This window comes from Adlercreutzia sp. CNCM I-6215 (assembly GCF_977072315.1).
The window spans coordinates 230,429-285,283 of sequence record NZ_CDRVMA010000003.1; the positions used below are offsets into that span (position 1 = coordinate 230,429).

Below are 54,855 nucleotides of genomic sequence, written 5' to 3' on the forward strand. Positions count from 1 at the left end.
GGCTTCGCCTTCAGCGAGGGCTACAACCTGCTTGACATCGATGACGAAGAGGGGAAGGCCGAAGCCCTCGCAACCGAGCGCGTCGAGGCTGCCGAAGGCGCGAGTGCGAACGCTCGCCGCGAGGCCCTTTCCGTCGCGGTCGGGGAGGACGGAGCTCCTGCGGCTGTATCCGAAACAGCAGCTTCTCTCCCGTGTCGTTCCGAGCGCAGCGTCGCAGGCGCGGAGTCGAAGGATCGTCCCGCTGACGGCGAGAGCACCGGCGAGCATTCTTGCGGTGAGCGCCCGGATCTCTACGCCGCCTTCTGCTCCGAGTACGACCTCTCGCCCCGCGAAAGCGAGGTCTTCCGCCTGTGGGTCACGGGCCACGGTCTGAAGTACATCCAGAACGCGCTGTTCGTCTCGGAGTCCACGGTGAAGTCGCACCTGCGCAGCATCTACCGCAAATGCGACACCCACAATCGCGACGAGATCATCGCCCTCTTCGAACGCGAGACGTCGGAATTCGGTTGACGCGTCCGGCGCGGCTGGTTGCGAGCCTGCGGCCGGCTTCTGCGGCGAGGGCTACACCGATGCTGGCGAGCCCTCTTTCGTGAGTGCTGCCGAGCAGCCGCTTTCCACGCTTTCTGCCGATGCGGACACGGCCTCCTATGCCAACCTGCGCCGCCTCGTGAGGTCGGGCGCCGGTTTGGGAACGATTGATCCGGGCGCCGTGCGCATCGAGGAGATGCTGAACTACTTCGACTACGACTACGCTGCGCCCGCAGAGGGCGAGGATTTCGCGCTGACCGCCCGCGCCGGGGCGTGCCCCTGGAACGCCGAAAGCGAGCTGGTCGTGCTCGGGCTTACGGTAGGGCAGGCGGCCACGGAGGCACCGCCGACGAATCTCGTGCTGCTGGTGGATGTGTCGGGTTCCATGGGGGACGCCGAGAAGCTTCCGCTTCTGAAGGAGTCCATGGCGCGTATCGTGAAAGGGCTGCGGGCGGAGGATCGGGTCTCGATCGTCACCTACTCCGGCGTGGAAGAGGTGGTGCTCAAGGGGGCTTCCGGCGATGATACCGAAGCCATTCTCAGCGTCATCAACGGTCTTGAGGCGGCCGGTTCCACCAACGGGGAGGCGGGGCTTTCCATGGCCTACCGCGTGGCCGAGGAGACGCACATCGAGGGGGCGTGAACCGCATTGTTATGGCCTCGGACGGCGATTTGAACGTGGGCATCTCCTCCGAGGACGAGCTGAACGCCTTCGTCAGCGAGAAGCGCGGCCAGGGAACCTATCTCTCGGTGCTGGGCTTCGGGTCGGGAAACTATCAGGACGCCAAGATGGAGACCCTCGCCGATTACGGCAACGGCTCCTACCATTACATCGATTCCGCCGACGAGGCAGCCCGCGTCTACGAGCGCTTCCTGGCCGCCGGGGCGGTTCCCGTGGCCGACGATGTGAAGCTGCAAGTGGAATTCGATCCGCGGATGGTGGAGAGCTACCGGCTCATCGGCTACGCGAACCGCGTCATGGCTGACGACGACTTCCGCAACGACGCCGCCGACGCGGGAGAATTGTGCGCTGGTGCCGAGCTGACCGTCGCCTACGAGGTAGTGCTCACCGACGAGGGACGGCGTCGCGAAGGGGATGAGCCGTGGCTCACGTGCGCGGTGCGCTACCAGCCGGCCGGCGAGCGAGCGGGGGAGGCGCCGGCAGAGCAGCGGTTCGCTGTGGGCCGCGAGAGCTGGTCTGCCGAGCCCGGCGACGACTGGTCGTTGGCCGCGGCGGTCGTCGAGTTTGGCATGCTCGCCCGGGACTCCGAGTTCGTCGGCACGGCCACGGCCGATGATGCAGCTGCTTTGGCCGAAAGCTCCGCAAGCTCGCTGGATGCTACCGACCGCGCCGCTCGCCGCGAGCTAACCGACCTCATCCGCCAAGCGCAGCGCAACGCCGCCTTCGATGGCGTCGTTGCTGCTAGCTGAGGGTTCTCGTTGGAGGATTCCTGCTAAATTATGCTTCTGCCTCGAGGGAGCTACTTGTCCGCTGCCAGGGCGTACCTACTCGTACCCCATGGCAGCCAGTTGGTCTTCGCTCAGGCCGAAATAGTGACCCAGCTCATGGATGATGGTCTTGCCGACCTCTTCCACGATTTCCTCGCGGCTGTCAAAGCAACGCTCGTGGGGTCCCTTGAAAACGGTGATGACGTCGGGGATATCGTCGTCGTAGCCGTTGGCCCGTTCCACGATGGAAAGCCCGTCGAACAGCCCTAAAAGGTCGTCGAATTCATCTTCGCCTTCCGCATCCCGCATCTCCGCGCCCCATTCCTCGTCGTGTCCCAAATGGTAGGCGCTCGGCTCCTCTTCCCACACCACGGCCACGTTCTGCAACGCTTCCATGAACTGCTCGGGCATCGCATCGAGCGCCTCGGCGACGGCGACTTCGAATTCCTCATCGGTCATGCGATACATGGGAACCTCCACGTGGTTGGACACTGTTCGCATCAAATGGTGACAGTGTGCGCGATTGCAATTATTGTAGTGTAGCAGCTGTCACTTCCTTGGCGTACGCTGCGTCTTAGCTCTATGGGGAATTCGACATATCTCGGCACTCCTATGCCAGGATCGCAGGTTTGGTATTGCGCGGGGCGCAGCGCTGGCGAGATCGGAGGTTTGGTACCGCGCTGCGGGAAAATACTGGCGAAATCGTGCGTTTGGTATCTTTTCGTGGCAAGATCTTAAGTTTGGTACCCGCTCTTGGGCGAATCTCGAGGTTTGGTACCTGCGAAAGCCGCGCGAGAGAATCGCGACCAGGCATTTCTTCGGGCGCAGGGAACCAAATCGCCGAAGTTGGCGGAAATCAGGGAACCAAACTTCGATTTCTGCCAGGGCCACGCCTCCAGAGGAACCAAACGGCCTAATTTGCCAAAGTTGCCGTCATCGTCGGGCGTCGTTGAAGTATTTGTGCGAAACACGGCGCGGTGAGGGGGTTTGTGTTACCATTGCCCGCGCATTCAAAGGCGCGCGGAGGGTCCGGGCGCACTGCTCGTCGGAAGTGACGCGCCGACGGCAATTATCGACAGGCAAGGCGACCCCTTGCCCGACCTTATGGAGGAATTGCATGAAGATTCTGGGCATGGGAGTTCCCGAGCTCCTCATCATCCTGGTCGTTATCCTGCTCATCTTCGGCCCGAAGAACCTGCCCAAACTCGGCAGCGCGCTCGGCAAGACGGTGAAGAACCTGCGCGAGGGCATGGGCGCCGGCGAAAAGGACGTCGAGGAAGCCGCCGACGACGAGGAAGTCGTCGAAGTGGTGGAAGAGGTCGTGGAAGAGCCTGCTGCCGCTCCGAAGAAGACGGTGAAGAAGGTCGTCAAGAAGAAGGCCGAGTAACCTCGCTCCTTCGACAACATCAGGTAAGAACGGTGGTGCGCCCGCTGCGTTAGGCGGGCGCACCACCGATGTATAAGAGAGAAAACAGGAATCATCATGGCTAACGACAACTACGTGCTGACCGAAGAAGGCAAGAAGAAGCTCGAGGAGGAGCTGCACTACCTCGAGAACGAGAAGCGCGCCGAAATCGGCGAGCGCATCAAGGTCGCTCGCGAGTTCGGCGACATCTCCGAGAACTCCGAGTACGACGACGCCAAAAACGAGCAGGGCATGATGGAGGCGCGCATCGCCGAGATCAGCCGCATCCTCTCCGAGGCCACCGTCGTGAACGCGCCGAAGCGCTCGAGCAAGGTGAATATCGGCTCCACGGTGACCGTGGACATGAACGGCCGCGAGCGCGTGTTCACCATCGTGGGCGGCGCCGAGTCCGACGCCCACGAGGGCAAGATCTCCAACGAGTCGCCGGTGGGTCAGGCGCTGCTCGGCTGCAAGAAGGGCGACGAAGTGACGACGACCGGCCCCACTGGTCGCGACATCAAGCTGACCGTTATCAAGATCGAGCACTAGGAGACCGGAATGGCCGAAGCGGTAGAAATCATCGAAGACGATCCCATCGAGGTGCGCCGCGCCAAGCGCGAGGCGCTGATTGCCGCGGGCATCGATCCCTATGGGCACTCGGTCAAGCGCAGCCATACGGTGGGCGAGCTGAACGAGAAGTACGCGCACTTGGAAGACGGCGAGTCCACTGAGGACGCGGTGCTCATCGCCGGCCGTGTCATGGCCAAGCGCGTCCAGGGCAAGATCGCGTTTCTGGAGCTGCGCGAGTCCGGCTGCGACATTCAGCTGTTCTGCCGCATCAACGCGCTGGGCGAGGAAGCTTTCGCGGCGCTGTGCGATTTGGACGTGGGCGACTGGATTGCCGTGCATGGCACCATGATGCGCACGAAGCGCGGGCAGCTGTCCGTGGCGGTGGATTCCTTCGAGCTGATGAGCAAGTCGCTGCGCCCTCTGCCTGAGAAGTTCCACGGCCTGACGGACAAGGAGACCCGCTATCGCCAGCGCTACGTGGATCTCGTCATGAACCCCGAGGTGCGCACCACCTTCGAGCGCCGCTTCAAGATCGTCTCGGCTATCCGCCGCTACATGGAGGGCCAGGGCTACTACGAGGTGGAGACGCCGTTTCTGCATGCCATCATCGGCGGCGCGAACGCGAAGCCCTTCATCACGCACTTCAACGCGCTTGATCGCGACTACTACCTGCGCATCGCCACGGAGCTGCCGCTGAAGCGTCTGCTCGTGGGCGGTTTCGAGAAGGTGTTCGAGATCGGTCGCCAGTTCCGCAACGAGGGCATGGATCCGTACCACAACCCCGAGTTCACCACCATGGAGGCCTACGAGGCCTTCGGCGACCTCGACTCCATGATGGATCTCACCGAGGGCTGCATCAAGGCCGCGGCCGAGGCGGCCTGCGGCACCCTTAAGATCGAGTACCAGGGAACGCCGGTAGACCTGTCCGGCGACTGGCGCCGCGCCTCCATGATGGAGCTGGCCAGCGAGCACGCCGGCGAGGAGGTGTCCTTCGACCGCACTCGCGACGAGCTGGTGGCCATTCTGGAAAAAAACGGCGGCCATGCCGAGGCGGCCTGGGGCAAGGGCAAGCTCATCTCCGAGATCTTCGAGGCCGTGGCGGAGGAGAAGCTCATCCAGCCCACCTTCGTCGTCGACCACCCGCTGGAGATCTCGCCCCTGGCGAAGAAGCATCCGGAGAACCCCGAGCTCACTCAGCGCTTCGAGCTGTTCATCCTGGGCCACGAGTACGGCAACGCCTTCACCGAGCTGAACGACCCGGTGGATCAGGCCGAGCGCTTCCGCGCCCAGGTGGCGGCCAAGGACATGGGCGACGACGAGGCCATGGGCTTCGACGCCGACTACATCCGCGCGCTGGAGTACGGCATGCCGCCGGCCGGTGGCGTGGGCATCGGCATCGACCGCTTGGTCATGTTGCTCACCGATGCGCCGTCCATTCGCGACGTGCTGCTGTTCCCGCACATGAAGGACGAGGTGCTCGGGGACGGGAGGCCGGTGTGCGCGACTGAGAAGGCGCCGGCCGAGGGTGCGCCGGCTGAGGGTGCGCCGGTTGCAACTTGCGCGGCTGAGGCCACCAGTGCCGAGCCCTCCGAGCCCATCGACTTCTCCAACGTCGTCATCGAGCCACTCTTCGAGGACGAGGTGGACTTCGACACCTTCAGCAAGTCGGACTTCCGCGCCGTGAAGGTGAAGGAGTGCATCGCGGTGCCGAAGTCGAAGAAGCTGCTGCAGTTCACCCTGGACGACGGCACGGGTACCGACCGCACCATTCTGTCGGGCATCCACGCCTACTACGAGCCGGAGGAGCTCGTGGGCAAGACGCTCATCGCCATCACCAACTTGCCGCCGCGCAAGATGATGGGCGTGGCCTCCGAGGGCATGCTCATGTCTGCGATTCACGAAGTGCCCGGCGACGACGGCGAGCCCGAGGAGCGCCTGAACCTCCTCGTGGTAGACGACCGCATCCCCGCCGGCGCCAAGCTGTACTAGGCGCTCGCGCTGACGACTCCAGGACGGCCCCCTTCGCAACTGCGGCGAAGGGGGCCGTCCTTTGTATCCAGCTTCTTGACGGCTGGTGAATGACGACGCGTTGTGGGGCGCCCTCTGCTTAGAATGGGAGGGGAGAGGAGGTGCCCCATGAGCGCCACGGATGACGAACAGCAATGCGACGAAGACGACGAGCGCGCCGCCCGCGAGCGGCGAGAGCGCCGCGAGGAGCGCCGGCGGCGCAAGGAGCGCACGCGCCGCGAGGGCCTGCGTCGGCGCTTGGGCGACTCCTCCGCGTTCAAACGCGAGACCTTCTACGCTCTGGAGAACCTGAATCGGGCGAACTGGCCGGCGAAGATCGTCGGAGGTGCGCTGTTCGCGCTCATCCTCCTGAATGCGGTGGTGGTGTTCGTCTCCGCTCAGCCGGGGCTCGATCCGGTGGCGGCCAATATCATCCAGGGCTTCTACCGGTTCTCGACTGTGTGCTTCTTCGTGGAGTATATCGCTCGTATCTGGATTGCCGATTTGGCCTACGGTAACTGCACGCCGGCTCGTGCGCGGCTGCGCTATATCTTCTCGCCGTGGGGCATCATCGACCTCTTGTCCTTCGGGCCGAATATGGCGGCGTGGTTCCTGCCCGTCACGCCCGCGTTGCAGAACGTCATCAGCGTGGTGCGGTTGGTGCGCCTGATAAAGATCTCTCGCTACATGCGGGGTCTGCGCACCATCGGCCGCGTCATTTCGAAACACTATCACGAGATCGTAGCATCGTTTCTGGTCATCGCCATGCTCGTGGTAGTGGCCAGTGTCGTGATGTACGAGATCGAGCACCCGGCTCAGCCCGACAAGTTCAACAACTTGCTGTCGGGCATCTACTGGGCCGTGACCACGGTGACCGGCACCGGCTACGGCGACTTGGTGCCCATCACGCCGGCGGGGCGCATTGTGGGCTCGGTCATCATGTTTCTCTCGGTGGCGCTCGTGGCCATTCCCGGCGGCATCTTCTCGGCCGGCTTCGTGGCCGAGTTCCAAAATGCCAACCTGCGCAAGATCGAGCGCGACGTCCGCCGCGAGGACGCCCGTCAAGACAACCGCGACGAGGAGGAGCGCGCCGCCGACGAAGAAACCGAGCATGACACGCCTCCTCCCTCACAACGTGCCCACAAATGACGGCTTCTCGGGGTGGAGGTTTAGCAATTCAAGATAGGGAGTGCTAAACTGCACGGGAACTATTTACCGTGCCCGACGTGTCAGTTTTACCAGAGAGAAAGCATTCGCAGAAGGGCACCAACCCAAGGAACGAGGCAACCATGTCATTCGAGAAATTCACGGACAAGGCGCGTAAAGTGCTTGTCCTGGCTCAGGATGAGGCGCGCTCGCTTCACCAGCCCTACGTGGGCACCGAGCATATCCTGCTCGGCCTCATCCAGGAGAAGGACGGTCTTGCCGCCCAGGCGCTCGATCGCCTGAACGTCAGCTACGACGGCGTCGTTCAGGCCATCCGCCAGGTGGTCACCATCGACGAGGACACCGACGTCTCCGGACATCTCTCCTTCACGCCGCGCGTCAAGCGCGTGCTGGAGAACTCGCTGCGCGAGGCCATGCAGATGGGGCAGTCCTACATCTCCACGGAGCACTTGCTGCTCGGCATCGTGCGCGAGGGCGAGGGCACGGCGCTCGAGGTGCTGGGCCGCCTGAACGTCTCCGGCGACGACGTGCGCGGGGCGCTGAACGATCTCGTGGGCCAATCGCCGGTCTACGCGGGGCGCGCGGGCTTCGATGGCCCGGCGAGCTCGTCGGATTCCATGCTTACCGAGTTCGGCACCGATCTCACCAAGAAGGCCCGTGAGGGCAAGCTGGATCCGGTCATCGGCCGCGCCTCGGAAATCGAGCGCGTCATGCAGATCCTCTCGCGTCGCCAGAAGAACAACCCGCTCATTCTGGGCGAGCCCGGTGTGGGCAAGACCGCCATCGCCGAGGGCTTGGCGCAACTCATCGTGGCCAACCAGGTGCCCGACATCCTGCGCAACAAGCGCCTCATCACGTTGGACGTGTCTGCGCTCGTGGCCGGCTCGAAGTACCGCGGCGAGTTCGAGGAACGTCTGAAGAAGGTCATCAAGGAGGTCATGGACGCCGGCGACGTGCTGCTGTTCATCGACGAGATCCACACCATCATCGGCGCCGGCTCCGCGGAAGGCTCCATCGATGCGGCCGCTATCTTAAAGCCCCCGCTGTCCCGCGGCGAGATTCAGATCATCGGCGCCACCACCCTGGAGGAGTTCCGCAAACACCTGGAGAAGGACTCCGCGTTGGAGCGCCGCTTCCAACCGCTCACCATCAACGAGCCCAACGAGGAACAGGCCGTGCGCATCATGGAGGGCCTGCGCGACAAGTACGAGGCGCACCACGGTGTGCACTTCACCGATGAGGCGCTGACCGCCGCCGTGCAGCTGGCCAACCGCTACATCCAGGATCGTTACCTGCCCGACAAGGCCATCGACGTCATGGACGAGGCCGGCGCCCGCATGCGCATCCGCAACATGACGCTGCCCAAGGAGCTGCGCGATTTGGACGAGAAGCTGCGGAAGGTGCGCGCCGACAAGGATCGCGCCATCGGCGAGCAGCAGTTCGAGCGCGCCGCCGAGCTACGCGACGAGGAAGAGGCCCTGAAGCAGGAGCGCGAAGAGGCCGAGAAGAAGTGGGAAGAGGACACGTCGAAGACCGTGCAGAACGTCACGGTCGAGGACATCGCCGACGTGGTGTCCATGTCCACTGGCGTGCCCGTGAGCAACCTCACCGAGGCCGAGACCGAAAAGCTGCTGCGCATGGAAGGCGTTCTGCACGAGCGCATCATCGGCCAGGACGAGGCCGTCACGGCGCTTTCCAAGGCCATCCGCCGCTCCCGCTCGGGCTTGAAGGATCCGAAGCGCCCCGCTGGTTCGTTCATCTTCCTGGGCCCGTCGGGCGTGGGCAAGACCGAGCTTTCCAAGGCGCTGGCCGAGTTCCTGTTCAACTCCGAGGACGCGCTTCTGTCCTTCGACATGTCCGAGTACATGGAGAAGCACACGGTGAGCCGCCTGGTGGGTTCGCCTCCGGGCTACGTGGGCTTCGACGAGGGCGGCCAGCTCACCAAGGCCGTGCGCCAGCGTCCGTACTCGGTGGTGCTCTTCGACGAGATTGAGAAGGCGCATCCGGATGTGTTCAACATCCTGCTGCAAATTCTGGAGGAGGGGCGTCTTACCGACGCCCAGGGCCGCACCGTGGACTTCCGCAACACCGTCATCATCATGACGTCGAACGTGGGCGCCCGTGACATCACCACCACGACCACGCTGGGCTTCTCGAACTCGGGGCAGAACGGGCTTTCCGACAAGGAGATCAAGAGCCGCGTCATGCACGAGCTGAAGAACGCCTTCAGGCCGGAGTTTTTGAACCGTATCGACGAGATCATCGTGTTCAAGAGCCTGACCGAGGACGAGATCGTGCAGATCGTCGACCTCATGGTGGCCGAGCTGCGCGAGCGCATGATCGCCCAGAACATGACCATCAACCTGGACGACGCCGCCAAACGCCTTGTGGCCAAAGAGGGCACTGACACCGCCTTCGGTGCGCGCCCCTTGCGTCGCGCCATCCAGCGCATGCTGGAGGATCCGCTGTCCGAGCAGATTCTCGAGGGCCGCTGGACAAGCGGTTCGGTGGTGGACGTCACCGTGTCCGAGGACGGTGAGGAGCTGGTGTTCTCCGAGGGAACCGGTTCCATCCCGGCGCCCCGCAAGCGCGACTCCATCGCCCGTGACGCCGAGCTTTTGCTGACGAACTACGACCTGGGCCACGCCGGCGTGGGAAGTGGCCGCGGCGCCGGCACCCCCGCCGGTTCCCTGGCGGGAGGGGAATAGGGTCGTTTTCGGCTACCGGCGCTTGCCCGAGCGTATTGCCGGGCGGCCGCGATTTGCTCGGTGCACTTGTGGCTCGCCTCGCAGGCTGGGTCTTGACGAGCGCACTGCGCTCCGGTTGCGCAGCATGTGCGGATTTTGCTGTATGGCAGGAGGCTCTCCGGAGCCTCCTTTTTACGTGCTGGCGTTGCCGTCCCAGCGTTGCCGTCCCAGCATTGCCGCCTCGGCGTTGTCTCGGCGCGCTGTTTCCGGAAACGCTGCGGTAAATGCCAGTTCGACCCCGAAATGGCCGACACTTCGCTTCAGAAAAGGGCCCCAATTCGGCCATTTCGCCCTTCAACTGGCATTTTTGCTCATGGTTGAATGCCATTTCGCCCTTCAACTGGCATTCAGGTGAGAAAATTCGAAAATCCCTCTGATGGCTTATACTATAAACAAGTATCAGAGCGTGCCCTCGTGGTCTTGCGCTCGAACGCCACGCTATCGCCATGGGAGGATTTATGCCGAACATCATCGATCCCGTCACCGAGCCCTCGGTTCTTCGCGAGCCGTCTTTTTGCATGGATGAGCTCGATTTCGATGCCCTGAGCTCGCCGCTTCTGCAGCTGCAAGGCAAAGTGGACAAAAAGCCCCAGACGGCGGCTATCATTCTGGCTGGTGGCACAGGGGAGCGCTTCGGCAAAGAAGGTGGCAAGCAGCTGGTGGAGATTGCCGGCAAGCCCATCCTCACGTGGTCGGCCGAGGCCTTCGACGCGGTAGGCGATGTGGGGCTCATCGTCATCGTGTGCCCCGAGGAGCGTATGCACGAGTACTTGTCCCGCGCCATCGACCCGTTTCCCTTCGTCACGCCCGTGGTGCTCGCGCCCTCGGGGGCCATTCGTCAGGAGTCGGCGTTTTCGGGGCTCGAGATGGTGGGCGACGAGTACGAGTACGTGGTGCTGCACGATGGCGCCCGACCGCTCGTGTCGCCGGATCTCATCGAGCACACCATCAACATGGTGAAGGGCAACTTCGATGCCGACGGCGCCATTGTGGCACATCCGGCGGTGGATACGCTGAAGGTCGTGGAAGACGGCGTGGTGGTGGGCACCCCCGACCGGTCGGTCTTCTGGAATGCCCAGACGCCCCAGGTCTTCCGCGCGGGCATCTACCGCCGCGCCCATGCGAGCGCGCTGTCCGACGGCTTCGTGGGAACTGACGACTCGTCGCTCATCGAGCGGCTTGGCGGTAAAGTGCTGATCGTGGAAGGGAAGCGCGACAACATTAAGCTTACGGTGCCCGAGGACTATGTGCTTCTCGCCAGTGCCGTTCGGACTATGCTTTTGAACTCCGAGCATCGATGACGGTTAACGAAGAGGCCACTTTCTGCAGCAAATCGCGAGTTATAAGCGTCTGGAGCTTGCTTCGTTCGAGACATTCAAAAGCTGCGAATTTCTGACCTGGGGTTTTGCTGGGCGGAAAACCTGGAATGCGGTGAAGCGCATCGCTCAGACGCTTATAACTCGCGATTTGCTGCAGAAACGAGCCTTTTCGATGACCGAGAAGGAAATGAGAAGGGTTTTCAGAGGCGATATGCGTGATGGAAGAAGGCGGAAGGAGCCGGTATGAACGACCTGCGCAATCTTCGGACGGGGCTGGGAATGGATGTGCATGCTTTTGCTCCGGGCCGCAAGCTCATCTTGGGCGGGGTGGACATTCCGCACCATCAGGGGCTCGACGGGCACTCCGATGCCGACGTGCTGGCCCACGCTATCTCCGACGCGCTTTTGGGCGCCGTGCGCGGGGGCGACATCGGGAAGCTGTTTCCCGACACCGACCCGGCCTACAAGGATGCCGACTCGCTTAGGCTGCTCGCCGAGGTGGCCCGCTTCGTGCGCGAGCGCGGTTTCGAGATCATCGACGTGGATAGCGTCATTGCCGCCCAGGCCCCGAAGCTCTCTCCCTACCGCGAGCAGATGCGCGAGAACCTGGCCCGTGCCATGGGGCTGCCGGTGGAAAACGTCGGCGTGAAGGCCACCACCACCGAGCACTTGGGTCCCGAAGGCCGCGAAGAGGGCATCACCGCCTACGCCACCTGTCTTGTGTGCCGCATTTAACGACAACCAGAACCCCATCTGGACCTTCGGTTATACCCCGGCGAAGGCGGGCTTCTACGTGCTGCGCGTGCGCTCGGTGAACGATGCCGGCGAGCACAGCCCCGAGAGCGCCTTCGCCGAGCTGCAGGTGGACGATTAGGGAGACCCACCTGCTCGGCCGACTCGCTGCCGAGCTGGATGACGCGGCGTGCGCCGTTGTAGGGGGAGTGCTGGCCTCAATGAGGCTGCTTCCTCAGTCTTCCGGGTGCGACTGCAGGAGGTCGATCAGGGCCTGGCGGGAGGAGACCTCGCACTTCTCGTAGATGTGGCGGATGTGGGTCTTCACGGTGCTCTTGGAAAGCACGAGCTCCTGCTCGATGTAGGGAACGTCGCGGCCCTTCGAGATGAGCCCTAGGATCTCCCGTTCGCGGGGCGAGAGGCGGTGGGTGCTGGCGAAGGCGTCCAGGTGCGCTTCGGCCAGCTCCTCGCGTTGAAGGGAAACCGCCGCCGCGCTTTCGGCTCCTTCGTCGGTATTTTCGGCATTGTTCCCTGCGGCTTCCGAGCGGCATGCCCCCCGGCGCACGACCTCGTAGACATGGGGCATGGGCCCCAGCAGCAGTGCCACCAGAACCAGGACGCCAACGCCGCCGAAGATGGTGCGGTTGGTGAAGTCGAACAGGTCGAGGGCCGGGTTCAGGTACAGCGTCATGACAAGCACGTCGGCCACGGCCATGGCCAGGGCGCACAGGCACGCGAGCCGGGCGAGGGGGACAAGCCACGCGCGCGGCGGACAGTCCTGGTAGTAGCGCAGCAGCGCCATGATGATGAAGACGAGAATGATGACGCGCCCGGCCTCGGCGACGCCGATGGGCGCTCCGCCAGGGAAGTGGTAGGGAAAGGTGACGAACCCCACGGCCACGGCGAAAAATCCCACGGAGCACACGAGCGGAAGCTTGAGGCGTTCGCGTTCTTCAAGCAGAAGGGCGATGCCCGAGAACAGAGCGATAAGCAGCGCGGCGATAAACGCCGGCTCGGTGAGATTGCCGAGGGTCGCAGCGGCCGGGTCGCCGGTCAGCGGCGCGAAAAGCGGGCTGGCCTCCGAGAAGAGCGATACGGGGAACAAGCTGAGCAGAAGATCCGCCACGAATACCGAGATGACGATAGAAAGTTGGAGTACGCGGGGCAAGGGCGCGGTTTCAGGCGCGGGGCGGGTGGTCTCTGTTGTGTCGGCGGAGGCTTCGGGGCGTTCGTCGCGGGCGCCGTCGCAAGGAGAGTCGTCCGCGTCCGCCTGTGGTTCGGCAAGCTGCATTGCCAGCCCCAGACCTATGGCGACGGGCGACACCAGGCAGGCGCCGAGCAACAGAATGCCGCGCGGCGCCAGGCTAAGCACAACAAAGGCGATACTGGCCCCAAGCAGCGCTCGCACGACTCGAAGAAGCGCGACGTGCGGCGACTCTCCGGAAAAGGCAAGCCACCAGAGGTATCCGGCCGCAGCCAAGGAGGCGCCGAGCAGCACGTCGCCAGCGATCATGGGCACTGTCGCCTCTTCGAAAAGCATCCCCGTCCGCAGCAGGATAGCAACGCTTGTGGTGAAGGCCGGCAAAAGCGGCAGCATGGTTGCTGCGAAGGTGCGGCCGGCCCCCGCAAGGAGCGGCATCCCGAAGGCGCGCCCGCCGCGTTTCGCCACCGCAAGGCATCCTGCAAAGCCTAAAAGAAGCCCTGCGTCGCACGACAGTGTCAGCGGTATCTGACAAGCGGTGCCCACCTCCAGCGCGGGGTACAGCGCGCCCGACAGCAGCGTGCACAGCGCCAGCCAGAAATAGCAGCCAAGGCCGATTTCCACCACCAGCGGTTTCGCGGAATCGAATGTCACGGGCCCCTCCTTTCTTTCTAGATTATAGACGCTCACCCCGCCTCGTTCCTATCGTACTAACGGGTCGATGCTGGAAATATTTTCGCAATTACCTCCATCGGGTCGATGCGTTGAACTGGGCTTCCGTCCTACAGTGCCCTCATCCCCGCCGTGAGAGCCCACGGGATCCTTCGCCAAAGCGGCGAGAAGCGCCGGCAAGTGCGCTGATCCCAATGGCATCGGGTGGGGCGGCAAAACGGAACGGAAACGTGCCGAAGGAGAGAAAGGGAGGCTCGCATGAGCACGATGGAAGAGACGAAAACAGCAGCAACGGTAAGCCGCCGCGGGTTTTTGGGCGGCATAGGCGCGGCGGCCCTGGGTGCAAGCGCGCTCGGGCTTGGGCTTCTGGGCGGGTGCGCCCCGCAGCCTCGTGCGGCTGAGGCCGGCGGCGAGGCAGCGGCGTCCGGTGATGCGACGTCCCCGGCGTTGTCGCAGACGGGAAGCGCCGCTTCGCCCTACGCGCAGATCAATCCCCAGGACTGGGACTTTACGACCAACAGCATCGAGGACTTCGCCAACACCACTATGTTCTCCGAGCTGAAGATCGGTTCGCTCACGCTGAAGAACCGCCTCATCAAGTCGGCGGCCAGCTCCATGGTGCCCAACGAGGAGCAGAAGGCCGTGGCCTATCACGGCCGCATCGCCGCCGGCGGCATGGGCGCGGTGCTCGTCGAGGGCAGCTATATCATGCTCGAGCGGCTGGACAAGCGCGTGAATGTGGCCGACAACGATATGCGCATGACCATCGAGGAAAGCCCGCTTGCGGCTATCTGCGCCGAAGTGCACAGCTATGACGTGCCTTGCCTCGTCCAGATGAAGACGGCCACTCCCGGCATCGTGTATTTGTGGGAGAACATGGGAGAGGAGGGGGAGGCTCACAAGGCGAGCTTGCTTTCCGATGCCGATATTCAGATGTACATCGAGGACACCATCGACGGCGCCGCCCGCCTGCAGGCCATCGGCTTCGACGGCATCGACCTGAACGCCGCCGGCGACAACCTGCCCGCACGGTTCTTCTCGCGCTTCGGCAACGACCGCGCCGCCGATGACCCCTACGGCCCGGCCACCATCGAGAACCGCACGCGCATTGCCTGCGAGATTATCCGCGGCATCAAGGAGCGCTGCGGTGCGGACTTCGTGGTGCAGGTGCTCGTGAACGGCGCCGAGGAGAACGACGGCGCTCTCGGCGACAACGCGCTGGTGAACACTCCCGAGGAAACCGTGGCTATCTGTCAAGCCCTCGAGGCCGCTGGCGCCGATGCCCTGGAGCTGCGCCTGGGTACCTTCGCCTTCCACGAGGCCCAGTTTGTCAACGACGGCGTCTTCGCCGGCTACGGCTACGACGGCGCCACCAGCTTCGGCACCTTCTTCGACTTCGACAGCCACTTCAGCGGCTTGCTCGACGGCTCCCATTCCGGCTGCGGCCTCATCATGGGCGCCTGCCGCTACGTGAAGCAGCACGTGAGCATCCCCGTGGGCGGCGTGGTGTTCATGGATCCGGCGCTTGCTCCCGACTACTTCGAGAACGCCCTGAGCGAGGGGTGGCTCGACATGATCTATATGCACCGTCCCGTGGCCAACTGCGATGCGGAATACGCCAACAAGCTGCGCGAGGGCCGCATCGACGAGATCCGCCCCTGCTGCCGCTGCCTGAATTGCCTGGGCGGTCTGTGCCGCGTGAATCCCTGCAACAACTCGGTGTTCACCGATGCCATGCCCGAGGGCTACGAGGTGCGCCCGGCCGACGGCGACAAGAACGTCATGGTCATCGGCGGCGGCCCTGCCGGCATGGAGGCGGCGCGCGTGGCCGCCGAGCGCGGGTACGCCGTCACCCTGTACGAGAAGAACGGCCTGGGCGGCCTGTTGGACTTCGCCGAAATGGTGAAGGGCAAGCACGAGAGCCTGGGCCGTCTGCGCAACTACCTCTCCCGTATGCTGGAAGTGGAAGGTGTGAACGTCGTCACCGGCCAGGAGGTGGACGCGGCCTTCGTGCGTGAGCAGAGCCCCGATGTGGTTATCGTCGCCACCGGCGGCGTACGGCCGGAGCTGGCGGCTGCGGGCACGGCCGCCACGCCGGTCATTGGCGTCACCGACTTTCTGGCCAGCGAGGTAGGCGAGCGCGTGGCGGTGCTCGGGTTCAACGCTCAGGCCACCGACACGGCCCACTACCTCATCGCCCAGGGCAAGAAGGTGACGGTGATCGCGCCGGAGCCCGCCGAGGCCTTCGGCACCGGTCAGGCCATGATGCTGAACGCCTTCGTGAAGCCCGCCTTCTTCGCCGCCGGCGGCCGCCTCATGCCCGAGTGCACGCTGAAGAGCGTGGGCGACGGCGAGATCGTCGTCGCGAACAGCTTCGGCATGGATGTCGCCCTTGCCTGCGACTGCGTGGTGGATGCCTCCACCATGAGCCCCAACACGGCTCTGGCCGACGAGCTGTCCGGCGAGTTCGACGTGCACGTGATTGGCGACGCCGCCGAGCCGCTGAGCATCCAGAACGCCATCACCACGGGCAACCTCACCGCCCGCAACTGCTAAGGCGCGCGACGCGTCTCATCTGCGCCCTCCCAAGGAGAAGGCCGGCCTCGAGTCGGCCTTCTCCTTTTGTGTCCTGGCGTGTTTTCAAAAAATTCTCTGCACGTCGCACATTTCTCCGCTCTCAAGCGTATTGTCTGTGAAAGGCCTTTTGTGGAAGGTGGCGACGGGACGGCAAGCTAGCGGCCGCGCTGTCGCCGCTTTCTCGACGGACGAGAAGGAAACCCGTGGACAACCGCCAGTACCGACAGATCGTCGACGACTACGCCGACATGGTGTACCGCATCGCGCTCAACCAAACGCGGCGCGTGCCCGATGCCGAGGACGTGGTGCAGGCGGTGTTCCTGAAGCTCTACGAGAAACCGCCGACGTGGCTTGGCAACGGGCTCGAGTGCGATGGCGGGCGAGCCATGGCGGCCGGAACCGAGCGCGAACCCGCCCGCGACGAGCGTCTGCGCGCCTGGCTCATCCGCGTCACGGTGAACGAGTGCAAAAGCCTCTGGCGGAGTCTGTGGCGCCAGCGAGTGGAGCTGCGCGAGATTCGCGACGGCGATGCCCCGCCCTTCGAGGAGTCCGCGTTCGCCGAGCCGGCTCACGAGGCGCTGTACGCGGCTTTGGGCACGCTGCCCGAAAAGTGCCGCATTGTCGTGCACCTGTTCTACTTCGAGGACATGGGTACTCGCCGGATCGCCGAGGTGCTGGGCATCAAGGAACCCACGGTGCGCACCCGGCTCGTCCGAGCAAGGAAACTACTGAAACAGTCACTGAAGGAGGCGTGGGAAGATGAGCAACCAAAACTGAAGGAGGCGTGGGAAGATGAGCAACCAAAGCCAATACAAAGCCATGATGGGCGAGGTCCATGCCTCTGCTGACCTGATTGGAAAGGTTAAGGGCATTCCCATGGAGAAGACGAAGAAGCGCACGACGGCCCTGAAATTCGCGACCGCTACCTGCGCGGCATTGTTGGGCGTGTTCGTGGTCACCAACGGCGTCTGCTACGCCGCCACGGGCGAGACCTGGGTGGAGAAGGCCACGGTCTACATCAACGGCGAGCCGGTGGAGCTGGACGTGCAGATGAGCCAGAACGGCGATACCACCGTGGCGGAGGTCAGCTACGAGGTGAACGATGAGAGCGGCGGCGCGGCGCAGATGACCATGATCTCGGAAGACGGCGACTTCGACGGCACGACCTTCGAGATCCACGACTACACGGTGGAAGGCGCCGAGGACGGTTCGCCGAACGCCGACGACATGGTGCTGGAATCTTCCGACGGCCATGTCATTCTGGCCCCCGAGGGCATCGAGCCCATCGACCTCACCGATGAGCTTGCCACCAACGGCGCCGCCACGGGCACCTACGAGAAGGACGGCGCTACCTACGTGTACCAGGTAAGCGGCGAGCCCGGCAACTGGCACGCCTCCGTGCATCTTGAGGGCGTCGACGCCGAAGCTTCCCCGTCCGCCGCTGCCGAGGCGCGATAGAGTTCCGATAGAACGGTTGTAGAATTCCGCCGCGCATCGTGCGCGTCCCCTATAATCTCCCGCGCGGGCGCAGTCCCTGCGGGAGATTATTGCGTGGAAGGAAGCGGTTATGGCGAGGTTGACGGAGCGGGCCTTCGAGAATGCAGTGGTGCGGCTGCGCGACGGCCAGGGCGCGTTGGGCCAAAGCGCGTTGGATGTGCTGCACAACCAGCGTGAGGAGCTGGCGAACCAAATGCTGGCGCGGCTGGCGGGCAGCGACGAGTTCGCTGCCATGCTGGAGCGCAGCTTCGGCCCCTTCCGGCGGCTTATGACCTACTACGAGTGCGCCATGATGGAGGTGGAGACGAAGTTCCGCGTGCTGGATGCCGAGTTCGGGCTGCAGCATGATCGCAACCCTATCGAGTCCATCAAGTCGCGCCTGAAAAGCACCGACAGTCTGGCGAAGAAGCTCGCCCGCAAAGGCTTCCCCATGTCGGTGGACTCCATCGAGCAGAACATCTACGACGTGGCCGGCGTGCGCGTGGTCTGCACCTTTCCCGAAGATATGTTCTCTCTGGCCGAGTCGCTGCTTTCCCAGGATGACGTGATCCTTATCGAACGGCGCGACTACGTGGCTTCCCCGAAGCCGAGCGGGTACCGCAGCCTGCACCTCATCATCGAGGTGCCCATTTTCCTCGAACGTGAGAAGCGCTCGGTGAAAGTGGAAGTGCAGCTGCGCACCATCTCTATGAACTTCTGGGCCTCGTTGGAGCACCAGCTGCGCTACAAGAAGAACCTTTCCGACGAAGAGGCCGCGGCGGTGGCCGCCGAGCTGGCCGATCTGGCCGAGACCGCCGCCGATTTGGATCGCCGCATGCAGATCTTGCGCAACTATTTGGACGACGGGGAAGAGTAGGGGCAGACAGTGCTCGTGCTCACCTTGTAGCCTGAAAGTCTCGCACTCCATATCATTCCCGATCGGTAATAGAACCGCCCAAATTTCCTTTTCATTCCCGATCGGTAATGATATAGTTCTCGATCGGCAGATATTCCCGATAGGTAATGAGAGCATCATGCGCATTAACTCGATGAAGGTCCTGGGGCAAGCCATTCGTGCGCGTCGCAAAGAGCTCGGCTATTCGCAGCAAGAGATGGCCGAGTATTGCGGGTGCGGTACGCGCTTCGTTTCCGATCTGGAGAACGGCAAGGAGACCATTCAGTTTGGCAAGGCCCTCGTCGTCGCTTCCATGCTCGGGCTCGATCTGAGCATAGACGTGAGAGGGGGAGCGCGGTGAGTGACTTGCTCAGAGTGTATAAAGGGGGTGTCTTAGTTGGCGTTCTCGACAAGGGCGATGGCGAGCCGTTTTATGGCTTTACCTATGACGAGGCCTATCTGAAAATGTCATCTGCCATGCCGCTGTCCCTATCGTTGCCGCTTTCGGCTCGCCGCTACACAGGTCATGAGGCGATGCCGTTCTTTGAAGGCCTTCTTCCCGAAGGCGATGTTCGCGAGGCGGTGGCGCGGCAGTTCCATGTGTCGGCCCTGCGGCCCATGGAGCTCATTCGCGTGCTCGGCAAAGATTGCGCCGGTGATGTCGTCGTGTTGGGAGAGGACGATGGCTGCGATTTGCCGGAGGAGGCGGCTTACGTTCCGCCCCTCAACGCTCTTGAGGAAATCGCCCGCTATCCTTACGGTGCCATCTCCCAGCTTCGTGCAGAGTATCGCCTATCCCTTGCTGGCGGTCAGGAGAAAATCGCGCTCTTCCATGATGATCGCGCGCCTCTGGCCGAGGGCTGGTTTGCGCCATTGGCGGGAGCGCCGTCGAGCCATATTATCAAACCCCAGGTAACCGATCGTTTTCCGTTTCTGGCCCTTAACGAGTTCATGTGTATGGAGGCTGCCCGGGCTCTGGGGCTCGATGTTCCCGATGCGGCCATTGTCCCGGGCGAGCACCCCCCTTTTTTTCGTTGTCCGCCGTTACGATCGCGAAAGCGCGGAGGAATCCGGCGACGGCACGCCCCAGATGTTGCGGCGGGTGCACCAGGAGGACTTTTGCCAAGCTATCGGCCGCACTTCGGGAGAGAAGTACGAGACACGAAAAACCCATCACGCTCAGGATATGGCCGCCATTTTGGTGGGCTATGCTGCACGACCCATTGAGGCGCTCGGCGAATTGTTCCGGAGGATCGCCCTGAACTACCTCATCGGAAACTGCGACGCGCATCTGAAAAACTACTCGCTCCTCCTTCGAGAAGGTGCAGCGGTTTCTCTTGCCCCTGTCTACGACTTGGTGTGCACGGCAATCTATGATGGGCGCTTTGGGGGTGGGTTGAGCAGAAGCATGGGGATTCGCATTGGCGATCACCTCAATATAGACAGGGTGACGCCCAGCGATTTCCTCCTGCTTGCTCGGGATATGCGTCAGCCGAAGCGAGTGGCCGCGACGATTCTTGAGGAATTGGTCGGTTCGATGGAAGCGGCATTTGAGACGGCTGCTATCGAATTGGCAAAGGTTGGCGCGGGCGACGACGCCTACGCCATGGCGCAACGCATCGTAGCGGGCGCAGCCAAGCGTAAGGACGTCATGCTAAAAGCCGTTGGCTTGTTGAGCTGATGTTCGTGCTTTAATCGCCTGTGTCGCAAAGGTGAGGGTGCTTTCTTGCGCTACAATGGCTCTCATTCTGAATGAACGCCCGAAGGAGCTTTTATGATCAAGCTGTACGATACGCGCCGCCGCCAGAAGGTGGACTTCGAACCCGTCGAGCCCGGGAAGGTCTCCATGTACGTCTGCGGGCCGACGGTGTACAACCGCATCCACATCGGCAACGCGCGCACGTTCATCTCCTTCGATATGATCCGCCGCTACCTCAGCTGGCGCGGCTTCGACGTCACCTTCGTGCAGAACGTGACGGACGTGGACGACAAGATCATCCGCCGCGCTGCCGAGGAGGCGCGCACGGCCGCCGAAGTGGCCGAGGAATACACGTGCCTGTTCATCGAGGACATGCGCGCGGCCGGCGTGCAGGATCCGGACATTCGCCCGAAGGCCACCGAGGAGATCGGCACCATGATCGCGCTCATTGAGCGCTTGATAGAGCGCGGCCACGCCTACGTGTCGGAGGGCGACGTGTACTTCGACGTGCGCTCCTACCCGGGTTACGGCCAGTTGTCCGGGCGCGATATCGATGAGGCGGAAAGCGGCCACCGCGAGCTGCGCGCCGACGGTCAGGGCCTGGAGGAGCGCAAGCGCGACGAGCTGGACTTCGCCCTGTGGAAGGCGGCCAAGCCCGGCGAGCCGGCGTGGGAATCCCCCTGGGGCGAGGGCCGTCCGGGCTGGCACATCGAGTGCTCGGCCATGTCCGAGAAGTACCTGGGACTGCCCTTCGACATCCACGGCGGCGGGGCCGACCTGGTGTTCCCGCACCACGAGAACGAGCGCGCCCAGTCCGAGTGCGCCTGCGACAGCACGTTCGCCAACTACTGGATGCATTCCGGTATGCTGCAGATCGCCAACGCCGAGACCGGCGAGACCGAGAAGATGTCGAAGTCGCTGAACAACTTCCTGCTGCTGCACGAGGTGCTGGAGCAGGTGCGTCCGGCGGCCCTGCGCATGCTCATGCTGCAGAGCCACTACCGCAGCCCGCTCGTGTTCGGCGAGCAGCGCGTTGCCGAGGCCGACGCGGCCCTCACGCGTATCGAGAACGCCGTGAAGGCCCTGGACTGGCTGCTGGAGACGGGCACGCCCCGCGGCGAGGCGGCCCTTGAGCCGGAGACGGCGGCGGAGGCGCTCGCGGCCACGTTGGATGCCGCGGCCCTTTCCGATCGCGTGGCCGTTCTGCGCGACGGTTTCACCGAGGCCATGGACGACGACTTCAACGCGCCGGCGGCCCTGGGCGAGATCTTCTCCTTCGTGAGCGACGTGAACGCGCTCGTGGCCGATGCGAAGACCCTTGCGGCCGAAGAGGCCGCCGCCGTGCGCGCGGCCCGCGACGCCATTGTCGAGCTCATGGACGTGCTCGGCATCGACGTGGCGGCCGCCGAGGTAGGGGAGGCCTATCCCGTGGAAGTGGTGGCGCTGGCGGCCGATCTGGCCGGCTACGACGGCGACGACCCGGAGATCGCCGTGGCGCGCCTCCTGGAGGCCCGCGCAACGGCCCGCGCCGAGAAGAACTGGGCCGTGGCCGACGGCGTCCGCAACGGCCTGGCCGACTTGGGCTTCATCATCGAGGACACCCCGCAAGGCGCCCGCGTTACCTACGAGGGGTAAGCGGCACGCGACAAAAACAGCGCAAAAGAGGGGCCGGGCGCCATGGTTGCCCGGCCCCTCTCCGTTCTTTCTTGCAGGCGCTCATGTATGGCATAATGAGCGCCTGCTAAGGAAAGAGAGTTGAAGCGAGGGTTCCATGTCCATGTACCAGCGCGTCTTGAAGGCGCTTTGCGTCCTATTGGTTGCGTACGCCGGATGCCTGGCCATTGCTGGCTTGGCGCTTATCGGGGTGGCCGTTGCGGGGACGAGCCTCGATTTGCAAATTGACGGGGCGGCCGTGACGGGCGCGGAGGCGATAGCGCTTTGCGCGGCGGCGGGCACGGTATTTCTCATTGTCGGTTTGCTCGATGTGATTGTGGCCATCCTCGGGTTGCGCGGAGTGAGGCGCCCCGAGGCCCTCAAGCCCTTCATCGTATGCGCTTCGATCATTCTGGCCCTCAACGTTGCCAATACGGCGTACAGCGCGGCCACGGGTGCACTTTCGGGCAACAATCTCCTCAACTTGCTGCTGCCGCTTTTCGTTCAGGTGCTCGCGCTTTTGTGCGCCGGGCACATTCGCAAAGAGCATGCCGCTGGCACGATGGCCGCGCCCCAGCCGATCAATCGCGGGCCCTCCCTCGGCTTTATGCGCGTCATCCAGGTGCTGTTCGCAATTAACATCATAGCCGTGCTGGTCAGTTGTGCCACTCTGCGCTCGGGCACCTATACCTTGGGCTTCAGCGAAGTGCTCGATATGGTGAACCTCGTGTTCGACGGCGTGAGCTTCTGGCTCATCATGCAGCGCTCGCGGGGCGCCCGCTACTGGATCATCGGTTTCTCGGCATTCAATATCGCGGCGGGTACGATATACAACGCGGCCACCGGCCAGTTCAATGTGCTCGATCAGCTGGGGGCGTCGGCCTTCGATATCGTGCTTCTGCTGTACTTCCTGTTCGCGAAGCGTCCGCGCCAGGTGCTGACCGTTGAGTTCACGGCGCGTCGCTGCAAGGAGCTGGTGGTGCGGGCATGGGATTTGTGGCAGCCGCGCACTTGGTCGTTCTGGCGCAGCATGATCATCTACTTCTGCCTGTTCAGCATCGTGGGGCACTGGATGGAGGCGGGTTTCTGCCTGTTCATCAAATGGGGAATCGTGCCGGGCATTTACGATCCGAATTCCGGCATTTGGCACGACTACCTGAATCCGTTCCCCGTGTACGGCGCCGGCATGGTGGCCTGCGCCGTGCTGCTGTTCCCTATCAAAAATCTGCTCGAGGAAAAGCTCGGCGGCATCGCTAAGCCGCTCGTGGCCAGCTTCATAGTGAATGCGCTCGTCTGCGCGGTCATCGAGCTTGTCTTGGGGCTCACGTCGAACATGCCCGACGCCAACGGAGTGTACCCGCTGTGGGATTACTCCACCATGCCCTTCAACTTCATGGGGCAGATCTGTTTGCAGAACACCCTCCTGTTCGGTGTGGTGGCCACGCTCATGACCTGGGTGGTGTACCCGGCGCTGCAGCGAGAGTACCTGAAACTTCCCGAGCCCATGCGGCAGACGTTCTTCGTGGCCGTGCTCGTGTTCTACGCCATCGTGGTCTGCCTGTACGTCATCAATATCACGCTGCCGGTGTAAGCGCGAGAGCTGTAATCCGAGTCGCGCGATGGGTCGCGCTTGAGGGCGACGGTGCAAGTGTTGCGGTTCAATCTGGAGGCGGCTATTGGCGCGAACCTTTCGATCCGGGGCCTTCCGGACGTATTGCTGCGCTTTTCGGGTGAAGCGGCCTGCTATCGCGTAGAATGGACGCATGGACGAACGAATTCATATGGAGCTTTTGGCGCCGGCGGGCGGTATGGAGCAGCTGCGGGCCGCCGTGCAGTTCGGGGCCGATGCGGTATATTTGGCGGCCGACCGGTTCGGCATGCGGGCCCGGGCGGCGAATTTCCGCTTGGACGAAATTCCCGCTGCGGTGGCCTTCGCCCACGACCACGGCGTGAAGGTGCACGTCGCTTGCAACATCCTCATGCATCCCGGCGACATCGACGAGTTGCCGGCGTTCTTCCGCGCCATGGACGCAGCCGGAGTGGACGCCTTCATCATCGGCGATTTGGGCGCCTTCGCCGTAGCCGGCGAGGTGGCTCCGAGGGTGGAGCGCCATGTGAGCACCCAGGCCTCGGTGGCCAATGCGACGGCAGCTCGGGTGTGGCATTCCCTCGGCGCGAGCCGGGTGGTGTGCGCCCGCGAGATGTCGCTCGCCGATATCGCCTGCCTGCGTCAGGACGCGCCGCCGGATTTGGAGATAGAGGCCTTCGCCCACGGCGCCATGTGCATGGCCGTCTCGGGCCGGTGCCTCATCAGCAGCTATCTCACCGGCCGCTCGGGCAACAAGGGCCACTGCACCCAGCCCTGCCGCTGGAGCTATCAGCTCGGCACCGCTGCTTTTGAGGAGTTCGCGCCGCCGGAAGCTCCTACGGGATTCCTTCTGGAAGAGGAGAAGCGCCCCGGCGAGTTCTTCCCCATCGAGGAGGACGACCGCGGCACCTTCATCATGAACGCGAAGGACATGAACATGCTCGCGCATCTGCGCGAGCTGGCCCGCGCGGGAGTTGATTCCATCAAGATCGAGGGCCGCAACAAGAAGGCCTTCTACGTGGCCAGCGTCGTGGGCGCTTACCGCCGCGTGCTCGACGGCGAGCCGCCGGCGGCGGTGGCCGACGAGCTGTTGGCCGTGTCCCACCGTCCCTACGGCACCGGCTTCTACTTTTCCGAGGCCGAGCAGGCTCCCGCTTACGACGGTTACGAACAAGAGACCATGCACGTTGCCGATGTCGCAGCGTGCCGGGACGGTTTTCTCTATGTGCTGTGCCGCAACCGCTTTGCGGAAGGAGACGAGCTGGAGATCCTCGCGCCGCACGAACCGAGCCGTCCGCTCATCGTGCGCGACCTATACTGGCTTTCCATCTTCGGTCCCGACAATCACGACGAGGACGCCCCCGCTACTGCGGGGGAGGCCCTTTCTCGCGCTACCGCCGCCGATTGGGAAGCCGCCGCCGTGGCCAACCGCTCCTGCAACCTCTACCGCATTCGCTTGGCCGCAGCATCCGATGGGGCTGCATCCGGCACGTCCGACACGTCCAGCGCGTCCGACATGCGCGACGCGTCCAACGTCTCCGTCATGTCCGACACGTGCGGCGCTTCCGGTGGTTCCGCGCCATGCGCCCCTTCTCTCAGCGCTCACGTGCCCGAAGGCTCCTTCCTTCGCAAGCGCACCTTCCGCCGTTCCGCCCGCCACGGCTAGGCCGTCAGCAATTTCTTCTTCGTCTCGGAGAGAAAAAAGCGAGTTGTTAGGGTTTGCCTATGGGAAGCGAAGGGCCGTTGAGAATCAAATAAATGTAATCATTTTAATAATAAATGAAATTCGTTTTTCAAGACGAATAGATCCGACAGGGTTCCGGCAGCAAACCCTAACAACTCGAAAATATCGTCCTCGGACGGGTGAAAAATTGTTGGGGCTCAAACGAGTGAAAAATTTTCCGGGCCCGTGATCAATCGCGAAGTTGGCGGCGCCGCGCGCAAGAGCCGACTCCGATGGCGAGGGCCATCGCGGTGACGAGCACCGCCGCCCCGACGGCTCGATCGCCGGTCTCTGCCAAGCGGTGTGGGCCCTTGCCGGTCTCCTCGCTCGGGGCTTCGCCGTCCTCCTCGCGCCGGGATTTCGCCGCACCCGAAGGCTTATATCCCACTGCGAGCCCTCCTCGCTTTCGCGGACTATTTCCTCTACTGCGGCGTAGCGCTGGTCCGCCGGAAGTTTCACCGGGTCTTTCAGTTCCAAGGTGCGGCAGCCGGGTTGCTCCAGGACAAAGGACTCTTCGGCTGCGAGTTTGCCGTCAGCGGGCACCTCGTCGCCATCGTCGAGGAGATACACGCGCACGGTTGCTACGACCGGTGCGTACATTGTGAAGAGCGTGGTGGCCCGTAAGAGTTCCGGTCCCTTGGCGGTAAAGACGTTGGCCGCCGCTGCGGGCTCATTTGAGTTGGGGATCAGGCCCGCTTCTGCCCAGCCCAGGTAAGTCGTACTGGTGATTGAAGTCGTAGCTCTCCTCGACGGGCGTGACGTGCCATGAGGCGAAATTGCCAAGGGATCGGTCGTAATAGGACACCCAAAAAAGCCGGAGCCGTTCTTGTCGGGATCAATGTCGCCATCGGAAAGCGGCATTCTCCAGGAGGAGGCCCAGTAACTGTGATATCCCCTATCTGCGGCGTACATTTGGGCCGAGCCTCAGCTGTTCTTCACAAGCCATGCACCGTTTCCGTCGGGTGCGCCCGCTTGGCCGGAGAAGTTGGACGCCGGATAGTCGTCGTCCCAGCCCACGATGGTCACGACATGGTTGGCCTGGTAGGGATCGGTGTCGTTGTACTGGCACCATTCGTTGTAGTTCGTGAACTCGCCGGTGCCCGTGTCGTCCGGAAGGCTCTGCTCGGCCGCGATTCCCACCTCGACGGCCCCTGTTTCGATGAGCGCCCGCTTGATGTCGTCGTTGGCCTCGGCGTCGAAGTGGTCGAAGGTCAGTTTGCTCTCGCCGTCGGCGATCTCCTCGGAAAACACCGAGGGCTCGTCGAGCCATACCAGATCACTCACGCGGTAGCCCGTGTCCACGAAAGTTCGCGAGACGTTCTCGTCCAGGCTCCAATTGGCCTCATAGGTGATGTCGAAGTTCGACCAGTCGTCGTTGTCAGTGGCGAAGGCGAGGCCTCCGCCCTCAAGGGGGCGCTGGAACGTGTAGGGGAGCTTTTCCTCGGTCGTCAGGCTCTGCCACGCGAACAGCTGCACGGGCATCGTGATGGAATTGGCGCCTGTCAGCTGGTTCGCACCCGTTCGGGGCTCGATGTAGAGCCCCTCTCCCGCCTGCCCGGGCGCCGACTCATCGCTTTGGCACGCGAAGGCGTACCAGGCGAGGGCGTGTTCCGAGAGATCGGGCTTAGAGGGCAGGCCGTACAGCTGGGGAGTAGCGTGCTCTTGCGGCGCTGGCAGCGTACCGGCGGTCCGTTTCTGGTGCTTCAAGATGGAACTCTCGATGGCACTGGCTGAGGCAAAGGCCCAGCAGACAGGAAAAGCCGCCTGGTCTTTCGGATACGTGACCGTTCCTTCATTGGTGAGGTAATAGGACGAGGGCAGGGGATCTGCTGCGGCTATCTTCTCATGGATGACGTGCGCTGGTAAGCGGGATGCCGGATTTTCTCGTCATCCCCGAGCATCCATGCTAGGATGCTTGAAAAGCGGCAGGAACGGGAAGGGATGCGATGATCACCGTCGGCGATGTCATGAATATGAGGGCCTTCGACAGCATTTGGCTTGCGGCTCCCTGCGAGGGCGCGGCCGTGCGTGAGGTCACGGGCGTGGGCACGCTCGACCACGAGCCGTTCACGGGCGGCTACGAGGTGTTCACCCAGGGCGAATTCGTGTTCACCACGCTGGGTTTCGCCGGCGTGCACCCCGATCTGGCCGAAGAGGCACTGCTTGCGCTCATCGAATGTGGCGTGGCAGCGGTGGCCGTGAAGCCGGTGGTACTGAAGGAGCTGCCGCCATCGGTGGCACAGGCCTCGGCCGCGCGGGGCGTGCCCGTGTTCTTCTACGAGGGGCGCTACATGGAGCGGGTCATCGCCGACCTCATGAACCTGCTCGACGACGACGCCGCCGAATGGGAGCGTAACCACCTGATCGATCTCATTCTGGCGCCCTCCGACGAGCACGCCGTGCGCTCCACGTTCTTCACTATCGCAGGGGTCACGGGTGCCACCATCCAGTGTTTGGCCATACGCCCCGTCACCGACGACGGGGCGTCGCTGCGCGCGTTGCAGAAGGTGGTGGAAGGGGTGCTTGCCGGCTATGGTGAGCGCTGGGACGACGTCGGGCGCACGTTTGTGTGCCGCTATCGCGAGATGCTTCTGGGGTTCGTCTCCTTCAAGAGGCCCCCGCTGAAGACCGTCGCCATCTCCGACGCCGACCTGGCGAAATGTATCGCCACGGCCGGGCCTTTGGTGTGCGGCATCAGCCAGGAGGTGAGCCTGGGGGAGGGGGATCTGGCCGTGCGACAGGCTATGGCCGCTCTGCGCACGGCCGAGCGTGAGGACGCGGGCATCGTGCGGTGGACGACCTTGCGCTTCGACGCCTTCCGCGCGGCGGCCCGAAGCGACCGCTTGTACGCGCGTGCTGCCGACCTCCTGCGCTCGCTTCTGTTCGATTACGATGCCGAGCACGACGCCGACTTGGGCGCGACGGCCGAGGCGTTCGCCGGCGCCTATGGCGAGGTGAGCCGCACGGCCGAGGCGCTGTTCCAACACCCGAATACCGTGCGCTATCGCCTGAAGAAGATCAAGGAAGTTCTCTCCGTGCAAGACGCGACCGACCGCGAGTTGGCCGCCCTGCTCGCGCTGGCGTATCTTGTGTAGCTCGGCTCTTGCGCCACTGAGGCCATCGAGGCTCAGGGTAAAGGGTCGCGCTGTTTCTGTCGCCGTCACGAAGTCGATCTCGCAGACGCTAGCTTTGTGCACTTGCACAAATAGAAGCGCGCGGGTTCATCCGATCGACCAAACGATGACCTTCATCGTGGGCCTAAACTAGGCGCCGTCGAAAGGAGAACCACCATGAAACTGTTCAACGACCAGGCCACAGCCGCCGTTGCTTCCCTCGATTCCGCTGATGTCGCCTACTGTGCCAAGCTGGAGCAGCGCTTTGCCCATATGGGCATCAGCTCAAAGGCGGCCTCCAGCGCCGTGCAGTCGCTCGTCGAGGCCGACGCCGTCCCCCAGGTTGGCGTCTGGGCCGCCCTGCCCTCCGCGTTCAAGGGCCTCTTCCAGAAGAAAACCGAGGCGAAGCCCGTCGCCTCCGAGGCGTTCGAGGTTTCTTTGTCCGAAGCGCTCGCTTAGGCGCGCAGTGGCAGACGCCTCCGCTTCGCCGCATGGTGCTACCTCTTTGTTAGCCCCGTGTTGCCGCGTTTGCATCTGCCATGTGCCCCCTGGCGTGCTGAGTCACCGACTCTCAAGCCTTGCCGGCTGCCAATTTCCCACCCAGGGCAGCCTCGGTTTTCCCAAACGCAAAGCGACCCCGCCAAAGTCGGCGGGGTCGCTTCAGGTAAGTTCAAGTAAGTTCAGGTAAGTAAGAGTAGGTCGGGAGTTGGCGGAGGGGGTGCCGCGCACAGTTCATTGAAGTGCATTAGGAAATGCCGGAACCCCCGACGAGCCCTGCACTTCAATGCTGTTTGAGCACGGTGCCCCCTCCGCCAACTCCCGACCGGACAACCAGGGTTAGTCCTCAACCTCCACGAGCTCGATGTCGAAGTTCAGGTCTTTCCCCGCCAGCTCATGGTTCATGTCGAAGGTGACAATGCCGTCTTCGATGGACTGCACGAACACAGGGAAGGGCTGGCCGCCCGGGCCCATCATGTAGACGGTCTGGCCGACGGGCAGCTGGTCGGCGTTGGGGATCTGATCCACGGGCACCTTCTGCACCATGGCGTCGTCACGCTCGCCATAGGCCTCGGCGGCGGGGATGTGCACGGTCTTCTTCTCGCCCACGGCCATGTCCTCCACGGCGGCGTCGAAGCCGGGGATCATCTGGCCGGCCATGCAGACGAACTCGATGGGCTCGCCGCGGTCCACGGACGAATCGAACTTGGTGCCGTCGTCCAGCGTGCCGGTGTAGTGCACCTTGACCTTCTTGCCTTTGTTGCTCATGGGAGCTCCTTTCCAAAAGATGTGCGCTTAAGTCTAGCGGAAGGGGGCGTGCGGGGTAGGGAAGGGGCGCAACCTGCTCCAAGTTGTCATAAACGGAGCTTTTTGCCTTCGGGACGGCTCCAGTGGGGGTATGATGAAAACAACAACGAAAAAGCTCAACTTTGTGCATATGCTCAAGAAAGAGCCGAATACGCAACGGGCATAGAGGAAGGAAGTTTCTATGGGCTATCGAGCGGGAGTTGTGGGAGCGGCCGGTTTCGCCGGCATCGAGCTGGTGCGTCTGCTGTCGCGCCATCCTGAGTTCGATCTGGCGGCGGCGACCTCCGACGCGCTGGCGGGAACGCCCATTGCGAAGGCCTATCCCGCCTTCACCGGGGTAACCGATCTCGCGTTCTCCGCCCACGAGGATACTGATTTCTCTGCCTTCGACGTGGTGTTTCTGGCGGTGCCCCACAAGGCGGCCATGGGCATGGCGCCCGACCTTATGGCCGCCGGCGTCACGGTCGTCGACCTGTCGGCCGATTTCCGCCTGAAGGATCCGGCCATTTACGAGAAGTGGTACGCGCCTCATACGGCCACCGATCTTCTGGCCCAGGCCGCCTTCGGACTGCCCGAGCTCACGGGCGACGAGTTGGCCGCCGCGGCCGAGCGCCGCGCTGCCGGCGAGGCCGTGCTCGTGGGCTGCGCCGGCTGCTACCCGACGGCCACCTCGCTCGCTGCGGCGCCCGCTATCCGCGCGGGGCTCGTGGACGCGGCGGCGCCGGTGGTGGCCGATGCCGTCTCGGGCGTGACCGGCGCGGGCAAGAAGGCCACCGAGCGCACCCATTACTGCTTCGCCAACGAGAACCTGGAGGCCTACGGCGTGGGCACCCATCGCCACACCCCCGAGATCGAGCAGATCTTAGGGCTGGAGGGCCGGCTCGTGTTCACCCCGCATCTTGCCCCGCTCAACCGCGGACTGCTGTCCACGGTGACGCTGCCGCTGGCCCCGGGCGCTGCCCCCACTACCGAGGAGCTCGTGGAGCTGTATCGCGACTTTTACGCGGCAAGCCCGCTCGTGTCCGTCATGGACGCCGGCGTGCAGCCGCGCACGGCGTCGGTGGCGGGAACCTGCCGCGCCCAAGTGGGCGTGGCGGTACACCCCGCCGGCATGATTGTGGCCACCGGCGCCATCGACAACCTGGGGAAGGGCGCGGCTGGCCAGGGCGTGCAGTGCGCCAACATCGTGTTCGGCCTGCCCGAGACCTGCGGTTTGGAAGAGATCGCCAACCCCGTGTAAAGCTGGAAGGGGACGAGGGCCGTGTCGGCGCCGTCCCGTGGGAAAGAGAGGACCTATGACCGAGAACGACACTTTCGCTTTCGATCCTGAGGGCAACGCGGCCAGCGCGCTCGGCTTTTCCGCTGTGGGCGTGCACGCGGGCTTTAGGGCCGACCCGGAGCGTCTCGACATGGCGCTCGTCGTGGCCGACGAGCCCTGCGCGGCGGCGGCCACCTTTACGACCAACGTGTTCTGCGCGGCGCCCGTGCGCGTGTCCCGCGAGCACCTGAACGAAGGAGGCGCCGGATCTCCCGCCTACGGGTGCGCCCGGGCCGTTGTCGTCAACTCCGGCATCGCGAACGCCGCCACGGGCGAGATCGGTTTGGAAAACGCCCGCAAGACCGCCGAGCTCGTCGGTGAGGCCGTGGGCTGCCCGGCCGACGAGGTGCTCGTGGCCTCTACGGGCGTCATCGGCCAGCACCTGCGCCTTGCGCCCTTCGCGGAGGGCGTGCCGGCGGCGCTTGCGGCCATGGCCGCCGCAGCCGACGATCTTGCCGGCCGCACATCCCAGGGCCTGACGGCGGCCCGCGCCATCATGACCACCGACACCTGCCCCAAGCACGGCTCGGTCAGCTTCTCCGGTGACGGCATCGGATACCCGGGCGTCACCTTCACGGTGGGCGGCATGTGCAAGGGCGCGGGCATGATCATGCCGAACATGGCCACCATGATCGCCGTCATCACCACGGATGTGCCCATCGCGGCGCCCGATCTGTCGCAGGCCCTCACGGCGGCGGTGAACAAGAGCTTCAACAAGGTGACGGTGGACTCCGATACCTCCACCAACGACACCTGCTTCGCCCTGGCCTCCGGCGCTGCCGCGCCCGACGGCCCCGCTTTCACGTCCGGCACGCCGGCCTTCGACGCCTTCCAGCGCGCCCTCGACCAGCTTGCGACGACGCTCGCCCGCAAGATGGCCGCCGACGGCGAGGGGGCAACGCGCCTCATCACCGTTACCGTGCGCGGGGCCGCCACGGCCGACGATGCCGATGCCGCCGCACGCACGGTGGCCAACTCGCCGCTCGTGAAGACGGCGGTCTACGGCCACGACGCCAACTGGGGCCGCGTTGCCGCCGCCCTCGGACGCTCCGGCGCCCGTTTCAACCAGGAGGACGTGGATATCGATATACTGGGCCTGCCCGTGTGCCGCGCCGGCCTGGTGGTCGACTTCGACGAAGAGGAGGCCCTGCGTCGCTTCGAAGAACCCGAAGTGGCCATCGAGGTGGATCTGCACGCGGGGGAGGAGTCGGCCACGATGTGGACCTGCGACTTCTCGCACGAGTACGTGACGATCAATGGAGACTACCGCTCATGAAATACGCTAACGAAGCCCGTGCCGAGGGCGTACCCGTACGCACCGGCGAGATCCTCTACGAGGCCATGCCGTGGCTCAAGCAGGTGACGGGCAAGACCATCGTCATCAAGTACGGCGGCTCGGCCATGGAGAACCCCCAGCTGGCCGCCGAGGTCATGGCCGACATCGTGCTTTTGAAGATTCTCGGTGTGAACCCGGTGCTCGTCCATGGGGGCGGCAAGGCCATCAACCGCGCCTTCGCCAAGTTCGATCTGCCGGTGGAGTTCGTCGACGGCCAGCGCGTCACCACCGACGACGCCATGGATCTTGTGCGCATGGTGCTCACCGGGGAAGTGAACCAGCAGCTGGTGGAGGCCATGAACGCCCATGGCAACATGGGCGTGGGCGTGTCGGGCACCGACGCCGGCATCATCGTGGCCGAGCAGGCCGATCCGCGGCTGGGGCGTGTGGGCAAGATCACGCGCATCAACACGCCGCTCATCGAGGATCTGGTGGCCGACGACTACATTCCCATCATCGCCTCCATCGCCATTGGCGAGGACGGTGGCTGCTACAACGTGAACGCCGACGTTGCTGCCGGCTACATCGCCGCGGCCATCGGCGCTCACAAGATCATCTTCCTCACCGATGTGGACGGCCTCTACGAGAACTACCCCGACCCCGACTCGCTTATCGCCGAGATGTCGCTGGGGGAGGCCGAGGCCATGGTGCGCGGCGACAAGCTGGCCTCGGGCATGATTCCGAAGCTGGCGAGCTGCGTGCGCGCCCTCGATTCCGGCGTCAGCGCGGCCCATATCATCAACGGCACGGTGCCCCATGCGCTTCTGCTGGAAATGCTCACCGACTCCGGCATGGGAACCATGGTGGGCGGCCTCGCTTCCGCCCAGTTCCTGAACGTCTCGCCGGTGAGCAAATTCGCCGCCAAACTCATTGAAAACCGTTAGGAGCATCCCATGACTCTCGCCCGCGAAATGGCTTTGGAATCCGAATACGTGATGGGCACCTTCGCCCGCAAGCCCGTGGAATTCGTCGAAGGCCACGGCATGACGCTCATCGACGATGCCGGCAACGAGTACCTCGATTTCCTCTCCGGCATCGGTGTCTGCAGCCTCGGCCACTGCCACCCCTCCATCGTGCAGGCCGTGAGCGATCAGGCGGCCAAGCTCATCCACGTGAGCAACTACTACTACATCGAGCACCGCGGGGAAGTGGCCCAGCTGCTGTCGAACATGCTGAACGCCTACGTCGATGAGCCGAGCCCCGAGACGTGGAAGACCTTCTTCGCGAACTCCGGCGCCGAGGCCAACGAGTGCGCCATCAAGCTGGCGCGCCTGTACGCCCGTCGCCGCACGGAAGCCGCCGGCAAAGATGCCGAGCTGGCCCCGCGCCTCATCGTCACGCTGGCCAAGAGCTTTCACGGCCGCACCTTGGCGACGCTTGCGGCCACGGCCCAGCCGGCCAAGCAGGAGGCCTTCCAGCCGCTGCCGGCCGGGTTCACGGCCACGCCCATCAACGATGTGGAAGCGCTCGAGCGCCTGTTCGAGACCCAGGGCGACCGCATCTGCGCCGTCATGATCGAGTGCATCCAGGGCGAGAGCGGCGTACATCCCTGCACCGAGGAGTTCATCGGCGCCATCCGCCGCCTCACCGAAGAGCACGGTGCGCTCATGATCTGCGACGAGGTGCAGAGCGGCATCTTCCGCACGGGGCTGCCCTACGGGTTCCAGAACTTCGGAGTGCTGCCCGACATCGTCACCATGGCCAAGGGCATCGCCTCTGGTGTGGTGGCCGGCGCCTGCGCGGCCAAAAGCTCCATCGCGGCGGCGTTCGCGCCGGGCGATCACGGCACCACCTTCGGCGGCTCGAACATCGCCATGGCCACGGCCCACGTGACGCTGTCCACTCTGCTCGCCCCGGGTATGGGGGCGCAGATCGAGTCGGTCGGCGCCTACATGCGCGAGCGGCTGGCCCGACTGCCCCACGTGCAGGAGGTGCGCGGCTTCGGTCTCATGAACGGTATCGACCTCACCCATGAGGCGCCGTCGGCTCCCGATGTGGTGGCCGCCGGCCTGGAAGCGGGCCTCGTCCTGAACGCCACCGGCCCCCACACCCTGCGCTTCCTGCCCCCGCTCATCTGCACGGAAGCCGACGTGGACGTGCTGGTGCAGAAACTGGAGCAGCTGCTGTAGGCGTTTTCGCCCAGAGGTTTGACGAGGCCATCGACAGCTCCAGACTTTGCCCCATTTGGTGTAAAGTCTGGAGCTGCATTATTGATTTCTCCTTAAAAATGGTCATTTGATTCCAGACTTTACCCCATTTGGTGTAAAGTCTGGAATCAAGCAAAGCCATGCAAAGGAGGGAAATTGACCGTCATCAACCGAGATCACTACCTCAAGCAGCTAGTGAAAAGCCAATTTAACGGAAGAGTCAAGGTCATCACGGGTATTCGCCGTTGCGGAAAGTCGTTTCTGCTTTCCACGATTTACAGAGCGCATCTTTTGAAAAGCGGGGTTTCCAACGACTGCATTATCGATATCGATCTTGAGAAGAGAGAGCACGCGTCTTTGCGCAATCCTGAGCTGCTCTATGATTACGTGCTGCAGCATGTGGCGTCCCCTCAAAAGCACTATGTATTCGTCGATGAAATACAGCTTTCCTATCGTGTGAAGCGCGACGAGATTGACGAGGAGCTTGTGCCTCCCGAGGACAGAGATTTGCTCTACACCACCTTCTATGACGTGCTGAACGATCTTATCGGGCGCGAGAACATCGACGTGTATGTGACGGGTAGCAATTCGAAGATGCTTTCAAGCGACATTATTACAAATTTCCGAGATCGGGCCACTCAGATTCATATGTGGCCGCTGAGTTTTTCGGAGTTCCTCGATTTTGCGGACATGGATCAGAGCGCCGCGTGGGCCGAATATCTTGTGTATGGAGGGATGCCCCTTGCGGTTCTCGCGTCGACTGAAACCGAACGGGAGACCTATCTGAAGGGACTTTTTCGGAGCATGTACCAAGCGGATATCGTCGAGCGCTATGGCATCGACAACACATTTGCACTGGAGCAGCTCACCAAAGAACTTGCCTCGGCAGTGGGTTCGCTCACCAATCCGGAAAAGCTTGCGAACACGCTCAACACCGTTGCGCATGCGGGCATCTCGAATAAAACAGTGAAGCGCTATCTCGATGCGCTCGAAGACTCCTTTTTGTTCTCGAAGGCCGAGCGCTATGATGTCAGGGGCAAACGCTATTTCGACTACCCGACGAAGTTCTACGCCGTAGATACGGGCCTGCGGAATGCATGGCTCAATTTTCGACAAATCGAAGAGACTCATCTGATGGAGAACGTCATTTACAACGAGCTGCGCATGAGAGGGTATTCGGTCGATGTTGGTGCGGTGCGTGTGAGGGAGTCGCGTGATGGGAAGAGGCGTGACGGCATGCAGGAGATTGATTTTGTGGTCAACCGGGGACACGAGCGCTTCTACATTCAGTCGGCATGGCGATTGGAGGGCGAGGAGAAGCGCGAGCAGGAATTGCGGCCTCTTTTGAAAACGGGAGACTCGTTTAGGAAGATCGTCGTTGTGGGTGGGTCACAGCATCCTTGGACGGATGATCGTGGCATAACCTACGTGGGCGTCATTCCGTTTTTGCTCGATCCCGCTATATTGGGCTGATGCGTGGAAGAGGTTTGGCTCATTGTTCCGCGCGTTGGAAGGGAGATAGCCGAGGGGATGACTAAGCATTGGCGCAGCGCCTATGAATATGGCAAAGGTGCCCCTGTGCTATGATTGCGCCCGTGAGATCAGAGGAAGAACGGAGGGGCCATGTTTGACGAGGGGGAGCTGCGGCGGGATTTGGCGGCACTTCTGCGAGACAACCGCGAGGAGGTGGCCGAGCGACTCGAGCGCGGGTATGTAGAGGCCTATCCCCGTTCTCGGGCGAACTTCATGGCAGCCAGCGCCATCCACCAGTGGACGCTCGATGAGATTGAGAACCTGGCCCAGGTAGTGGAGTCGGGCGACTGCTCCATGCGCACCTATCGCGGCCAGTACGGGGATGCCGTGGAAGATCCCCACAATCCCGAGCTTACGGCCTTCGCCAGCTATATTGCGGCTAACCTGTTCGAGGCTCGACAGATGGCGCCGTTTCTGTTTCAGAGGGGCGGCGGCAAGGGCATTCCCCATACCCAGGCGCTCCTCGAGCTCTTCGAGCGCACCATCCAGGAGGTCATCGCCTACAACTGCGAGCTGTTCGCGGCGTCCGTCAAGACTCCCGGTGCGCTTCTTCGCACGTGGGAGATGACCCAGGGCATGGTGTCCTCTTCCGCCGCCGACACGCCGGCCAAGCGCTATCTGGGCATCGAGGGGTCTGCGCCCGAAGGCCCGCAGGGCGTGGCGGCCGGCGTGGCTCCTGAAGGCGATCCGCGCGAGGGCGCGGCCTCCCGCCGGCAGACGACGCGGACGACGCTGTCGGCGCGCGAGCGCGAAGTGCTCGATCTCATCGTGGACGGCAAGACCAACGGTGAGATCGCCGGCCTCCTCTCCATCAGCCAGAATACGGTGAAGAACCACGTCGCCCGCATCTTCGACAAGTACAACGTGAATACGCGCACCGAGTTGGTGTCGAAGGCGCTTCGCGAGGCTTACTAGTACCTCGGTACTAAAAGCCGCGCCTGTTGCCTAGTGCATAATTCTTGCGGTACTAGTGCTCTTGGGCGTTTTGCCGAACGCGCGGCGCTCGTATCCTCTTCTCGACGACTCATGATACGGATCAACGAGAAGAGGAGGAATTCATGGCTGAGACAAATCATGTCTGCGATGTGTCGCGCCGCTCGTTCGTCAAGGGAAGCTTGACGGCGGCTGTCGGCGCGGGAGCCGCTTCATGGCTTACGGGCTGCAGCCCCAAACCCGTGGCGGACACTGGCGGCACGGAGAGCGAGCCGACGCCCGTCGTCGAGGATAACGACGAGATCTTCCGCGGCACCTGCCGCTGCAACTGCTACGGCGGCTGCTACCTGAACATCCACGTGCGCGACGGCAAGATCGTCCGCACCTCCATGCGCGATCTGCCCGAGACGGCGTGGAACCGCATTTGCTCGAAGGGCCTCACGCATCCCTACCGCGTGTACGACCCCAACCGCGCCAAGTACCCCATGCGCCGGGCCGGCGAGCGCGGCGAGGGCAAGTGGGAACAGATCACGTGGGACGAGGCCCTCGACGAGATCGCCCAGAAGTTCACCCAGTACGCCCAGGAGTTCGGGCCCGATTCGGTGGGCATCGCGTCGGGTGCCGGCAACTACGGCTTTCTTGATCTCATGCCGCGCTTCCAGGCACGCATCGGTGCCAGCACCGTGGGAACGCCGCTCGATTTCGCGCCGTTCTACAGCTTGAACCCCATGGTGGGCATGTCGCTGAACTTCCACGGCAACGAGATGACCGATCTTGTGAACTCGAAGACGCTCGTCATCTGGGGATCGAACCCGGCCGTCTCCCAGATCCAGGGCATGCACTTCATCATGGAAGCCCGCGAGCAGGGAACGAAGGTCATCAGCATCGACCCGGTGTACACAGCGACCACGGCCAAGTGCGACCAGTGGATCCCGCTCGCCCCGGGTACCGACGGCATGCTGGCCATCGGCCTCATGAAAATCGTTCTCGAGAAGGGCTGGCAGGACGACGAGTTCATCCGGTCCACCACTGTGGCGCCTTTCCTCGTCAAGGAAGACGGCGAGTACCTGCGCCTCAGCGATTTGGGCCGTGCCGAGGCCGGCGCCGAGGACGACGTGCCGGTCGCAACCGATGGCAAGGGCACCTTCGACGCGCACACCGCCATCGCCAATGCGGTGGTGGAGGGCACCTACGATTACCAGGGCCAGAAGGTCACCTGCGCCTGGACGCTGATGCTCGACCGCCTGAGCGAGTACGATCTTGAGGAGTGCTCGAAGGTGTGCGACGTGCCCGTGGACGTCATGACGCAGCTGGCCGAGGACATCGCCGTGAACAAGCCCTGCGCGCTGTACATCCTGCTCGGCATCGACCACTACCAGAACGGCTTCTACAGCATCTACGACATGGGCTGTTTGGCCGCTATGACCGGCAATATCGGCAAGCCCGGCGCGTTCTGCGGCATCTCCGAGGCCGTGTACTTCGGCCTCGAGAACGCGGCGAGCCCCTACGGCGCCTACACACTGGCGGATGCCACGCCCTCGACGGTGAACGTGCCAGTGTTCCGCATGGAAGAGGCCCTCGAGGCGGGGGAGTGGCTCGGCAACCCCTACACCTTGAAGGCGCTATGGGTGTACAAGCGCAATCTGCTGGCGAACCTGTGCGACCGCGAGTCGATGCTGCGCTGGCTTGAGAAGGTCGAGCTCATCGTCGTCTCGGAGCTCACCATGAACGAGATGGGCCGCTACGCCGACATCTTCCTGCCAGTGTGCCATTGGTTCGAGATGGAGGACTTCGCCCACCAGTGCCCGCAGAATGTGTTCATCACCATCCAGGACAAGGCCATCGACCCGCTCTACGAGTGCCGTAGCGACTTCGACATTATCAAGGACCTGGCCGGCCGCATGGGTTACGGGGACGATTTCAACTTCACCGCCGAGGACTGGATGCGCGGTTATCTGGACAGCGAGACGTGCCAGGCTCTGGGCATCTCCTACGACAAGCTGAAGGAGGAAGGTGCCCTGCGCGCCATCCCGGGCAGCCCCGAGGCGCCCTTCATCCATGGCGGCGACGGCATTCCGACCGCCACGGGCAAGGTGGAGTTCTACCAGGCCCCTTCGGCGCGCTACGCTAGCACAGCCATGGGCGAGGAGCCCGACTTCTCCCACTTCGGGCTGCCCTACTGGGAGCCGGCTGGGGAAGTGGTTCCCGAGGACGCGCGCAACGAGAAGTACCCCTACCAGGTCATGTCCGAGCACCAGCGCCTGCGCACCCACAGCCAGTGGGTCAACGTGCCTGTCATGCGCGAGCTCGACCCCGAGCCGTCCGCGAAGCTGCATCCCGATACGGCGGAAGCCCACGGCATCGCCGAGGGCGACTACATGCGCATCTACAACGACCGCGGCGAGGTGGTGGTGAAGGCGCACCTTTCCGACGGCGTGCGACCGGGTATCCTTCTGTGCTCGCGCGGCTGGGAGGACGCCGACTTCGTCAAGGGCCACTTGCAGGACGTCCTGTCCGACGAGGTGAGCAACTTGTGCGTCACCCAGGCCTTCTTCGACACGACCGCCGCTATTGAGAAAGCAGAGGTGTAACTATGACTCGCTATGGCATGGCCATCGATCTCTCCCGCTGCATCGGCTGCAATACCTGTGCGGTGGCCTGCAAGGTCTCCAACAACCTTCCCAAGGACGTGTGGTGGAACGTCGTCCATACCGAGGGACGCGATTTCGCGGACACCTCCAAGGGCACCTACGGCGGCGAGATGCAGCTGAGCTGGCTGCCGGTGAACTGCATGCACTGCGAGAACGCCGTCTGCGAGGAGGTGTGCCCGACCGGCGCCACCGTCAAGCGCGACGACGGCATCGTGACGGTGGACGAGGAGACCTGCATCGGCTGCAAGTCCTGCATGGAGGCGTGCCCCTATGACGTGCGCCGCCTCATCGAGAACGAGCCCGAGTACTACCTCGAGCTTCCCATCGGCGATCCGGCGGCTAAGAGCCACAAGGGCGGCACGGTGGAGAAGTGCGACTTCTGCGCGGGCCGCATCGACCGCGGCGAGAAGCCTGCGTGCATGGAGCTGTGCCCGGGTCGTGCTCGCTACTGGGGCGATCTTGACGACCCCGAGTCGGAAGTCAGCCAGTTCTTGAGCGGCCGCAACGCCACGGTTCTGCTTGAAGAAGAGGGGACGAGTCCCTCGGTCTACTACGTGTCCTAGCCTCCCCTCCCTCGCCCGGCCTCCTTGGGGGCCGGGCTCTTTTCGAATCGAAGGAAGAAGGAAGTGATATGGAAACTCTCGCCGATGCCCTGCAGGCGCGCTCCTGCGCCTATCGATTGCTGGCGTTTTTCATGGCCCTTTCCACCCGGGACGTCGCCGATAGCGTCCTTGCGGGAAGCTTGCGCGCCGATGTGGAGGAGATCGCCGATGGGGCGAACTTCGATCCCGAGGAGGCGCGCCGCGTCACCGAGGCCCTTGATGCGGAAAACTCCTTTTGGCAGCTTGATGCCGAGGAGGCCCTTCGCGCCCTGCGGCTCGATTACACGATGCTGTTCACCAATCCCGAAGGTGCCGTCGTCTCGCCCTACGAGGCATGCTTCAAGGGCAGCGACGATTTCGATTCGAGCGGCCTTACGTTCATCTCGCCCACGGCGCTCGACGCCGAGCGCGTCTACCGGCAGCTGGGCATCAAGCCAAGCGGACACTCGAACGAGTCGGCCGATCACATGGGCGTCGAGACGGAGTTTCTCGGCTTGGTCTACGAGCAGCTTGCTGGGGCAGTTGATGACAGCGGCGACGAGGAGCGCCAGCGGCTCGCAACCATCCTGGAGGACTTCGACCGCGGCCATTTCCTGAAGTGGGGAGCGGCCTTCTTCTCCCGCGTGCAGAACGCGGCGCAGACTCCGGTCTATCGAGCTTTGGGATGTTTGGGCGTTGCTTTGGCCGCTAGTGAGAGGGATGTTTTCGCGGGATGTCTCGCGCCCTGTGCGTAAATGGCATACCGGAGGCGGTGCGCGACTGAAGTGGTTGCCGGACGCTTCCCTCGCGGTCGGTGGGCACTCTCGTCACTTCCCATTCTCTTGCTCGCTATTGAGAAAACGCAAAGGGCGCTGCACAATTTGGCGGCGCCCTTCTTGTGTATAACGACGCAAAGCGCCCGATCAGATCCCCTTTATTTTGTGCAACTGCACAGCACATTGCACAAGGAAATTTTGCCGCTTCCGCGAAAATTTTGAAATTCGGGGTTGACGACTTATAAATTAGGGCATAATGCCGTCAACCGCACAGCCGAGGGCTTACGGCGCAAGGCGCCAGGGCTCCATAACTCGGACGGCTGCGCGTACTTGAAAGGAATTGTCACGATGCAGGCAGCAGCTCTCATAGCTTCCAAGCACAGCGGAATCGCTGCTGCTGCCCCGTGCCCTCAGTTCCTCGCCGCGGCCTACGTCGACCGACGCCGACGTACCTCTTCTCTGCGACGCCGACGCGCGTAGCAGATCTTTTCGCGCGCTCAGCGCACCGCCGCGCGGCCCCGCCCGGGTCCGCCAAAGGCCGTGGCCTCCCGAAGTTCCTCTTCGAAACCTCAAGCACCATCGCGCAGGAACCCTGCGCATCGTCCCAGACGCGACTTCACGCCACGCCTTTCCATCGCAAAGCGAGCCGGGCACCCCATAAGGAAACCCAAAAGCAGCTCCCGACACGAAAGGCAACTCCCATGACTACGACGAACTCATCCCTTCACGACGCCCCGCAGATCTCCGCCAAGCCGGCCCCCGGCGAGAAAGAGCGGTGCGTGCTCGCCTACTCCGGTGGCCTCGACACCTCCGTGTGCATCAAATGGCTGCAAGAGGAATACGACCTCGACGTCATCGCTGTCGTGGGTGACCTCGGCCAGGAGCACGAGGGCCTCGAGGCCATCAAGGCCAAGGCGCTCGCCACCGGTGCCATCGGCTGCGCGGTCATCGACATGCGGGAGACCTTCGCCAACGAGTACCTCGCCTGTGCCATGGCCGCCAACGCCATGTACGAGAACAAGTACCCGCTCGTGAGCGCTCTCTCGCGGCCGCTCATCGCCAAGCACCTCGTGGCGGTGGCCCATCAGTTCGGCGCCAAGTACGTGGCCCACGGCTGCACGGGCAAGGGCAACGACCAGGTGCGCTTCGAGTCCTCGGTGCTCATGCTGGATCCGGCGCTCACCATCATCGCCCCGGTGCGCAACTGGGATCTCGGCTGCCGGGCCGATGAGATCGCCTGGGCCGCGGCCCACGGTGTGCCGGTGAAGGCCACGACCGACAAGCCCTATTCCATCGACGACAACCTGTGGGGCCGCGCCATCGAGTGCGGCGTGCTGGAGGATCCCTGGTGCGAGCCGCCGGCGGATATTTGGACGATGACGTGCGATCCGGCCTGCGCGCCCGACGAGCCCACCTATGTGGAAATCGAGTTCGACCAGGGCGTTCCCTGTGCGCTTGACGGCACTCCGATGAGCTTCCTCGACATCATCTACGCCATGAACGATATCGCCGGCACCAACGGCTACGGCCGCATCGATATGGTGGAGAACCGGCTCGTGGGCGTGAAGAGCCGCGAGTGCTACGAGGTGCCGGGTGGCCTGGCCCTCATCCAGGCCCACAAGGCCCTGGAGGATCTGTGCCTGGAGCGGGGCGTGCTGCACCACAAGCTCGCCATCGAGCAGACTTGGGCCGAGCAGGTGTACAACGGCCTGTGGTTCTCGCCGCTGAAGGAGGCCTTCGACGCCTTCCTCGCCCACACCCAGCAATGCGTGTCCGGCACGGTGAAGCTGAAGTTCTTCAAGGGTTCCTGCACTGTGGTGGGACGCAAGAGCACCTATTCGCTGTATGATTTCGGCCTGGCCACCTACGACGCCGACGATGCTTTCGACCACCAGGCCGCCAAGGGCTTCATCGACATTCACGGCCTGTCCTGCAAGGTGTGGGCGAAAAACCGGCTCGCCACGGGCGCGCGCATGCCTTCCTACGACGACGTGAACCTCGCGAACACTGCTTACGGCAAGATGAGCGCCGTGGTGGAGGAAGCCGAGGAGATTCTGGAAGACGCCGACGCCGTCATGGCTTAGGGGCGCTAAACTGGCACGAAAACGAGGGAAGCGGGCGGTCTTTGGGGCCGCCCGCCTGGCTTACCGATTTACCGAGGAGACACTATGGCACTGTGGTCTGGAAGATTCACTGAAGGCGCCGATGCCTTCACCCAGCGCTTCGGGGCATCGCTGCCCGTGGATCAGCGACTCTACGCCGAGGACATCGCCGGCTCTATCGCCCATGCTAACATGCTGGCCGCCCAGGGCATCATCGCGACCGCCGATGCCGAAGCCATTGCAGGAGGGCTCCAGGGCATTCTGGCCGACATCACCTCCGGCGCGCTCACGTTCGACGTGATGGAAAGCGAGGACATCCACATGGCCATCGAGGCGGAGCTGACCCGCCGCGTGGGGGATGCCGGGGCGCGGCTGCACACGGGCCGCTCGCGCAACGACCAGGTGGCAACCGACACGCGCCTGTACGCCAAGCGCCGTGCCGGCGAGCTTATGGCCGCCAACGTTGCCCTGCGCGAGGCGCTCATTGCCCAGGCCGAGGCGAACTTCGATGTCATCCTGCCGGGCTACACGCACCTGCAGCACGCCCAGCCGGTGCTGTTCTCGCACCATATGCTCGCCTACGTGCAGATGCTTGCGCGCGACTGGAATCGCCTCGCCGCCGCCCGCGACGCCGCCGACGCATGCCCCTTGGGGGCCGCGGCCTTGGCCGGGACCACCTATCCGCTCGACCGCTTCGCCACCGCGGAGGCGCTCGGCTTCGACCATCCCATCCCGAACTCGCTCGATGCTGTGTCCGACCGCGACTTCTTGCTCGACCTCATCTACGCCTGTAGCGTGTCGTGCTTGCACCTGTCGCGTTTGTGCGAGGAGATCGTGCTGTGGTCGTCGGCGGAGTTCGGCTTCATCACGCTGTCGGACGCCTACTCCACCGGTTCCTCTATCATGCCCCAGAAGAAGAATCCCGATTTCGCGGAGCTCATCCGCGGCAAGTCGGGCCGGGTCGTGGGCGATCTGGTGGCCCTCATGATGACGTTGAAGTCGCTGCCGCTTGCCTACAACAAGGATCTGCAGGAGGACAAGGAGGGCGCCATGGACGCCGCCGACACCTTGGAGGACTGCTATGTGTGTGCCGCCGGCATGATCGCCACCATGACGGTGAACGCCGATGCCATGGCCGCTCAAGCGAAGAAGGGCTATCTGGCCGCGACGGATGTGGCCGACTACCTGGCCAAGAAGGGCCTGCCCTTCCGCCGGGCCCACGAGATCGTGGGGCATCTGGTGCTTCTGTGCGACCAGCGCGGCTGCGATTTGGAAGACCTCACGCTGGACGATTTCAAGGCGGAGAGCGATCTCTTCGAATCCGATATCGTGGAGTGCCTGAACCTGCCCGCCATCGTTGCCGCCCGCACCACCTTCGGCGGCACGGCCCCCGAAGCGGTGCGCGTGCAGCTGGCGGCCGCCAAGGCGCAGCTGTAAGGTGCTTGCGCATGGCTCGCTTTCAAAGGGCTGAGGCTCGGCCTGTTCCATAGCGGGAAATAAGATACTCGTGATTATTACAATCACGAGTATCTTACGTTCGGGGGACAGACTGCTGGGCTGTCCTCTGTGCATTTCCTGGTGGCGGCTCCATCTTATGAACCCTCCATAACTCATTGGTAAAATGGCCAGACCTATAACTGATGGAGGTTAATTCGTGGGTTCTCGCGCAATGAAGGGCCGTAAGGGCACGAAAGTAAAGAATAAGAAGGTCATCGTTTTGTCGGTGCTGGGCGTGTTCGTCGCCTTTATCGCGGCGGGCGTGTTCGGCGTGGTGACGCTGTGCAACTCCTGGCTGGAGGATCTGCCCGACTACCAGAACGCCGACGCTTACAACACGGCGCAGCCAACCATGGTTTACGCATCGGACGGCACGACGCTGCTCGCCGAGTTCCAGCTGGAGAATCGCGACCCGGTGGCTCTCGACCAGATCAGCGAGTACGTGCTGAAGGGCACCGTTGCCACCGAGGACGAGCGCTTCTACACCCACTCCGGCGTCGACTACCTCGGTGTGGCCCGCGCGCTCGTGAACAACCTCATGGGCGGCGAGCTGGAGGGCGCTTCCACCATCACTCAGCAGTTCGTGCGCAACACGATTCTTTCCGACGAGATGCGCGACATCTCCTTCAAGCGCAAGATCCGCGAGATGTACATTTCCCAGAAGCTGGAAGAGCAGTACTCCAAAGACGAGATCCTGCTCATGTACCTGAACACTATCAACTACGGTTCCGGTGCCTACGGTATCGAGGCCGCCGCCGAGCGCTACTTCTCCAAGGACGCGAAGGACCTCACGTTGAACGAGGCGGCCACGCTCGTGGGCATTCCCCAGTCGCCCACCTACAACAACCCCATCGATTATCCGGACAACTGCCTGAAGCGCCGCGACACCGTGCTCGACCGCATGGTGTCCAACGGGGTTATCACGGCGGAGGAGGCCGACGCGGTGAAGGCCGAGCCCATCGAGCTGAACCCCTCCGAGCCCTCCATGACGGGCATTCTGGCCTACCCCTACTTCACGAGCTACGTGCGCAACCAGCTGACCAACCCCGAGGGCAAGTACGCCTATTCCACCTCCGAGCTGTTCAAGGGCGGGTTGAAGGTGATCACGACGCTGGATATCGAGGCCCAGACCGCCGCCGAAGAGGCTGCGGCCGAAAAGGAAGAGGAGGCCGGCGATCCCTTCGAGGTGGCCATGGCCGTTGTGAACCCCGAGAACGGCTACATCGACGCGCTGGTGGGCGGTCGCGATTACGAGAGCTCTCAGGTGAACATGGCCACGGGCGAGGGCGGCGCGGGCCGTCAGGCCGGATCGTCGTTCAAGCTGTTCACGCTTTTGGCGGCTATCAACGAGGGCATCGACCCGGAAACGCTCATCGATGCCGGCTACAAGGTTGATTTGGAGGGCGGCGAGCCTGTCTACAACAACGATAAGGCCGATTACGGCACGCGCACCATCAAGAGCGCTTTCGGCGTGTCGTCGAACACGGCGTTTATTCGCTTGCTTCTCTCCGTGGGCGTCGATAAGGTGATCGAGATGGCCCACGCCATGGGCATCACCTCCGATTTGCCGGCGGTGGCGGGCCTTACCCTGGGCATCGGTTCGGTCACGCCGCTCGAAATGGCTGACGCCTATGCCACGGTGGCCAACGGCGGCGTCCACTACGATCCGGAGTGCATCATCTCCATCGAGGACAAGAACGGCAACGTCATCGTGGACAACACCGACCCCACGGGCGAGCGGGTGTTCTCTCGCGAAGTGGCCCGGGCGGCCCTCGACTGCATGGAAGTGGTCATCGACAACGGCACCGGCAAGGCGGCTCGCCCCGATAACGGCCAGGAGGCCGGCGGCAAGACCGGTACCACCGACGACAAGAAGGACAGCTGGTTCTGCGGTGTGACCCCGCAGTACGCCGTGGCCATCTGGCTGGGCGACCGCTCCGACTATTCCGAGGCCCAGGCGACGACTACGACGGCGGCCAGCGTCTTCGGCGATTTCATCGACAAGATGATCTCCCCGACGCAGACGGTGAAGTTCTTCGAGGCGGAGAAGCCCGAGTACAAGAAGGATTACCGCGACGAGGACAACCATATCGGCGGCTACTACTCTTCCAAGAAAAAGAAAGACGACACCGAGGTGACCACGAAGCAGGATGATGAGGAGACGCCCGAGGGCGACGGCGACGAGAACGGCGGCAACGAAGGCGGAGAGGGCAACGAGGGCGGCGGCAACGCCGAGCCGACACCGACACCGACGCCGGAGCCTACCCCGGAGCCCGAGCCAACGCCGGAGCCGACGCCGGAGCCGACGCCCGACCCAGCCCCGGACGACGGTGGCGGCGAGGGTGCCTAAAGCAGCGTAGCCGCGACATAATTGTTGCGATACCGTGACGGCGGTACGGGCCCGGGGGTGCGGACTGCTATCATAGCGAATGAGAAACCAAAGCCTCGCTCGACGAGGCTGCCCTGAGCAAGCAACCGGTGCCTCAAGGCACCGAAGACGGGAGAAATCATGAGGAAACGTACCATCGCGCGGGTTTTGGCTGTGGCCCTTGGCGCGGCTTTGGCCCTCGGCGCTCTTGCCGGTTGCCAGTCGCCGGCCACTGGAGCCACCGACCAGCAGCAGGCCAATCGCACCTACATGACCAAGGTCAACCAGGCGGTGGAGGAGCTGAATACGCGCCTCGGCGAATTCGACGAGGCGGTGGCTCAGGAGAGCGTCGTCAATATGCGCAACAAGGCCAACAGCGCCTTCGAGGCCATTGACGCTCTGGCGGCCATCGATACGCCGGACGCCATGAAAGATCTGCAGACGAACTACGTCGACGGCTGCAACAAGCTGAAGGATGCCCTGAACAGCTACATCGATTTGTACACGGAGATCAGCAGCGCAACCGAGGAGGCGCCCTTCGACTTCAGCGCCTACGACGGGCGCGTGAAGGAAATCCAAGACGCCTACAACGAGGGCATCGACAAACTGAAGGCCGCCGACGAAGAGGCTTTGAAGCTGAATGAAGACTAGTCTGTTCCGCTTGCCCTAACGGGTCAAGCGGAATGAGCCGACGCTGCGGGCCCGACAGGCACCTGCCTCTGCGCTTCAAAGCTTGCCGTCGCGTACGAAGTACGCTCAGCCGCTTTTCAGCACAGATGCAGGCACCTTTCGGGCCCTCGCTGACTTCCTTGGGCGAACCTATGATGAGGAGATAAAGAGTGAGAAACGTAGAATTGTTGGCGCCGGCCGGCAATATGGCGGCGCTGCATGCGGCGGTGGCTGGTGGGGCCGATGCGGTGTATCTGGGGCTTGAGACCTTCAATGCGCGGCGCGGGGCCGACAACTTCACCCTGGAGACGCTGCGGGAGGCCTGCGACTTCGCGCATCTGCGCGGGGTTTCCGTCTACGTCACCATGAACACCATCATCCTGCCCGACGAGGTAGGGGAGGCCTTGGAATGCGTGCGCCAGGCTTACCGCGCCGGAGCCGACGGCTTCATCGTACAGGACATCGGCCTGGCTGCGGAGATCTCCCGCACGCTCCCCGAAGCGTCGCTGCACCTTTCCACGCAGATGAACACCCACAACCTCGCCGGCGTGCGCGCGGCGGCCCGCTTAGGGGCCGAGCGCATTACGCTCGCCCGTGAGGTGTCGCTGGACGAGATCGCCCTTCTGTGCGCGGCGGCGGCCGAAGAGGGGATGGAAGTGGAGGTGTTCGCCCACGGCGCATTGTGCGTGTGCTACTCGGGCCAGTGCTTCATGTCCTCCATGATCGGCGGCCGCTCGGCCAACCGGGGGATGTGCGCCCAAGCGTGTCGGCTTCCCTACGAGCTGCAGAACAAGGCTCTGCAGAAGAGCCTTCCCTCGCCGGGCGATCACTTGCTTTCGCCTCGGGATCTGTGCACGGTGGATCGCGTGGACGACCTCGTGGCCGCCGGCGTGGCGTCGCTTAAAATCGAGGGCCGCATGAAGTCGCCCGAGTACGTCTTCGCCGTGACCTCCGTCTACCGTAAAGCTCTCGATGCTGCTTTGACGAAGGAGAACGCCGCCATTGCCGATGCCGATCGCGACCGCCTCACCGATGCCTTCTCCCGCGGTTTCACCACGGCCTATCTGGACGGCAAGCGCGGCAACGATATCATGAGTTACCAGCGTCCCAACAACCGCGGCCTGTTCCTCGGCCGCGTCGACGAGGTGCGCGATGGCGCCGCCTATTTGAAGAGCGCCCATGCCCTGGCAGAAGGCGACGTCCTGGAGTTCTGGACGCGCAAGGGCAACGGCACGCTGACGCTGGGGCCGGTGCGCACCGACAAGAAGGGCCGCTACCATTTGCCGCTGGAAGGCAAAACGCGCACGGTGAAGGCCGGCGACCGCGTTTTCCGCGTCCGCAGTGCCGAGGCCGCCTTCGAAGACGACGCCCGTGAGCCCCGCGTGCCCCTCGTCGGCACCGCCACCCTCCACATCGGCGAGCCACTTCGCATGGAATTCCGCCCCGCAACCATTGCTGACCTGCGTGATGCCGGCTTCGCCCCGGAAGACCTAACGGTTGACCCCGCAGGGGGCGACCTTGGTCGCCCCTCCTCAAGCGCGATCGATTTTCGTTCCGAGGATCTCTCCGGCGCTGCCCGCACCACTCTCGCCGTTGCCCGTCGCCTGCAAGCGGCCTTCCCCGATGGGGTTTCCGGTGGCGCCGACGGCGCGCCCGTAGAGGCGGCTCGCACCCGGGTCGTCTCCTTCGACGACGTCGCCGCCCACATCGATCGCTTGGGCAACATGCCTTACCAGCTGGTGAACCTCACCATCGACATGGACGACGGCGTCGGCATCGGCTTCTCGGCTCTGCACGGCGTGCGCGCGGCGGCTCTGGACGCCCTCACCGAGGCGCTTACCGCCGAGGGCCACGGCCGCACGCTGCCCCGCACCACCCCGCGCGAGCCGCTGCCTGCGGCGCACCCCGCCGGCTGCCGCGTGGCCGTCACCGTCGCAAATCCGGCTTGCGCCCGCGCCGCTAAGCGCGCCGGTGCCCATCTCATCTACGTGCCGGCTCTGAACTACCGGCGCGGCGAGGCGGTTATCGCCGGCCAGAAGAACGCCGCAGCCGAGCAGGCCGGCTACCCCAAGGGCTGCATTCCCATCATGCCCGTGGCCGATCACGAGGCCGTCGGCGGCGCGCGCGAGGCCGTCGTCGATGTCGACGTGTGGAAGTATGCTGCCGAGGGCAAGCCGCTTTTGGCCGAGAGCCTCGGCGCTATGGAGCGGGCTTCCGAAGAGGGGGCGCTGCTCGACGTTGGCCCCCACGTGCCCATCACCAACGGGCTCTCCCTGGCCGTCGCCAGCGAGTTCGGCGCCAATCGCGTGTGGCTCTCGCCGGAGCTCACCCTGCGCCAAATTGAAGCGGTAGCCAAAGATGCCCCGGTGGAACTGGGCGTGCTGCTCATCGGCGCCCAGGAGCTCATGGTCACCGAGCACTGTATGCTCATGAGCCAGGGCCCGTGCGACGAGAACTGCGCCGTCTGCCCTCGCCGCAAGAGCCCGCACGCTCTGTTGGATCGCAAGGGCTACGAGTTCCCGGTCGTCACCGATGCGATGGGCCGCAGCCATCTCTACAACGCCGTGGAGACGGACATCGCCCCGGCGATGCCCGACCTGCTTGCGGCCGGCATCTCCTCGTACATGGTGGACGCCACGCTCATGAACGCCGAGGAGACGGCCCACGCGGTCGGTCGCGCCATCCGCGCTTTGCACGTGGCCCAAAACGACGGCAACGCCATCGCCAAGATGCCCAACACCACAAGCGGCCACCTCTACCGCGGCGTTTCCTAAGGGGCAATTGCATGCCGTGGGAGCTTCCCTTCGGCAAATACCTCCTCGAGTGCGGTATTACTTCGGCGCTGCGGTGCCGTCCAAGCGCCGCTGCGTCGCCCAGGGCTCATTTGATCCGGCGCTGCGCCGTCGTCCAAGTGTTCTGGTGCCTCCTGGGGCATGTCTTGGCCAAAAAAAGCGCACAAGCTGGCAGCTCGGGCGCTCTTTTTGGCCATTATGCTGCTTGCTGGGAAATCCCGCTGTATCTGTCCAGAGTTTTCCCAGGTCAGATGATTGATGACACTTCGTGTCACAGCGGCGTTGCGTTGCAGCAGCAGTCAACGGCCTCTTTTTGGCCAGAAAAGCCACCCATGGCTTCGGCGGGTACAGCTAGCGACTCATTTTTGGCCATCGTGTCCCGATGTCCTGGCGGAAGATGCAGCGAAACATTATGCGCGGCAGCATAATGTTTCGCTGCATAATGTTTCAACTCTTTGGCGGCCGTGATCGCGGACAACTTCCTCCAGTTCTGGTTCCCGTTCGTCCAGCCGGGTCTGAGCTACCTGGAATCGGGTCATGGGGAGTTGGTGCTCGACCGCCTGAAGAAGAGCTTCATCGACCGCCACGTCGCCTATGTGTACGAGGACGTGTGCCGCGCGGAGCTCTGGGATCTTTCGGCGCAGGGGGTTGTGCCGGTGTTTCTGAAAAAGGTGGGCCGTTGGTGGGATGCTCGAGACGGGGAGATCGATATCGTGGGGCTTTCGGAGGTCGACAACGCCATTGTGCTCGGCGAGTGCAAATTCAAGAACAGCCCCCTTGGCGTCGACGTGCTAACCGATTTAGAAGAGAAGAGCCGTCGCGTGAAATGGGGCGACCCCGATCGCCAGGAGTATTTCGTGCTCTTCAGCATAAGCGGATTCAGTGACGCGCTGCACCAAGTCGCAGATCAGCGTAGTAACGTGATTCTCACAGAGTGAACGCTGTCCTTGCGCAAATCGAAAGGCGCCCCGGTAGATGCCGGGGCGCAATGGGGAGGGCTTTGTGCGCTGTGCCTAAATTCCGGCAGCCATATTTTTGCCCGCGACGTAACCGTAGTACATTGCCAAAGAGTGAGACATGCCGCTCATAGTGGGAATATAGTTAACGGAGAATCTCTCGCCCTGAGCGTTGCCGGCAACGTAGAGGCCGGGAATGACTTCGTCGTTCTCGTTGAAAACATGACACTCTTCGTCGCCTACGAGTCCCATGAGGGTGGCAAGATTAACGTTCATGCCGCCCTGGAATGCGTAGAAGGGGCCGTTCTCGATGGGGAACATACGATTTGCCGGCTTGCCGAAGTCGAGGTCTTTGCCATTGCGGGCAAGCTCGTTATAGCGCTCGATGGACGCTTTGGCTGCCGCTATATCGGTGAGGTTTTCGAGTTTCGAAAGGAGCTCGTCGATGGTTTCCCCTTTGATGATGCTGAAGGGCCCTTCTGCCTGGCAGGCTTGTTCGATGGCGTCTCGCGTAACGTAGGGGTGTACATCGTTGATGAGCAGGTTTTCCGGCGTCGGTGTGTCTACCACATAATTTGTTGATGCGAAACGGGGCTGGAATGCCTGAAGTTGCTCGGGCCATTTCGCGTCGAATATTGTGTAGAAGGCCTTGCCGGGAATGCGCTCGGCGGCGCTCTGGAATTGGAGTGCGCTGATATCCTCATTGGTGAAGCGCTTGCCCGTCAGGGTCAGACTGAGATAAGGAGCAGCGCCGATGGTCGACATGGCTCCCATGTAATGTACCATAGGAGCGGCTTTCTGCTGAAGTCTTCCGCCAGCCCAGACGCCCATCTTCTGGCAATCGCCTGTGTTGGTGAAATTGCCTTCCGCATCCATGTCCGACCACATGTTCTGAATGCCGTTCAATACCAGATCGGGCGCGTAGTAGGCATTCATCTCGGGATTGTTGGAAATGTCGCCACCTGCAAGCAAAACGCCATTGTTCGCCATGGTTTTCTTGTAGGCTCCGGTTTCCGCATTGCGAACGAATACGCCTGTAACCCTGTCGCCTTCTTTGATGAGCTTCTCGGCGAAATGGCCGGTGTAGCAGACAGCGCCCGCCTCCTCCGCCCTTTGCCAGTTTGCTGCGAGGACGGGCTGCTGGGAAGGATTGAACGATACGCTGCTCTGGAACTCCTTGACGCGCTCCTTCGAAAGATCGAAGCCTTCAGGGAGCGGATAATGGCGAACCCAAATGGAGCAATCGTTTTCAGATTCAACGGCGGGCAGCGGATCGGTCGATCTTTCGCTGATGAACAAATCGGGCTTAGCGGCAATAAACCAATCGAACACCTCACCGTTGTTGTGCGCCCATTTGCTGAGCAGGGCGCGATTCGGATAGTACTGGCATTCCGTCATGACCGCCTCAACGACTTCATCGGGATCGACGTAGTTGGCCTGTCCAACGCCGCGCTCCCAACGCTTGTTGGTCTCGCCTCCGATGACGGCCCATTGGCCGCTGCGACAGACAGCTGTGTGGTCGGCTTTCTCGACAACGATGACTGACGCGCCTTCTTCGGCTGCAGCGCGTGCAGCGCAAGTGCCGGCTGTGCCGCAGCCCACGATGACCACATCGGCCGTCAGCTCCTCTTCGATGTTGGTGGGATCGGCGGGTTCGGACGGAAGCCATGTGAGTTCGCCATTCGCCTGAGCATCGCCAATGTGCAGAGGCTTTCCGGTCTCAGCGAGGGTATCGTCCCCGTCGCCTTGATCCTCGGATGCGCTTCCATTGGGCTGTGGCGCGCATCCTCCGAGGAGGCCTGCGCTCATTCCCGATACGGCGAGGGCTCCCAATCCGGCGCCCTTGAGAAAACCGCGCCTCGAAAGCTGCTCCTGTTTCATGTCTCTCCTCCTTTGTTGTGTTGCGACCCGCAGAGGCGGGGTGCGCTTAAAAGCCATCGCGGCTTTGCGCACCGAGTATTATGGGAGAGGTTGGTTGGGAGCGCGATGCCCATAATTGGTAATTTTCGTGCCAAGATGAATAAACGTTTTGGGTAATCTTTGCAAAATGCCTGATCGGCCTCCTACCAATTGAATACGAATTGCAAGATAATACAAGCTATGAACGCAATGCCACAAGCTGACTCAAATCCGGTCTATGCAAAGAACCTCATGATTCTCAGTGCAGTAGTTGCTGGGAAGGCGGTCTTGTCAGTTGCGATTTTTACCATTGTTCGCGACATTATGGTCACTGACATTATTGCTTCCTGCATATTAGTGGCCGCTATCACTCTGCTCGTTCGCGGCGGCGTGCTCCGTTCTTCCAGAGAAATGGAGATAGGCGATTCTTCTCACCCGCTGGAAGACGTCGTTTCGGCTCTTAAAGCCATGGCTGTTCCTCTTGCAGGCTGCTTGGTGTGCCAATGCTCTTTGGGGATAGGCTGGGCGGCGATGCTATTTGGTCGCCTTAGCGTAGTCCTCCAAACGCCCGAGAGCTTTTACTGTGTTATCGTGGGTGCTCTGCTTTGCGCACTTTGCTTGGTTGCTGCTCGCGGTCATATCAAGAACATTGTAAATTTTCGTTATTACGCCATTCTTTCGTGCCTGCTGCTTTTGGTTGTGCCCTGGGTTGGCGCCGATCTGTCTGGAGAGGCCCAGGTGATAAGCACGGCGACTCCTTGGGGTTTTTCCGAGTCGCTTTTATCGGTGATAGTCATTGTCAATCTGGTCGGTGTTGGTCGGCGGACTTTCTACGTGACGGGACTCATCGTTATTGCTCTCAACGTGCTGGCTTGGTTTGCTTCTGGTGCGTGTCTCGTGCTGTTCGGTGACGAGGTTGCAAATGTCCTCTGGCGTTCTAGCCTCATTGTGCTGATAGCCCTTAGTGCCCTTGAAATACTGCGCGATTATCGGCTTTTGGAGAAGCGGCTTGATGAAACTTCCTCTCGGAAGGTTACTGACGAGCAGCTTGTTGGTTACCGACTGACGAATCGCGAAAAAGAGGTCCTCCTTTTTCTTGTGCAAGGAAGGCGCGCTGCGTGGATTGCCCAAAAACTTTATAAAATCCTCCTTTGCAGAATGTGGGTAGCGCATCCGCCGCCGCGCGCGTTGCCCTATAATCGCAGGCAACAGAACATCCATCCGCGAGACCGCCCGGATGGACGGCGATGCTCTTGCGATGTGGAAGTCCTCGGCGTCGCCGTCCCTCCGGGCAGCGAGGACTTCCACCATGAGCGGAGAAGAGAAGCGGCGGCGCCCGGCGCCGTCGGCCACGCCGTGGGACGGCGCCGGCGACGGCGAGCTGTCCCCGGCCGAGAGGATCGTCAGGGACTGCCACCGCGACATGTACCGCTACCGCCACGCGGGCGCCGGCCTGGTCGGCGAGGCCGAT

44 protein-coding genes and 2 pseudogenes (1 of these 46 running past the window's edge) are annotated in these 54,855 nt (G+C 63.0%); 39 read left to right on the forward strand and 7 right to left on the reverse strand.

Annotated features, from left to right (window positions below; all coding sequences use genetic code 11):
• The 3 genes in view from ACW4LP_RS03895 to ACW4LP_RS03905 are tightly spaced (each overlapping or abutting the next) and all read left to right on the forward strand, a layout consistent with a single transcriptional unit that may run on beyond the window.
• Window positions 1-510 carry the final stretch of a helix-turn-helix transcriptional regulator gene (locus tag ACW4LP_RS03895; RefSeq protein WP_114548161.1) on the forward strand. The gene continues 1,161 nt to the left of window position 1, outside the view, so only the last 510 of its 1,671 coding nucleotides appear in the window; its start codon lies beyond the left edge, outside the window; the stop codon is at window positions 508-510.
• The gene (locus tag ACW4LP_RS03900) at window positions 458-1,171 is read left to right on the forward strand and encodes a vWA domain-containing protein (RefSeq protein WP_261797813.1); all 714 of its coding nucleotides are present in this window, start codon (window positions 458-460) and stop codon (window positions 1,169-1,171) included. Before ACW4LP_RS03895 ends, ACW4LP_RS03900 begins: the two co-directional genes overlap by 53 nt.
• Window positions 1,168-1,959, forward strand: coding sequence for a YfbK domain-containing protein (locus tag ACW4LP_RS03905; RefSeq protein ID WP_114548159.1), 792 nt, complete (start codon window positions 1,168-1,170; stop codon window positions 1,957-1,959). The genes ACW4LP_RS03900 and ACW4LP_RS03905 overlap by 4 nt, the downstream gene beginning before the upstream one ends.
• Window positions 1,960-2,034: 75 nt before the next feature.
• Here ACW4LP_RS03905 and ACW4LP_RS03910 read toward each other — a convergent pair whose 3' ends face one another.
• The gene (locus tag ACW4LP_RS03910) at window positions 2,035-2,445 is read right to left on the reverse strand and encodes a metallopeptidase family protein (protein ID WP_114548158.1); all 411 of its coding nucleotides are present in this window, start codon (window positions 2,443-2,445) and stop codon (window positions 2,035-2,037) included.
• 649 nt (window positions 2,446-3,094) lie between these two features.
• Between ACW4LP_RS03910 and tatA the strand changes: the two genes are divergently transcribed.
• The 8 genes from tatA (at window position 3,095) to ACW4LP_RS03950 (ending at window position 12,066) form a co-directional block, all read left to right on the forward strand.
• The gene (gene tatA, locus ACW4LP_RS03915; protein ID WP_114538803.1) at window positions 3,095-3,364 is read left to right on the forward strand and encodes a twin-arginine translocase TatA/TatE family subunit; all 270 of its coding nucleotides are present in this window, start codon (window positions 3,095-3,097) and stop codon (window positions 3,362-3,364) included.
• Between the two features lie 96 nt (window positions 3,365-3,460).
• The gene (gene greA / locus ACW4LP_RS03920; protein WP_022738867.1) at window positions 3,461-3,931 is read left to right on the forward strand and encodes a transcription elongation factor GreA; all 471 of its coding nucleotides are present in this window, start codon (window positions 3,461-3,463) and stop codon (window positions 3,929-3,931) included.
• A 9-nt stretch (window positions 3,932-3,940) separates the two neighbouring features.
• On the forward strand, window positions 3,941-5,941 hold the full coding sequence (gene lysS, locus ACW4LP_RS03925; RefSeq protein WP_114548157.1) for a lysine--tRNA ligase: 2,001 nt from the start codon (window positions 3,941-3,943) through the stop codon (window positions 5,939-5,941).
• 147 nt (window positions 5,942-6,088) lie between these two features.
• Window positions 6,089-7,108 carry an ion transporter gene (locus ACW4LP_RS03930; protein ID WP_181815477.1) on the forward strand — a complete coding sequence of 340 codons (1,020 nt, stop codon included), beginning with the start codon at window positions 6,089-6,091 and terminating at the stop codon, window positions 7,106-7,108.
• Between the two features lie 140 nt (window positions 7,109-7,248).
• Window positions 7,249-9,834 (forward strand): ATP-dependent Clp protease ATP-binding subunit, encoded by a 2,586-nt coding sequence (locus ACW4LP_RS03935; protein WP_022738881.1) that lies wholly within the window; start codon window positions 7,249-7,251, stop codon window positions 9,832-9,834.
• 497 nt (window positions 9,835-10,331) lie between these two features.
• Entirely contained in the window at window positions 10,332-11,174 is an 843-nt protein-coding gene (gene ispD / locus ACW4LP_RS03940; protein ID WP_022738886.1) for a 2-C-methyl-D-erythritol 4-phosphate cytidylyltransferase, read from the forward strand.
• A gap of 261 nt (window positions 11,175-11,435) precedes the next feature.
• On the forward strand, window positions 11,436-11,927 hold the full coding sequence (gene ispF / locus ACW4LP_RS03945) for a 2-C-methyl-D-erythritol 2,4-cyclodiphosphate synthase (protein WP_173111689.1): 492 nt from the start codon (window positions 11,436-11,438) through the stop codon (window positions 11,925-11,927).
• Window positions 11,911-12,066 (forward strand): hypothetical protein, encoded by a 156-nt coding sequence (locus ACW4LP_RS03950; RefSeq protein ID WP_173111692.1) that lies wholly within the window; start codon window positions 11,911-11,913, stop codon window positions 12,064-12,066. Before ispF ends, ACW4LP_RS03950 begins: the two co-directional genes overlap by 17 nt.
• Window positions 12,067-12,159: 93 nt before the next feature.
• Here the strand turns inward: ACW4LP_RS03950 and ACW4LP_RS03955 are convergent, their stop codons facing one another.
• Complete coding sequence (locus ACW4LP_RS03955; RefSeq protein ID WP_173111695.1) at window positions 12,160-13,779, reverse strand: helix-turn-helix transcriptional regulator; 1,620 nt, start codon at window positions 13,777-13,779, stop codon at window positions 12,160-12,162.
• Between the two features lie 276 nt (window positions 13,780-14,055).
• Between ACW4LP_RS03955 and ACW4LP_RS03960 the strand changes: the two genes are divergently transcribed.
• From ACW4LP_RS03960 to ACW4LP_RS04005, 10 genes and pseudogenes are all read left to right on the forward strand, one after another.
• Window positions 14,056-16,353, forward strand: a complete 2,298-nt coding sequence (locus tag ACW4LP_RS03960) for an oxidoreductase (protein ID WP_455803481.1) — start codon at window positions 14,056-14,058, stop codon at window positions 16,351-16,353.
• Window positions 16,354-16,577: 224 nt separating this feature from the next.
• Entirely contained in the window at window positions 16,578-17,222 is a 645-nt protein-coding gene (locus ACW4LP_RS03965; protein ID WP_206604119.1) for an RNA polymerase sigma factor, read from the forward strand.
• On the forward strand, window positions 17,167-17,832 hold the full coding sequence (locus ACW4LP_RS03970; protein WP_278572723.1) for a hypothetical protein: 666 nt from the start codon (window positions 17,167-17,169) through the stop codon (window positions 17,830-17,832). The genes ACW4LP_RS03965 and ACW4LP_RS03970 overlap by 56 nt, the downstream gene beginning before the upstream one ends.
• 109 nt (window positions 17,833-17,941) lie before the next feature.
• Entirely contained in the window at window positions 17,942-18,727 is a 786-nt protein-coding gene (locus ACW4LP_RS03975) for a GTP pyrophosphokinase (protein WP_206604118.1), read from the forward strand.
• A gap of 157 nt (window positions 18,728-18,884) precedes the next feature.
• Window positions 18,885-19,106, forward strand: a complete 222-nt coding sequence (locus ACW4LP_RS03980) for a helix-turn-helix transcriptional regulator (protein WP_114548153.1) — start codon at window positions 18,885-18,887, stop codon at window positions 19,104-19,106.
• A gap of 14 nt (window positions 19,107-19,120) precedes the next feature.
• A pseudogene (locus ACW4LP_RS03985) lies at window positions 19,121-19,750 on the forward strand (HipA N-terminal domain-containing protein); the annotation flags it as partial.
• Entirely contained in the window at window positions 19,740-20,426 is a 687-nt protein-coding gene (locus ACW4LP_RS03990) for a HipA domain-containing protein (RefSeq protein WP_261797810.1), read from the forward strand. The pseudogene ACW4LP_RS03985 and the gene ACW4LP_RS03990, both read left to right, overlap by 11 nt.
• 93 nt (window positions 20,427-20,519) lie before the next feature.
• Window positions 20,520-22,079: a cysteine--tRNA ligase gene (gene cysS, locus ACW4LP_RS03995; protein ID WP_114548150.1), complete on the forward strand. Its 1,560-nt coding sequence runs from the start codon at window positions 20,520-20,522 to the stop codon at window positions 22,077-22,079.
• Window positions 22,080-22,257: 178 nt separating this feature from the next.
• Window positions 22,258-23,688, forward strand: coding sequence for a putative ABC transporter permease (locus ACW4LP_RS04000; RefSeq protein ID WP_302223635.1), 1,431 nt, complete (start codon window positions 22,258-22,260; stop codon window positions 23,686-23,688).
• A gap of 172 nt (window positions 23,689-23,860) precedes the next feature.
• Window positions 23,861-25,351, forward strand: a complete 1,491-nt coding sequence (locus ACW4LP_RS04005) for a peptidase U32 family protein (RefSeq protein WP_302223637.1) — start codon at window positions 23,861-23,863, stop codon at window positions 25,349-25,351.
• Between the two features lie 247 nt (window positions 25,352-25,598).
• Here the strand turns inward: ACW4LP_RS04005 and ACW4LP_RS04010 are convergent, their stop codons facing one another.
• The 3 genes and pseudogenes from ACW4LP_RS04010 to ACW4LP_RS04020 form a co-directional block, all read right to left on the reverse strand.
• On the reverse strand, window positions 25,599-25,796 hold the full coding sequence (locus ACW4LP_RS04010) for a hypothetical protein (protein WP_114548148.1): 198 nt from the start codon (window positions 25,794-25,796) through the stop codon (window positions 25,599-25,601).
• A 26-nt stretch (window positions 25,797-25,822) separates the two neighbouring features.
• Window positions 25,823-26,320, reverse strand: a pseudogene (locus tag ACW4LP_RS04015) (lectin like domain-containing protein); the annotation flags it as partial.
• 12 nt (window positions 26,321-26,332) lie between these two features.
• Window positions 26,333-27,115: a C1 family peptidase gene (locus ACW4LP_RS04020; RefSeq protein WP_114548147.1), complete on the reverse strand. Its 783-nt coding sequence runs from the start codon at window positions 27,113-27,115 to the stop codon at window positions 26,333-26,335.
• A 239-nt stretch (window positions 27,116-27,354) separates the two neighbouring features.
• Between ACW4LP_RS04020 and ACW4LP_RS04025 the strand changes: the two genes are divergently transcribed.
• The gene (locus ACW4LP_RS04025) at window positions 27,355-28,503 is read left to right on the forward strand and encodes a helix-turn-helix domain-containing protein (protein ID WP_114548146.1); all 1,149 of its coding nucleotides are present in this window, start codon (window positions 27,355-27,357) and stop codon (window positions 28,501-28,503) included.
• Between the two features lie 195 nt (window positions 28,504-28,698).
• Entirely contained in the window at window positions 28,699-28,980 is a 282-nt protein-coding gene (locus ACW4LP_RS04030) for a hypothetical protein (RefSeq protein ID WP_114548145.1), read from the forward strand.
• A gap of 378 nt (window positions 28,981-29,358) precedes the next feature.
• Here ACW4LP_RS04030 and ACW4LP_RS04035 read toward each other — a convergent pair whose 3' ends face one another.
• Window positions 29,359-29,787, reverse strand: a complete 429-nt coding sequence (locus ACW4LP_RS04035; protein ID WP_022738937.1) for an FKBP-type peptidyl-prolyl cis-trans isomerase — start codon at window positions 29,785-29,787, stop codon at window positions 29,359-29,361.
• A gap of 220 nt (window positions 29,788-30,007) precedes the next feature.
• Here ACW4LP_RS04035 and argC point away from each other — a divergent pair, with 220 nt between their 5' ends.
• From argC to ACW4LP_RS04110, 15 genes are all read left to right on the forward strand, one after another.
• Window positions 30,008-31,066, forward strand: a complete 1,059-nt coding sequence (argC, locus tag ACW4LP_RS04040; RefSeq protein ID WP_114548144.1) for an N-acetyl-gamma-glutamyl-phosphate reductase — start codon at window positions 30,008-30,010, stop codon at window positions 31,064-31,066.
• A gap of 55 nt (window positions 31,067-31,121) precedes the next feature.
• Window positions 31,122-32,420 carry a bifunctional glutamate N-acetyltransferase/amino-acid acetyltransferase ArgJ gene (gene argJ, locus ACW4LP_RS04045; protein ID WP_114548143.1) on the forward strand — a complete coding sequence of 433 codons (1,299 nt, stop codon included), beginning with the start codon at window positions 31,122-31,124 and terminating at the stop codon, window positions 32,418-32,420.
• Window positions 32,417-33,364: an acetylglutamate kinase gene (gene argB, locus ACW4LP_RS04050; RefSeq protein WP_022738946.1), complete on the forward strand. Its 948-nt coding sequence runs from the start codon at window positions 32,417-32,419 to the stop codon at window positions 33,362-33,364. The genes argJ and argB overlap by 4 nt, the downstream gene beginning before the upstream one ends.
• A gap of 9 nt (window positions 33,365-33,373) precedes the next feature.
• On the forward strand, window positions 33,374-34,609 hold the full coding sequence (locus tag ACW4LP_RS04055) for an aminotransferase class III-fold pyridoxal phosphate-dependent enzyme (protein ID WP_302223642.1): 1,236 nt from the start codon (window positions 33,374-33,376) through the stop codon (window positions 34,607-34,609).
• A 174-nt stretch (window positions 34,610-34,783) separates the two neighbouring features.
• Complete coding sequence (locus ACW4LP_RS04060; protein ID WP_114548141.1) at window positions 34,784-36,100, forward strand: ATP-binding protein; 1,317 nt, start codon at window positions 34,784-34,786, stop codon at window positions 36,098-36,100.
• A gap of 150 nt (window positions 36,101-36,250) precedes the next feature.
• Complete coding sequence (locus ACW4LP_RS04065) at window positions 36,251-37,075, forward strand: helix-turn-helix transcriptional regulator (RefSeq protein ID WP_206604117.1); 825 nt, start codon at window positions 36,251-36,253, stop codon at window positions 37,073-37,075.
• A gap of 143 nt (window positions 37,076-37,218) precedes the next feature.
• On the forward strand, window positions 37,219-39,684 hold the full coding sequence (locus tag ACW4LP_RS04070) for a molybdopterin-dependent oxidoreductase (protein ID WP_302223646.1): 2,466 nt from the start codon (window positions 37,219-37,221) through the stop codon (window positions 39,682-39,684).
• 2 nt (window positions 39,685-39,686) lie between these two features.
• On the forward strand, window positions 39,687-40,307 hold the full coding sequence (locus tag ACW4LP_RS04075) for a 4Fe-4S dicluster domain-containing protein (protein WP_114548139.1): 621 nt from the start codon (window positions 39,687-39,689) through the stop codon (window positions 40,305-40,307).
• Window positions 40,308-40,375: 68 nt separating this feature from the next.
• Entirely contained in the window at window positions 40,376-41,080 is a 705-nt protein-coding gene (locus tag ACW4LP_RS04080) for a TorD/DmsD family molecular chaperone (RefSeq protein WP_455803482.1), read from the forward strand.
• Window positions 41,081-41,802: 722 nt separating this feature from the next.
• Entirely contained in the window at window positions 41,803-43,185 is a 1,383-nt protein-coding gene (locus ACW4LP_RS04085) for an argininosuccinate synthase (RefSeq protein ID WP_302223648.1), read from the forward strand.
• An 84-nt stretch (window positions 43,186-43,269) separates the two neighbouring features.
• Window positions 43,270-44,640 carry an argininosuccinate lyase gene (gene argH, locus ACW4LP_RS04090; RefSeq protein WP_302223649.1) on the forward strand — a complete coding sequence of 457 codons (1,371 nt, stop codon included), beginning with the start codon at window positions 43,270-43,272 and terminating at the stop codon, window positions 44,638-44,640.
• 217 nt (window positions 44,641-44,857) lie between these two features.
• Entirely contained in the window at window positions 44,858-47,050 is a 2,193-nt protein-coding gene (locus ACW4LP_RS04095) for a transglycosylase domain-containing protein (RefSeq protein ID WP_302223650.1), read from the forward strand.
• A 159-nt stretch (window positions 47,051-47,209) separates the two neighbouring features.
• On the forward strand, window positions 47,210-47,719 hold the full coding sequence (locus ACW4LP_RS04100; RefSeq protein ID WP_147270606.1) for a bacterioferritin-associated ferredoxin: 510 nt from the start codon (window positions 47,210-47,212) through the stop codon (window positions 47,717-47,719).
• Window positions 47,720-47,943: 224 nt separating this feature from the next.
• Window positions 47,944-50,511 carry a DUF3656 domain-containing U32 family peptidase gene (locus tag ACW4LP_RS04105; RefSeq protein WP_455803485.1) on the forward strand — a complete coding sequence of 856 codons (2,568 nt, stop codon included), beginning with the start codon at window positions 47,944-47,946 and terminating at the stop codon, window positions 50,509-50,511.
• 482 nt (window positions 50,512-50,993) lie between these two features.
• Window positions 50,994-51,467 carry a DUF234 domain-containing protein gene (locus ACW4LP_RS04110; protein WP_455803486.1) on the forward strand — a complete coding sequence of 158 codons (474 nt, stop codon included), beginning with the start codon at window positions 50,994-50,996 and terminating at the stop codon, window positions 51,465-51,467.
• A gap of 75 nt (window positions 51,468-51,542) precedes the next feature.
• Here ACW4LP_RS04110 and ACW4LP_RS04115 read toward each other — a convergent pair whose 3' ends face one another.
• Window positions 51,543-53,366, reverse strand: coding sequence for an FAD-dependent oxidoreductase (locus ACW4LP_RS04115; protein WP_455803483.1), 1,824 nt, complete (start codon window positions 53,364-53,366; stop codon window positions 51,543-51,545).
• Between the two features lie 270 nt (window positions 53,367-53,636).
• On the opposite strand from ACW4LP_RS04115, the gene ACW4LP_RS04120 reads away from it, so the two are divergent.
• The coding region (locus ACW4LP_RS04120; protein ID WP_455803484.1) for a hypothetical protein at window positions 53,637-54,855 on the forward strand (1,219 nt) is incomplete at its 3' end.

Coding starts and splice junctions, on each gene's coding strand:
- ACW4LP_RS03910 (WP_114548158.1), bottom strand. CDS start 2,445: ATGTATCGCATGACCGATGAGGAATTCGAAGTCGCCGTCGCCGAGGCG.
- tatA (WP_114538803.1), top strand. CDS start 3,095: ATGAAGATTCTGGGCATGGGAGTTCCCGAGCTCCTCATCATCCTGGTC.
- greA (WP_022738867.1), top strand. CDS start 3,461: ATGGCTAACGACAACTACGTGCTGACCGAAGAAGGCAAGAAGAAGCTC.
- lysS (WP_114548157.1), top strand. CDS start 3,941: ATGGCCGAAGCGGTAGAAATCATCGAAGACGATCCCATCGAGGTGCGC.
- ACW4LP_RS03930 (WP_181815477.1), top strand. CDS start 6,089: ATGAGCGCCACGGATGACGAACAGCAATGCGACGAAGACGACGAGCGC.
- ACW4LP_RS03935 (WP_022738881.1), top strand. CDS start 7,249: ATGTCATTCGAGAAATTCACGGACAAGGCGCGTAAAGTGCTTGTCCTG.
- ispD (WP_022738886.1), top strand. CDS start 10,332: ATGCCGAACATCATCGATCCCGTCACCGAGCCCTCGGTTCTTCGCGAG.
- ispF (WP_173111689.1), top strand. CDS start 11,436: ATGAACGACCTGCGCAATCTTCGGACGGGGCTGGGAATGGATGTGCAT.
- ACW4LP_RS03960 (WP_455803481.1), top strand. CDS start 14,056: ATGAGCACGATGGAAGAGACGAAAACAGCAGCAACGGTAAGCCGCCGC.
- ACW4LP_RS03970 (WP_278572723.1), top strand. CDS start 17,167: ATGAGCAACCAAAGCCAATACAAAGCCATGATGGGCGAGGTCCATGCC.
- ACW4LP_RS03975 (WP_206604118.1), top strand. CDS start 17,942: ATGGCGAGGTTGACGGAGCGGGCCTTCGAGAATGCAGTGGTGCGGCTG.
- ACW4LP_RS03980 (WP_114548153.1), top strand. CDS start 18,885: ATGCGCATTAACTCGATGAAGGTCCTGGGGCAAGCCATTCGTGCGCGT.
- ACW4LP_RS03990 (WP_261797810.1), top strand. CDS start 19,740: ATGCGGCCATTGTCCCGGGCGAGCACCCCCCTTTTTTTCGTTGTCCGC.
- cysS (WP_114548150.1), top strand. CDS start 20,520: ATGATCAAGCTGTACGATACGCGCCGCCGCCAGAAGGTGGACTTCGAA.
- ACW4LP_RS04005 (WP_302223637.1), top strand. CDS start 23,861: ATGGACGAACGAATTCATATGGAGCTTTTGGCGCCGGCGGGCGGTATG.
- ACW4LP_RS04025 (WP_114548146.1), top strand. CDS start 27,355: ATGATCACCGTCGGCGATGTCATGAATATGAGGGCCTTCGACAGCATT.
- ACW4LP_RS04030 (WP_114548145.1), top strand. CDS start 28,699: ATGAAACTGTTCAACGACCAGGCCACAGCCGCCGTTGCTTCCCTCGAT.
- ACW4LP_RS04035 (WP_022738937.1), bottom strand. CDS start 29,787: ATGAGCAACAAAGGCAAGAAGGTCAAGGTGCACTACACCGGCACGCTG.
- argC (WP_114548144.1), top strand. CDS start 30,008: ATGGGCTATCGAGCGGGAGTTGTGGGAGCGGCCGGTTTCGCCGGCATC.
- argJ (WP_114548143.1), top strand. CDS start 31,122: ATGACCGAGAACGACACTTTCGCTTTCGATCCTGAGGGCAACGCGGCC.
- argB (WP_022738946.1), top strand. CDS start 32,417: ATGAAATACGCTAACGAAGCCCGTGCCGAGGGCGTACCCGTACGCACC.
- ACW4LP_RS04055 (WP_302223642.1), top strand. CDS start 33,374: ATGACTCTCGCCCGCGAAATGGCTTTGGAATCCGAATACGTGATGGGC.
- ACW4LP_RS04065 (WP_206604117.1), top strand. CDS start 36,251: ATGTTTGACGAGGGGGAGCTGCGGCGGGATTTGGCGGCACTTCTGCGA.
- ACW4LP_RS04070 (WP_302223646.1), top strand. CDS start 37,219: ATGGCTGAGACAAATCATGTCTGCGATGTGTCGCGCCGCTCGTTCGTC.
- ACW4LP_RS04075 (WP_114548139.1), top strand. CDS start 39,687: ATGACTCGCTATGGCATGGCCATCGATCTCTCCCGCTGCATCGGCTGC.
- ACW4LP_RS04080 (WP_455803482.1), top strand. CDS start 40,376: ATGGAAACTCTCGCCGATGCCCTGCAGGCGCGCTCCTGCGCCTATCGA.
- ACW4LP_RS04085 (WP_302223648.1), top strand. CDS start 41,803: ATGACTACGACGAACTCATCCCTTCACGACGCCCCGCAGATCTCCGCC.
- argH (WP_302223649.1), top strand. CDS start 43,270: ATGGCACTGTGGTCTGGAAGATTCACTGAAGGCGCCGATGCCTTCACC.
- ACW4LP_RS04100 (WP_147270606.1), top strand. CDS start 47,210: ATGAGGAAACGTACCATCGCGCGGGTTTTGGCTGTGGCCCTTGGCGCG.
- ACW4LP_RS04105 (WP_455803485.1), top strand. CDS start 47,944: ATGGCGGCGCTGCATGCGGCGGTGGCTGGTGGGGCCGATGCGGTGTAT.
- ACW4LP_RS04115 (WP_455803483.1), bottom strand. CDS start 53,366: ATGAAACAGGAGCAGCTTTCGAGGCGCGGTTTTCTCAAGGGCGCCGGA.